Origin of the sequence: Vibrio coralliilyticus ATCC BAA-450, from assembly GCF_000176135.1 — a bacterium.
Lineage (GTDB): Bacteria > Pseudomonadota > Gammaproteobacteria > Enterobacterales > Vibrionaceae > Vibrio > Vibrio coralliilyticus.
The window spans coordinates 346,030-403,700 of the sequence record NZ_ACZN01000015.1 but is presented as its reverse complement, the minus strand read 5'-3'; the positions used below and the strand labels follow the sequence as shown (position 1 = coordinate 403,700).

Below are 57,671 nucleotides of genomic sequence, written 5' to 3'. Positions count from 1 at the left end.
TACCCAACTGATGGCGGCATTCTTGGGCCACGGATTGTCAACGGGCTTTGCTTCTTTGGTTGAGTCTTATCTTGGCGTAGAACTGGATAAAAGTGAATCTCGTACAGACTGGCTTGCCAGACCGCTAACGGATAAACAGCTCGACTACGCGGCCGCAGATGTCCACTATCTATTGCCATTGTATGAAAAGCTGCTTGAAGAAATTACTCAGGCTGGCTGGTGGGAAGCGGCTCAGCAGGAAAGTGATTTACTGGCTACCAAGCGTATCAAGTCACTTGATCCTGAAAAAGCCTACTTGGATGTTAAGGGCGCTTGGCAACTGAAACCGAGTGAGTTAGCTTTATTAAAGCCGCTTGCTACTTGGCGCTTCAAAGAGGCGATTCGCCGTGACCTAGCACTGAATTTCGTCTTTAAAGAACATGATCTACTTACTATTGCTCGTTTAGGCTTACAGAACAAACAAAGAATGGAGCAGGAAGGATTAGATATTCGTTCTGTGCAACGCCACAGCGCACGTATCATCTCGATTGTTAAATCAGCCAAAATGACGCCTGTAGATGAGTATCCGGCTAAAATTGAGCGTTTGATGGATATGCCAGGCTACAAGCAAAAGTTTAAAACCCTTAAGGATGAAGTGAAAAAAGCCTCTCAGGCTTCTGGGTTGGCGACGGAGTTTTTGGCGTCCAAGAAACAATTGAATCAGTTGATTAGCTGGGTATGGAAAAAAGATCGTGATCCATCAATATTACCGGATGTGATGCAAAGCTGGCGTTTGGAACTGATGGGTGAAAAACTCAATAAGTTGTTGTAAGTATTAGCGATAAATAAAAAGGGCTTCCAAATGGAAGCCCTTTTTTCGTCTGCTTAACCCGCTAGTACGTCGGTTGCGACTTTGTAGCTTGGGTCTTCTTTGACGTTAATCTCTACCAAGCTGCCTGCTTTGTCGAGAAGCTTACGACAATCTGGGCTTAGGTGGCGTAGATGAAGTGTCTTACCCTGAGCAGAGTAGCGCTCAGCCAGTGTTTCGATAGCTTCGATAGCTGAGTGGTCGGTTACACGTGAATCAGCGAAATCGACGATAACATCGCTTGGATCTTCATGAGCATCGAAAATCTCAAGGAAGTTTGCGACTGAACCGAAGAATACCGGGCCGTGAATTTTGTACTCTTTAGAACCTTCTGCGTTGATACTTGTATCGGCATAGATGTGTTTAGCGTGTTGCCAAGCAAACATCAGAGCAGAGGCAATAACACCAACGAAGACGGCAATAGCAAGGTCGGTCATTACCGTTACGACCGTTACGAGTACAATTACAAAGAAGTCTTGTTTTGGTACGCGACGAGCCAGTTTGAATGTTGCCCACTCAAAAGTACCAATAACCACCATGAACATCACACCGACTAGTGCGGCTAGTGGGATCATTTCGATAAGTGAAGAAGCGAACAGGATAAATATCAGCAGTGCAGAAGCAGCAACAATGCCTGACAAACGACCACGACCACCTGAGTTAACGTTGATCATCGACTGACCAATCATCGCACAGCCACCCATAGCGCCAAACACTGAACACGTCATGTTTGCCATGCCCTGACCGATACATTCACGGTTAGACTGACCACGAGTGTTTGTCATTTCGTCCAGAACAGTCAGTGTTAGCAGAGATTCAATCAGACCAATCGCCGCAAGAATGATAGCGTACGGGAGGATGATTTGTAGTGTTTCAAGTGTTAACGGTACTGCTGGGACAGAGAACGTTGGTAGTGAGCCTGCCAGCGTTGCTGCATCATCACCAGACATAGTACGTAAGAAATCGACAACTGTACGTGTTTCCAGATCTAAGCCTACTACCAAAGCTGTCACTGTGACGATCGCTACCAAGGAAGATGGTACGGCGGTAGTGAATTTTGGTAGGAAGTGAATAATAGCCATGGTTAGCGCTACTAAACCCAGCATCAGCATCATTTGATCTTGAGGTAACCAAGTTAGCATGCCGTTAATGTCTGGCGCTTTGAACTGACCAAGCTGAGCGAGGAAAATCACAATCGCTAGACCGTTAACGAAGCCAATCATAACTGGATGCGGCACGATGCGGATGAACTTACCTAACTTAAATAGACCAGCAGCTACCTGAAGGATACCGGCAAGTAATATGGCAGCAAAAAGGTACTGGACACCGTGTGATGCGACTAGCGACACCATCACGACTGCCATTGCACCTGTTGCACCAGAGATCATGCCTGGGCGGCCACCAAAAATGGAAGTAATTAGGCCGACAATAAATGCTGCATACAGGCCAACCATAGGGTCGACACCAGCCACGAAGGCAAAGGCAACGGCTTCAGGAACCAATGCAAGTGCAACGGTCAGGCCTGATAACACGTCATTTTTTACAGAGTGTTTCGAAAATTGAGGGAATTCAAACATGCTTGCTCAGTTATGCTAAATGTTTACGGTTATTCTGAATACCAGAGAACGACAGATTTAAGTATAGGTTCTGGCTTAGTTTTCATGTGAGCAAAATGCGATGTAAAAGAGCACTGAAAACCAAGCGAGTGATTCAGATCGAGTCGGCGAATGCTACCTAAAAGTGTGATTAAGTTCAACAAAGAAGCAGATATTGGCTAATATTTGTGACAAATAGTGAGAGCAGTCATGCTCGTTACCATATACACATAAAAAAACAGCCCCGTGATGGGGCTGTTTTTATTCTTCATCAAACCGGATTAAAAGCTTTGAGGCTTTGCCATTGCAGCGCTGGCTTTATTGCTAGCAACCTGGCTGCCTGCACCTTTAGATAGGTAGCGCTCTTCTCGGAAAGGTGCAGCAATCACAGTAATTTCTTTCATTTCTGTGGTTCCTGGTGCTTTCGCCATCGGAGCAGAGGCGTGGCCTTTAAATGCTGTCGGTACGATAATCTCAGAGCTTGTATTTACAGGGGCAGGTGCTGCTTCCGCTTCTACAATAGCAGCCGTGTCTGCAACTGCTTCTGGAGCGACTTGTGGCTCAACTGCTTGAGGTGCTGGTGTCTTCACAGGTGTGGCTTCAACCGTAGCAGCTTGCTCAACAACTTTCGGCTCTTCAATCACTGGCTCTTGGCGACGTACGATAACTTTGCCCATTGCCATTTCAGGGCAAGCGAACCCACCAAGTGCTTGAGTGACCACTTCTGGTGCCGCAGCCTGTTCAGCTTTTGCTTTGTGCTTCGGTTCTGGTTTAGAGATACCGTAGCTTGGCATGACTTTACCCATTGCCATTTCTGGAGAAGCAACACCACCTTTGCGTAAGCGGAACGGGTTAGGGCGACGATCGCGACCACGACGACGACGTTGACCGCTTGCACGTAGATGACGTGGAGAACGGCGGTTACGACGTTGTTTAGGCTGCTCTGCATCTTCTGCTGCAACTTCTTCAGTCGATTGCTCGATGGCTTCTGCTACTGCTTCAGCCTTAACCTGTTTTACTTCTTCAACCGCTTCAGCTTTCGCTTTCTGGTCTTTAACTCGAACCTGCTTGCTCAGTTTACGACGCTGACGGCGTTCTTTTACCTTGGTCGTTTTTTCTTCTGCTCGGTTCGGTTTGTCGTCTTTTTGCGCTTCAGCCGCGAGCTTCAAACCTTCCTCAGCAACCTTGCTCGCTTTCGCGTCGTCACGCTGTTTATTACGGCGATCCTGCTTAGGCTTGCGGTTTTGTTGCTTACGTTCGTTCGATGCTGCTTTATTTTCATTGGCAGCTTCATCACGTTCGCGTTGAGGTTTATTGCGTTTGTTATCGCGTTTATCTTCACGATTCTCGTTACGATTGTCACGAGAATTGCGACGACGTTGGTCGTTGCGATTACGGCGGTTGCGGTTGTTACGCTGACCGTCTTTCTTCGCTGCTTTTTCTTGTTTCTCTTCAACCTGTTCTTTTTCAGGTTCAGAGCTGAATAGGAAGCTACCCAGAGCTTTGAAGAATCGAGATACTAAGCCTGGCTTTTCATCACGAGGCTCTGACTTTTTCTCTGGTGCTTTCTTCACTGGTTGCTTTGGCGCTGGCGCAGATTGAGCCGGTGCTGCAAAACCTTTTAGTGCAGGCTCTTCCAGCTTCTTAGGCTTAACTTCCGGCTCAGCAACCTCACGGCCTTCCGCTTCTTTCATCGACTCGAGTTTCTTAGGCAGCAAGTAAGACAGCAAATCAAACTCTTCGCCTTCACGAACTCGAATCACTTCGAAATGCGGCGTTTCCATATCTGAGTTAGGAACTACAGTGATCTTAACTTCCTGAATGCGTTCAATGTGGTTGATTGAACGACGCTTTTCGTTCAGAAGGTAAGACGCAATCGGAACAGGAACAACAGCCAGAACTTGAGCTGTGTTGTCCTTTAATGCTTCTTCTTCGATCAAACGAAGAACAGAAAGAGCAAGAGACTCATTATCACGAACCACACCTGTGCCGCTACATCGAGGGCAGATATGGTGGCTAGCTTCTGCTAGAGATGGACTCAAGCGTTGGCGAGACATCTCTAGTAGGCCAAAGCGTGAGATACGTCCAATCTGAACACGAGCACGGTCGAGGCGAACTGCGTCACGCAGACGGTTCTCAACTTCACGTTGGTGACGCACTGGCGTCATATCGATGAAGTCGATAACAACCAAGCCGCCTAGGTCACGAAGACGAAGTTGACGTGCAATTTCATCGGCTGCTTCAAGGTTGGTGTTTAGTGCAGTTTCTTCGATATCGCCGCCTTTCGTTGCACGGGCTGAGTTGATATCGATTGATGTTAATGCTTCGGTTGGGTCAATAACGATTGAACCACCAGATGGCAAACGCACTTCTCGTTGGAACGCCGATTCAATCTGGCTTTCGATCTGATAGTGGCTAAACAGTGGAACTTCGCCGTCGTACTTTTTGACTCGATTGACGAAGTCTGGACGAACTAGTTGGATATGCTCTAGTGCACGCTCATAGATGGTGTTGCTATCGATGAGAATTTCACCAATGTCACGACGCAAATAGTCGCGAATAGCTCGGACGATAACGTTACTTTCTTGATGAATAAGCAGTGGAGCTGGGTTGGCATCAGAAGCTTGTTTGATGGCGCCCCAGTGATTAAGTAAGACGTTAAGATCCCACTCTAATTCTTCAGCACTTTTGCCTACACCCGCTGTACGTACGATAAGGCCCATACCTTTTGGTAGGTCTAACGTGTCCAGTGCTGCTTTCAGTTGAGTACGCTCATCTCCTTCGATACGACGAGAAATACCGCCAGCACGAGGGTTATTAGGCATCAGAACAAGGTAACTACCAGCAAGAGAAATGAATGTCGTTAGCGCAGCACCTTTGCTGCCACGTTCTTCTTTCTCAACCTGTACAATTACTTCCTGACCTTCAGTCAGCACTTCTTTAATGCTTGGACGACCTTGGTAAGTGTAACCATCAGGGAAATATTCGCGGGCAATTTCTTTTAGAGGGAGGAATCCGTGTCGTTCGGCACCGTAGTCAACGAAGGCTGCTTCCAGGCTTGGTTCGATGCGAGTGATACGTCCTTTGTAGATATTTGCTTTTTTGGATTCGTGGCCTGGGCTTTCGATATCTAAATCATATAAGCGCTGACCATCAACCAAAGCAACACGCAACTCTTCTTTTTGAGTTGCGTTGATTAACATTCTTTTCATTGATAAATCTCGTTGTCATTCTATGTTTTCTTGCTGCCTTGATGTGTCTTTCACGGTGCCGGATCCCATGGCTTAAATTTGTGCAGCCTCCCGGCTGGAGGGATGCTCTTTGGGCACGTCAGTCTTACAAACAAGTTTGGCTTGTAAGCCGCAATGATGGCGGATAATACTCAACATGAAAGATTTATGAGTAGGGCAACAAGTTGTACTAATCCCGGAAATGTCTTACGCCGTGTGCTGCATTTTGGTAAATTAGCGGGCTACTCAATATCTTGCTCAAAAACGATTGGGTTTGATTAAAATGCAACCTAATCATTCATTGCAGGTGTGAACTATAGCAGTACCCATTAAACTCAGCAATCTGCTTTATTATAAAACGCTAAAAAACCCATTTTTAATTTTCGTAAGATTCTGTATTTAAAGGCTTTGTGTGATAGTTTCTGAGAATTGTAAATATGTTGATGGATTTTTATCCGTAGCTGAACAGAAATTCATTCTTAGAGAGCGATTTACCAGATTGTTGCCTAGAAAACGTGAACTTACGCAAGTTAGAATGGTAGAATATCGAAATGAGCGAAATTAGAACAAAAGTCCAATTTGTCGATATCGACGAAGATATGGCTGGCCAGCGTATCGATAATTTTTTACGCAACCAACTGAAAAGTATTCCTAAAAGCATGGTTTATCGGATCTTGCGCAAGGGAGAAGTTCGCGTAAACAAAAAACGAATTAAAGCTGAATATAAATTGAAGGCGGGGGATTTGGTCAGAATTCCTCCAGTTACGATTGAAGAGAAGCAAGACGAAGTTGCACCGAGTACCAAACTGAATAAAGTCGCTGAGCTAGAACATATGATCATCCATGAAGATGAACATATGCTTATCCTCAATAAACCTTCGGGTACGGCAGTTCACGGAGGAAGTGGGCTTAAATTTGGTGCTATTGAAGCTTTACGGGCACTGAGACCGCAAGCTCGTTTTCTAGAGTTAGTGCATCGTATTGATCGTGATACTTCGGGAATTCTTTTGGTTGCGAAAAAGCGTTCAGCGCTGCGTCATCTTCAAGCTCAGTTTCGTGAGAAAACCGTGCAGAAATACTATTTCGCATTGGTGATGGGGCAGTGGAAGAGTAGTTGCAAGGTCGTAAACGCACCACTATTGAAAAATGAAGTGAACAGTATCGTTCGCGTTAACCCACAGGGTAAGCCTTCTGAGACTCGTTTTAAGATTATTGAAAAGTTTGCTGAGGCTACTTTGATTCAGGCGAGCCCAATAACGGGGCGTACGCATCAAATTCGTGTCCATACTCAGTATACTGGTCATCCAATTGCTTGGGACGACCGTTATGGTGATCGACGTTTTGATGCCTACACAGGAAAAGTTGGGTTAGACCGACTGTTTCTTCATGCCGCTAATATTAAATTTAAACACCCATCCAATGACGAGTGGATGGAAGTGAGTGCGCCAATGGAAGCAAAGTTGGAGAAGGCGCTAGCGAGTTTACGTAAGCTGTAAGAGCTGTGAACTCTCTCACTCGAAGACTAGAGTTGTTTGCTTCGATTAAGAAGGCCAACTCTAGTTATTCCGCTTTTACAAGATTGGGAAACCTTGCGTTTCAAGCATATCAATCAAGTCAATCAGTGGTAGCCCAACCAAAGTATTGGGATCTTTCCCTTCTAACTTTTCAAATAGTGCGATACCCAACCCCTCACTTTTAAAACTGCCAGCGCAGTAATACGGCTCTTCTTTCTCTACATAGCGGCTGATCTGTTGTTGGGTTAGCTGGCGAAAATGAACAGTGAACGTATCCAGTTTGACATCTGTGGTATTCGTTTCGGTGTTGTGAAGCGCAAGCCCGGTATAAAACTGGATGGCCTTACCACTTTGGCGGCTTAATTGTTGGATAGCGTTTTCTCGATTCAGAGGTTTTCCAATGATTTTTCCATCAATCACACAGACCTGGTCGCTGCCGATGATAAGACTAGGCTGATTGGTATGGCATGATTCTGCTTTTTCCTTCGCAAGACGTTTCACTAGATCCTCAGGTCGCTCGTCAGAAAATGGTGTTTCGTCACAGTCAGGTGAGGCGGTTTCAAAAGGGACTGATAGTTTATTGAGCAGTTGTTTTCTAAACGGTGAAGTCGATGCTAAAACAAGTTGGTATTGTGGCATTTTCCAGTACAATCTTTCAGGGAGTTAGCGATAGCTTAATGGATATTATGATGGTAATCCTAGCTCTTCTGATAAGAAGGAAAAAAACTGCAACTTTTTATCCTTTTTCTTTGACTCAAAACGAATTGGAAGATAGAATTCGCGCCCTATGCAAAAGGTAAAAATACCGCGAACGGTTGATCCGGCACGCGCTGCTCAGAAGCGACTTGATTATGATGGTATCATTCAGGTTAGTCTTTTTAAGCGTTTGTTCGAATCAGTTGAAGGCGTTAAACGCGACGCTCAAGTGTCATTGTCATTTGAGTTAGATGAACAGCGACTCGTTGTTATCTCTGGTAAAGCTAACATCGAAGTTGATTTAGAGTGTCAACGCTGTAATGAGGTTTTCGCACATGAGTGCGATGTCCAATTCACTTATACACCTTACAAAGGTGAAAAGACTGAAGAGGAAGCACCGGAAGAGTACGATTTGGTAGATCTGAACGAGTACGGTGAAATTGACCTGATACAGTTAGTTGAAGACGAGTTCATTCTAAACTTGCCTCAAATCGCAAAGCACGAAGAAGCGGATTGCAGCGTTAAATCAGACAATTTGGTATTTGGTGAAATTCCAGAAGAAATTGTGGAAGAAAAGCCGAATCCATTCGATGTTTTAAAAAACTTAAAGAAGTAATTCTTTAAGAATTAACATAGGAGTAGGGTCAATGGCCGTACAAAAGAGCAAGAAATCACGTTCAAAGCGTGGCATGCGTCGTTCACACGATGCCCTATCTACAGCTGCACTATCTGTAGACGCAACTTCAGGTGAAACTCACCTGCGCCACAACGTAACTGCTGAAGGTTACTACCGTGGTAAAAAGGTTATCAACAAGTAAGGTTGACCTTTGCCTAATATAACCGTTGCACTTGATGCAATGGGCGGGGATTTCGGTCCTCGCGTCACAGTGCCTGCCGCCGTGCAGGCACTGTCGCATTTCCCAGAGCTGAAAGTAATCCTCACAGGTGATCAGACCGCGATCACAACTCAATTATTGTCTCTTGGTTATCAGCCTGATGCTCGCCTGAGTATTCAGCATAGTGACCGAGTGATCTCAAACTCAGAAAAGCCTTCTCTCGCACTTCGAAACAGCAATGGCACCTCCATGGGGATGGCGATTGATGCTGTCGCTCAAGGTACTGCCGATGCCTGTGTCAGCAGTGGAAACACTGGTGCACTCATGGCTTTGTCACGTTTTCGGTTGAAATTATTACCAGGAATTGAACGTCCAGCGTTAATTTCTGCCTTACCTACAGCTTCCGGTGGCAGAACTTGGATGCTTGACCTAGGAGCCAATGTGTCCAGTGATGCTGATTCATTGTTCCAATTTGCTGTGATGGGAAGTGCGTTAACTGAACAATACTTAGACCGACCTCCACGTATTGCGATTCTTAATATCGGTGCTGAAGAAATCAAAGGCAACGATCTCGTCAAACGCTGTGCTGAAATGTTGTCTCAGACGCAGTCCGTGAATTTTGTCGGCTATATTGAAGGTAATCAGTTACTCCACGATGCCGCGGATGTGGTGGTATGTGACGGTTTTGTTGGTAATGTTTGCCTCAAAGCATGTGAAGGTACAGCCCAGCTATTTATCGATAAGTTGAAATCAAGCATGATGGCCTCATCTATAAAGGGTTGGATTGCAAGAAAATTATTTTCTGGGTTATTTAATGAACTAAAAACATTGAACCCCGACCAGTATAACGGCGCAAGTTTGCTAGGATTGCGCGGCATTGTCATAAAAAGCCACGGAAGTGCTGATGTAGACGCGGTCATCAATGCCATTGGTGAAGCGTTACACGAGGTCAAACGACAAGTACCAAGCCGTATTAGCGATCGTTTGGAAGCGGTTTTACTCGAGAGGCATTATTAGTCTTCATGTATAGCAAAATTTTAGGTACTGGCAGCTACCTGCCATCTCAGGTGCGTTCAAACGCAGACTTGGAGAAAATGGTAGATACAAGTGATGAGTGGATTGTCACTCGCACAGGTATTAAAGAGCGTCGTATCGCAGCCGAGAATGAAACCGTCGCCGACATGGGATATATCGCTGCTCAAAACGCGATCGAAATGGCAGGCATCGATAAGAATGATATTGACCTGATCATCGTAGCGACCACCAGTAGCAGCCACACTTTCCCTTCTTCTGCTTGCCAAGTTCAAGCTAAGCTGGACATTAAAGGTTGCCCCGCATTTGATATTGCCGCTGCATGTTCAGGTTTTGTCTACGCGCTTTCAGTTGCAGATCAGCATGTTAAAACAGGCATGTGTAAAAATGTGCTTGTAATCGGTTCAGATACTCTGTCTAAAACCTGTGACCCAACTGATCGTTCAACCATTATTCTGTTTGGTGATGGTGCAGGCGCTGTTGTTGTTGGTGCAAGTGAAGAGCCTGGGATTCTTTCAACGCATATCTACTCGGATGGCCGTTTTGGTGAGTTGCTAAGCCTTGAAGTTCCTGAGCGAGGCAAAGATGCTGACAAGTGGCTACACATGGCGGGTAACGAAGTCTTTAAGGTTGCTGTGACACAGCTATCAAAACTCGTTAAAGATACGCTGGCTGCCAACGATATGCATAAGTCTGAACTAGACTGGCTAGTGCCTCACCAAGCGAACTATCGCATTATTTCTGCAACAGCAAAGAAACTATCTATGTCGCTTGATCAAGTTGTCATTACACTAGACAGACATGGCAATACGTCTGCAGCTACTGTACCTACGGCACTTGATGAGGCTGTTCGTGACGGACGAATTAAACGCGGTCAGACGCTTCTACTAGAAGCATTTGGTGGCGGCTTTACCTGGGGCTCAGCACTGGTTAAGTTCTAATCCCAACCAAATTTAAAAGATTAAGATGCCTTTTTAGGCATCTTAATCTTTCTTACTTTGTTTTAAAGGAAAGAAAATGAGCAATTTTGCTATCGTATTTCCAGGTCAGGGCTCACAAGCAGTCGGAATGCTTGCTGAACTTGGCGAACAGTATGAAGTAGTAAAAAACACTTTTTCGGAAGCATCTGAGGCTTTAGGTTACGACCTATGGGCGTTGGTTCAAAATGGCCCAGCTGAAGATCTCAACCAAACTTTCCGTACTCAGCCAGCACTGTTAGCATCCTCGGTGGCTATCTGGCGTGTTTGGCAAGAGCTTGGCCTAGAACAGCCAGCAAACCTTGCGGGCCACAGTCTAGGTGAATATTCGGCATTAGTATGTGCTGGTGTGATTGACTTTAAAGAAGCAATCAAACTGGTTGAACTACGTGGTCAACTGATGCAAGAAGCTGTGCCAGCAGGCTCTGGTGCTATGTTCGCGATCATCGGTCTAGATGACGAATCTATTGCTAAAGCATGTGAAGACGCGGCTCAAGGTGAAGTGGTATCGCCTGTAAACTACAACTCACCAGGTCAGGTAGTGATTGCAGGTAGTAAAGACGCAGTCGAACGCGCAGGTGCCTTGTGTAAAGAAGCTGGTGCTAAGCGAGCTCTACCGCTACCTGTTTCCGTACCTTCTCATTGTGCTTTGATGAAGCCAGCAGCCGACAAACTGGCTGTCGCTCTTGAAGAGATTGAATTCAATGCTCCTCAGTTGCCAGTGATCAATAACGTTGATGTTGTTGCTGAAACTGACCCTGCAAAAATTAAAAATGCACTTGTGCGCCAGCTATACAGCCCAGTCCGCTGGACTGAAAGTGTACAGCTAATGAGCGAGCAAGGTGTTGAAAAACTTCTTGAATTAGGCCCAGGTAAAGTTCTAACGGGTCTGACAAAACGTATTGTGAAGACACTAAGTGGCGCTGCAGTAAATGATGCTGCATCTCTAGAAGCCGCTAAGTAAACTTTTAAGGAATAACAATCATGATGAACCTAGAAGGCAAGATTGCACTGGTCACTGGCGCAAGCCGTGGTATTGGTCGTGCTATCGCTGAAATTCTTGTTGAACGTGGTGCGACGGTTATCGGCACTGCGACTTCAGAAAATGGTGCCGCTGCAATCAGTGAATACCTTGGTGAAAATGGTAAAGGTCTGGCACTAAACGTGACAGATATCGAATCAATTGAAGCAACTCTGAAAAACATTAACGATGAGTTTGGTGCAATCGACATTCTGGTAAACAATGCAGGTATTACGCGTGATAACTTACTTATGCGTATGAAAGACGATGAGTGGAATGACATCATCAACACTAACCTGACACCGATCTACCGCATGTCTAAAGCTGTACTTCGTGGCATGATGAAGAAGCGTGCAGGTCGTATCATCAATGTTGGTTCTGTTGTTGGTACTATGGGTAATGCAGGTCAAACTAACTACGCAGCAGCAAAAGCAGGTGTGATTGGTTTCACTAAATCTATGGCACGTGAAGTGGCTTCTCGTGGTGTAACTGTTAACACTGTTGCACCAGGATTTATCGAAACTGACATGACTAAGGCGCTAAATGACGAACAACGTGCAGCAACGTTAGCGAACGTTCCTGCTGGCCGTCTAGGTGACCCTCGTGAAATTGCATCAGCAGTAGCGTTTTTAGCTTCTCCAGAAGCTGCTTACATTACTGGTGAAACTCTGCATGTTAATGGTGGCATGTATATGGTTTAATGCCTAAGTTGGAACAAAACGGGCTATTTGCTGTCACAAAAATAGCCTATAGTTTGTGATAACTGGCATTGATATGCGCAACATTTGTGCATGATATAAGTCAAAAATGTATTGAATTTCGGTTAAAATCGCGAAAATTGTGGTTTGACCAGCAAGGACCCCCTTGCAACTTTCAATAGTTCGAATAAACTACGGAATCATCGCATTGAGCGAAATCTGTAAAGGAAAAGAAAAAATGAGCAACATCGAAGAACGCGTAAAGAAAATCATTGTTGAACAGCTAGGTGTGGACGAAGCAGAAGTTAAAAACGAAGCTTCTTTCGTTGACGATCTAGGTGCTGATTCTCTAGACACTGTTGAACTAGTAATGGCTCTAGAAGAAGAATTCGACACTGAGATTCCAGACGAAGAAGCTGAGAAGATCACTACTGTTCAAGCTGCTATCGACTACGTGAACAGCGCTCAGTAATATCTCTCCCAGGCGGCCTTCTGGCCGCCTGTGTTCTTTTAAACTCTTCTATACCTCTCATAGAATCATTTCAATCCCGGAGAATAAAATCGTGTCCAAGCGTCGTGTTGTTGTCACTGGCATGGGTATGTTGTCACCGGTAGGCAACAATGTAGAATCATCCTGGAAGGCCCTGCTAGCTGGTCAAAGTGGTATCGTTGATATCGAGCACTTTGATACTGAAAACTTCTCAACTCGTTTTGCAGGCCTAGTAAAAGATTTCGACTGCACAGAGTACATGTCTAAAAAAGATGCGCGTAAGATGGACTTGTTCATCCAGTACGGCATTGCAGCGGGTATTCAAGCCCTAGACGACTCTGGCTTACAAATTAATGAAGAAAACGCAGCACGCGTTGGTGTCGCTATTGGTTCAGGCATTGGTGGTCTAGACCTTATTGAAGCGGGCCATACTGCGCTTGTTGAAAAAGGCCCACGCAAAGTCAGCCCTTTCTTCGTACCATCAACTATCGTAAACATGGTTGCAGGTAACTTATCTATTATGCGTGGTCTTCGTGGTCCAAATATCGCGATTTCGACGGCGTGTACAACGGGTCTACATAACATCGGCCATGCTGCTCGTATGATTGCTTACGGTGATGCAGAAGCTATGGTCGCCGGTGGTGCTGAAAAAGCTTCAACTCCTCTAGGCATGGCTGGCTTTGGTGCAGCTAAAGCGTTGTCAACTCGTAATGACGAGCCTCAAAAAGCTTCTCGCCCATGGGACAAAGATCGTGATGGTTTTGTTCTTGGTGATGGCGCAGGTATCATTGTTCTTGAAGAATATGAGCATGCGAAAGCACGTGGCGCTAAAATCTATGCAGAGCTTGTTGGCTTTGGTATGTCGGGAGATGCTTTCCATATGACTTCACCTAGCGAAGATGGCTCAGGTGGTGCGTTGGCTATGGAAGCAGCAATGCGTGATGCAGGCATCACTGGTACACAAGTCGGCTATGTGAATGCACATGGCACGTCTACTCCGGCTGGCGATGTTGCTGAAGTGAAAGGCATCCGTCGTGCGCTAGGTGAAGAAGGTACTAAACAAGTGAAAGTATCTTCAACTAAGTCAATGACTGGTCACCTACTTGGCGCTGCTGGTTCTGTTGAAGCGATCGTGACCATCATGTCATTGGTTGATCAAATGGTTCCACCAACGATTAACCTAGATAATCGAGATGAAGGCCTTGACGATATTGACCTAGTACCACATAAGGCAAAACCTATCGATTCAGAGTACGCAATCTGTAATTCGTTTGGTTTTGGTGGTACTAACGGTTCTTTGGTTTTCAAAAAGATCTAAAGAGTCACAATCCAATTTGTGATAAAACGGCTTAATGCTTTGGCATTAAGCCGTTTTCTTTTATGTGGATATCAATTATGTACTCGGTAAATGGACACACCACAGACTCAATTTCCCTTTCTGATCGTTCATTTCAATATGGTGATGGCTGCTTTACGACCATGCTGGCTATCAACGGTCGTATCCAACACTTGGATAAACATCAAGAGCGAATGCAATCCTGCCTCAACTTGCTCGGCATAACTCCTCCAAACTGGAGAGAGGTTGAGGATTGGTTAGAAAAAGCGTGTATAGAGTCTACTCGTTCAGGGTTGAAGTTACACGTTAGCCGAGGAGAGGGGGGACGTGGATATAGCCCTACTCAAGTGACCTTACCAAATGTTACTATTAGCGCCTTTAACTATCCGGCTCATTATGAACAATGGCAAGCGGATGGTATTTGTTTAGGTGTGTGCCATAAGAGGCTAGGGGTTAATCCTTTACTCGCGGGTCATAAGCACAATAATCGCCTTGAGCAAATTTTGCTCAAGGCGGAAATGGATCAACAAGGCTTCCCCGATGGGATTGCATTAGATGTGAGTGGTCATGTGATTGAGACAACAATGGCGAATGTTTACTGGGTCAAACAGGGAGTCATCTATACCCCCGACCTGACGAACGCTGGTGTTGCAGGCGTTATGCGCCGCGTTATTGTAGAACGTTTATCGAGCTGTGAGCACACGTTGTCTATTGGGCACTATACGTTTGAAGAGCTAAGTGATGCAGAAGAAGTTTTTATCTCAAACTCGATCCTTGGTGTCGCCCCAGTAAAAAGCATTGGCACACAGACCTTTTCAATAGGAACAATAACAAAAAAAATTCAGGAGATGGTTAACCCGTGATTAAGAGAATCACCTTATTTCTGGCACTTGTATTACTGATTGCTGGTGCAGGATTTATTTATGTTACTAAACAAGTCGATGAGTATGTGACTCAGCCATTAAAGCTGCAAGAAGAACAGATTTATACGATTGAGACGGGTATGAGTTTCAACCGTTTACTGGCAGATTTGACAAACGATGAACTGATTGTTTCTAGTGATGTGGCAAGACTAGTGCGACGATTCCACCCAGAACTGACGCAAGTAAAAGCAGGGACCTACCTTCTCACTCCCGGCATTAACCTCACACAAGCGCTAGAACTGTTCAAAACCGGTAAAGAGCATCAATTTGCAATTACCTTTGTGGAAGGTTCAACATTTGCCGAATGGCGAGCAGCATTAGAACAAGCCCCTTATCTAGAGCACAAAACATCTGGGCTCAGCGAAGCAGAGATCGCACAACAAATTGGCATCGAGAAAGCCAAACTTGAAGGGCTATTGCTCGCTGAGACTTATCACTACACGTTCGGTACCTCTGATCTCGATATCATCAAGCGCGCCGCAAATAAACTGCAAAAAATTCTTGATAAGCATTGGCAGCAAAGGCAAGAGAACTTGCCACTGAAGACGCCTTACGAAGCGCTGATCCTTGCTTCTATTATCGAAAAGGAGACGGCTGTTGGTGCAGAGCGTGAGCGTGTTGCAGGGGTGTTTGTAAACCGCCTTAATAAGCGTATGCGTCTACAGACTGACCCTACGGTTATCTATGGGATGGGAGATAAGTACGACGGCAACATACGTAAGAAAGATTTACGTACTCCAACCCCATATAATACGTATACGATTTTTGGTTTACCACCAACACCGATTGCGATGCCGGGGGAGGCGTCTATCGCCGCCGCGACAAACCCAGAAAACAGTAATTACTTGTACTTTGTGGCCAGCGGAACTGGCGGGCACGTTTTTTCTAAAACGCTGAGTGAACACAATCGCGCGGTACGCGCTTATCTAAGACAACTAAGAAGTAACAAATGACACAAGCGAAATTTATCGTAATTGAAGGCCTAGAAGGGGCAGGGAAAAGCACAGCAATTAATGCGGTGCTTGAGACTCTTAAACAGGCTGGTATTGAGCAGATAAAGAATACTCGTGAGCCGGGCGGAACAGCGCTAGCCGAGCAACTCAGAACTTTGGTCAAACAAGACCATGAAGGGGAAGAGTTGCAAGACATGACCGAATTACTCCTTATGTATGCTGCTCGGGTGCAGCTGGTTGAAAATGTGATTAAACCAGCTTTAAACAGCGGTACTTGGGTGGTGGGAGACCGACATGATATGTCTTCTCAAGCTTATCAGGGAGGCGGCCGTCAAATCTCCCAACACACCATGACAGCACTTAAGCAGACAACATTGGGTGACTTTAAACCAGATTTGACCATTTACCTTGATCTTGACCCGCGCATCGGTCTCGAACGCGCGAGAGGGCGAGGCGAGTTGGATCGAATTGAGAAAATGGATATGAGCTTTTTTGACCGCACCAGAGCGCGTTACTTGGAACTGGCGCAATGTGATTCGAGTGTTGTAGTGATCAATGCTGAGCAGACGATCGAATTAGTCGCGCAAGATATCAAGCAAGCGCTGCGTAGTTGGTTGGAACAATAACCATGAATTCTACCTACCCTTGGTTAACAGACATTTGGTGTGAATGGCAGGCAAGTCTGGAGTCAGATAGGTTTTCCAATGCAGCGCTACTGACAGCAGAAGAAGGGCTAGGCGTTGAGCAGCTAGTAGAGCGATTTAGTGAAGCTGCCATGTGTAGCAATTATGCCAGTGAAGCTTGCGGCTTTTGCCATAGCTGCCAGCTAATGAAGTCGCATAACCATCCTGATTATCACCTAGTGAAACCAGAGAAAGAAGGCAAAACTATTACGGTTGAGCAAATTCGTCAGTGTAACCGCCTAGCACAGGAGTCATCGCAGCTATCTGGACGTCGATTGTTTGTTATCGAGCCGGCTGAAGCGATGAATGACTCCGCTGCCAATGCGTTGTTGAAAACACTCGAAGAGCCCTCTAGCAGTTGTATGTTTTTACTGGTCAGTCATAAAGCACACCAGCTTTTGCCCACGATTACCAGTCGTTGCCAACATTGGCATGTAGTGACTCCGAGCTCAGAATTGCTTGCTCAATGGTTAAATGAGCAAGTTACTTCGACAATCCCTGCTTTTGCAGCACATATTAATGGCAATGCGCCACTGAAAACTCAAGCGTTTGTAGAGCAGGGGCAAATTGAAAAATATCAGCAGGTTGAAGAACAATTTCTTGAAGTGGCTCAGTTGAGAGGCGACAGCGTTAAGTTAGCAAAAGAATTGGCGACTTCACCCTCTGAGTATCTACAATGGATATGGTACTTGTTGACAGATGCTCAAAAGATTCACTTTGGCGTTCAGATGCCTTATTTCACTCCAGGCTCGAATGCTCTGTCGGCTAATCTTGGTTATCAATTGCTCTATACTCAGACAGCAAACCTAAGTCTGCTGCTTGAACAGTTACGTGAGCACACAGGTTTGAACAGCGAATTGCTTATCTTAGATTGGCTATTTAAATTTAATGAGGAATCATGTTTGTAGACTCTCATTGTCACTTAGACAAATTGGATTATCAGGAGCTCCACTCTGGTATTGAAGATGTAGTTGCCAAAGCTCAAGCTGCTAACGTTTCTGAGCTACTGTCCGTTGGCGTTACGTTGGATTCTTTCCCTGGAATGATGGAGATGATCGAACCCTTCGACAACATATTTGCTTCATGCGGTGTTCACCCGCTGGATGTTGAGAGTGAGTTTGCCTTAGATCGATTACATGAATATGCCTCGCATCCCAGAGTTGTGGCGATAGGTGAAACGGGGCTGGATTACCACTATCAACCTGAGACTGCTGAGTTACAAAAGTTACGATTCCAACAGCAAGTTGAATTAGCAGTTAAACTGAATAAACCTTTGATCATCCACACGAGGAATGCTCGCCAAGATACGTTGGATATTCTACGTCGAGGTCAGGCAGATAAATGTGGTGGCGTGATTCATTGTTTCACTGAAGATCTTGCTTTTGCGCAAGCAGCGATGGAGCTTGGTTTTTATATCTCTATCTCGGGGATCGTCACTTTCAGGCAAGCTACTGAACTTAAAGAAGTGGTCAAAGCTCTGCCGCTTGAGAGACTATTGATTGAAACTGACTCACCATATCTCGCTCCTGTGCCACACCGAGGTAAACAGAACCAACCAGCATACGTGGTTGAGGTTGCCTCCTATATTGCCCAGTTAAAAAATACGTCATTGAGTGAAGTTGGGTTAAAAACCAGTGAAAACTTCCGAAATCTTTTTTTGAGATAGAAAAAGAGTTTTGATTAAAAAAGGAGCGGAAGCTCCTTTTTTTGTGTCTGAAATCACTCTTGATGACATAAATTGCCTTGTTTACTAAATATGTTGAAGCTGGGAGGCTGAAAGTATCAAATTGTAATTTTGTTACATAAAATAACAATTGGGTTTATTTTATTTACCCATCAAAATTAATCGGCGTTAATATTAATTTAATAAATATCAATTAGATAGGTTGTAAATATGGTCTCGATTTGCCGATTTTGGATTGTGATCTATCTATTAGTTTGAAACTAAATTCCGTAACCAGCTAGAAAGTTTGTTCACCATCAATATATATTTAGAGCCGGAAAATATACTACTAGATGTGGTTACATTTTTTCTGGGTGCTAACATTTAAGGCTACGGGGGTGTGCCGTTAGAGCCCAATAATTCTTATAACTTTTCAGGAGCATAAACATGTTTAAGAATCTTTTTGCTAACCTGCAAAAAGTGGGTAAAGCTCTGATGCTGCCAGTATCGGTTTTACCTGTTGCAGGTATTCTACTCGGGGTAGGTGCTGCCGACCTGAGTTTCATTCCGGAAATTGTTTCCAACTTAATGGAGCAAGCGGGTGGCTCGGTATTTGGTCAGATGGCACTACTTTTCGCAGTAGGTGTTGCACTTGGCTTTACTAACAACGATGGTGTAGCAGGTCTGGCTGCAATCGTTGGTTACGGCATCATGACTGCGACGCTTGGCGTTATGGCTGGTGTTATGGGTGTTGAGAAAATCGACACTGGTGTTCTGGGCGGTATCCTTGTTGGTGGTGTTGCTGCATGGGCATTCAACCGTTTCTTCAAGATTCAGCTTCCAGAATACCTAGGCTTCTTCGCAGGTAAGCGCGCGGTGCCTATCATCACTGGTTTTGCTGCTATCGCATTGGGTATTGTTCTGTCTGTAGTATGGCCTCCAATTGGCGGTGCTATCGCTTCTTTCTCAGATTGGGCTGCACACCAGAACCCACAAGTTGCATTCGGTATCTACGGTATCGTCGAGCGTTCTCTAATCCCATTCGGCCTACACCACGTTTGGAACGTACCATTCTTCTTCGAAGCTGGTACTTGTGTGAATGCTGCTGGCGAAACACAAAATGGCGTTCTAACTTGTTACCTAGTTGCTGACGAAGCATCTCGTGCTGCAGGTAATGGCTTCGGTCAGCTTGCAGGTGGCTACATGTTCAAGATGTTCGGTCTACCAGCTGCTGCTATTGCTATCGCTCACTCTGCTAAGCCAGAGAACCGCGCGAAAGTAATGGGTATCATGGCGTCTGCTGCATTGACTTCATTCCTGACTGGTATCACAGAGCCAATCGAATTCTCATTCCTATTTGTTGCTCCTGTACTGTACGGTATCCACGCTCTACTAGCTGGTTCTGCATACGTTGTTGCAAACACTCTAGGTTTTGTACACGGTACTTCGTTCTCACACGGCCTAATCGATTTCATCGTACTATCTGGTAACGCACAGAAAATCGGTCTGATGGTGGGTGTCGGTTTGGTTTACGCGGCTATCTACTACGTAGTATTCCGCACTGTTATCAAAGCGATGGACCTTAAAACTCCTGGTCGTGAAGATGAATCTGAAGAAGCAGCCGCGACATCTGGTTCAGACATGGCAGGTGAGCTTGTTGCAGCATTCGGCGGCAAAGCAAACATCACTGGCCTAGACGCATGTATCACTCGTCTACGCGTTGCAGTAGCGGATACAGAGGCTGTTGATCAAGACAAACTGAAACAACTAGGCGCGGCTGGCGTAGTGGTTGTAGCTGGTGGTGTTCAGGCTATCTTCGGTACTAAGTCTGACAACCTAAAAACTGAAATGGATGAGTGGATCCGTAACCACGGCTAATACTCACTTACCCATTTAATTGATAGAGGAGGCCTAAGGGCCTCCTTTTGTTTTATTAGAACGTGACTCTCTGAAATCAAGCGCTGTTAGCGAATATGTTTGGTTGGATGTTATTGCATAGTGGAAGCGATAAAACACTCTGCATTCTAACGACCTCCTTACCTTTCTATGACATATTTTCATTACACAACTGGAAAATTGCACACTGTTTTATTTTAGTCCAGAGCAGAGTGATGAAGAAAAGTACACTAGTTAAAGGCTTATTAGGTGTTGCGGCCGTCGCAGGGAGCGCAAGCGTCATTGCTGAAAGCTCAAAGTTCATGGATCTCTCGGTTGGAATGGCAGTAGACCAAGATTTAAGTGCAGTCATTGAATTGGATAATCAGTACCGCTTTACAGTAGGTAATGACGGAGCTGCATTCGACTACATACTAGCTCGTGGAGAGTTTGGTCAGGACGTGCCTTTTACTTGGTATGTCGGTGCGGGTGCATGGAGCGAATGGGACCATAAAGAGTTTGGGGCGCGTGTCCCCCTTGGTCTGAATTGGAACTTCAGCGAAGGCTGGAATATGTATGGTCAAATTCAACCAGAGTTAGATATGTATAGTGGCCCAGAACTACAGATTGGCGGAGCACTCGGCGTTAAATACACATTCTAGCTCTGACCAATCAAAAATGCCGACACTCAGTGTCGGCATTTTTATTTCAAGCAACAACAGTCATCACTGCTGCTGTTTGTTCATTGCTCGTTTAATACAGATAGCAGCGCCGCCCCAAGTAATTCCAAGGCCCAGTACCATCATAATAATTGCACCTGTTGTCATAATCAGGCCTCCTTACGACTTGTTGCGTTAATCAATACACCAATGACGAATAGAGCGGCAATCATTGCCCAACCAAGAGTTAGGTCGTAGCCACCGTAGCCTTCAGTGAATAGTGTTTGTAGTTTGGTTGCGAGAATAACTGCCAGCATAATTGGAGTGATGAAGCGCAGACAAACCACGAACCAAGCACCGATAGAAAAATCAGAGATCTCATTGACGTATTCGCGTACATCACCAACTTTATTCAGTAGCCAAGCCATAAGAATAATCTCGACAAAACCACCCACCATGATGCCGACATTGTTCGCGAAGTGATCGACCAAATCTAGTAGTAGTAGACCGCCATTGGTTGCAAATGCCATAGAAACGACAACACCAACACCAATAACAACGGTTGCTGCTTTCTTACGGCTCCACTTTAGTTTGTCGATAATGGCAGACGTCACGGCTTCCATGATGGAAATGTGTGAGCTTAGACCTGCAACAACTAGTGCGAAGAAGAAAAGTGGGCCCAGGATGTACGGCGCTGGCAGCAAGTTGATTGCAGCTGGCAGTGTAACAAATGCTAAACCAACGCCCGCTGATACGACTTCAGTCAGAGGCTTGCCTTGCTCTTGCGCCATATAGCCGAGGACTGAGAAGATCATGATGCCAGCTAGGATCGAGAAACCGCAGTTAATCAAAACCGTCATGAAGGCGTTGTTAGTAATGTCTGACTTTTCAGGTAAGTAGCTTGAATAAGCCAGCATGATGGCGAAACCAATACTCAGAGTGAAGAAGATCTGACCATACGCAGCTGCCCAAACTTTCACGTCCCAGATTTTGCTAAAGTCAGGCTCAAACATGTAGTTCACGCCATCCAGAGCACCAGGTAGGAAGACCATACGTCCAATCAGTAGTACAACCATGATAAATAGAATTGGCATCATGATCTTAGATGCGCGCTCAATACCTGCTTTGACACCACCGACAATAGCAGCGTAAGTGATACCCCATGCAATCAGCATTGCAATAGCAATTTTCCACTGAATGCTTCCTAGATTGGTTGGTGAGTTGTCACCTAAACCGAGGTATTCACTGAAGAAGAAGGCGTTAGTGTCAGTGCCCCAGCTCTGGTTGAAAGACATACCAAAGTAGGAAATCGCCCAACCGATAACAGCAACGTAGTAAACAGCAATAACCGCTGCAACACCTACTTGGAACCAGCCTAGCCACTCAAACTTAGAGTGAATTTTCGCTAGCGTACGAGGTGCGCTCCCACGGTATTTTTGACCCATGCTGAATTCAAGGATCATAAAGGGTATGCCTGCGGTGATCATGGCAAAAAGGTACGGTATAAAGAAAGCACCACCACCGTTTTCATAGGCCATATACGGGAAACGCCAGATGTTTCCCAGACCGATAGCCGATCCGACTGCAGCTAGAATAAATCCAGCGCGGGACCCCCATTGTTCTCGCTTCATAAAAGGACTCCTGTAAATCCGATATCTGAGATTGAAGATGCCTTAAAATCACCAGTCAGGCTGAACGGACGCCTGAGTAAACTTACTACTAGTAAAGCAGGCACGTGTCTGTTTGTGCCAATATGAATAATTAACTATCTTTTATTGCGTAAGTTTGTGGTTTTTTGTGCTGTGAAGTTAAAGGCTTCTCAGATTTTAGTTCTTTAAAGTTAAATGTGTGTTTGCTCTAACTGAAATATTCAGCTGTGCATGATGAAAAGACTAACTACTAACAATAGTTAAAGCAATAGATTGTAGTTGTGATGGTATTGTTCGTTTGTGGTAATAAAATTGTGTTTTATTGTATTTTATAGAGTGATTGGACTGACTTGTATTATTAAACTGGAAGCATTTTATGGTTTATGGCTTTTATGCAAAATATAACGCTTTTATAATTTAGAGAGCGTATGACTGAAAAATATACGCTCTATTAATCTATATTACTAAATTATTAATATTGTAAAGATATTGTATCTAGAAGCGCCAAGTTAATCCGAGGTTTGCTGAAAACTGGTTCATCCAATCAGTTTTGAATTTGATGAAACAACTTCCTTCCTGTGAAGCGGGCAGATTGCATACGCCACTGGTATCGTTATCGACAACTGTGCCAAGCCAACGCAGCTGAGTATTAAGTGCAAAGTGTTCAGTGAGACGATATTCAAACCCACCAAAAATACTGGCTGAAAAGCCAAACTCGTCTGTGACCCAATCGGCATCTATGTATGAACCCCCAAGCCCTATACCAAGATAACCGTATAGAGACTCCTCTGCGGGGTAATAAATGCTACTCTGAAAGTGCAGGTAGTGCATGGTGGAGCTGAGGTTCACTGTTTCGACATCAGTATTTTGATTGGCGTAAAACAGGCCAATTCGCCCTTTATCCAACGTCATTTCTGCGCTTAATGCGAAACTCTCAGAGCCTTTTAGGTCATATTTTTGCTGATCTTGATTTTCTACTTCTCCGCCTGCGGTAAAGCCAAACCAAGGCGTCAGATAGATATCAGCTAAAGCGGGTGATGAGAACGTAAGTAAAATGCTACAAAATAAAGAGAGGTTCTTGCTGTTCATAGTCACTGTCCTATCAGAGTGATATACCCACTAATTGTGATAGTAACGTCATAATTACGCACAAAAAAAAGGGAATATTTGAAGATGACTCACAACGATGTTATTACTTTGTTACACAATAAAGGAGGTGTCTATGGAACACGATCTAAAATATGCGTTGGTCATCACTGTAACAGTCTTTACTGTTCTGATTGGTTTTGGTCTAGTCGCAATTACTTCAGCCTAGGTTGGGTATATGGACAATAGCGGTGTCGTTACCAGCGCTGCTATCCAGCTGGATACTCAACGTCTTGCTAAGTACACTGGTGGTAAAAATGCGCTGGTAGCCCAAGGTGGTGGACAGCGTGGTATCTTTACTTCCGGTGTGCTTGATGCCTTCCTTCTTTCTAACTTTGACCCTTTTCACGCTTTCTATGGTACCTCTGCTGGTGCACTAAACCTTTGTGGTTATCTGTGCCGTCAACGGGGAATAGGGCGCTCCTTTATACTCGACCTCACCACCGCTCCTGAGTTTTTCAATCTCTTCCGCTACATACGCCGTAAACAATACCTTGGGATTGATTGGGCACTTGATAAGATCAGCGATTTTCCTTATCGGCTTGATATTGATATGGGAAAAAGAGTATTGGCCAATAGGCAAGCCTTTGCTGCGGTGACCGATACTAGCCGGCTCTTCGATCACTATTTGCCCATGTTGCAGGATGACTGGAGAAAAGTGTTGATCGCCACATGCGCGATCCCAAGGCTTTATCAGGAGCCCGTTAAGTTTGATCATGGAGAGTATGTGGACGGAGGAGTTTCGGCGTCTATTCCAGTTCAAGAAGCGTGGCGTAAAGAAGCGCGTTGCATTGTTGTGATTCGTACAGAAGGAGAAGATCTAGAGACGGACACAGAGCAAGTGACTCATGAGAATGAGGTTAAGTGGTATCGTGATTCATTTAACGTGGTGCAAGATCATTGGCAGCAAAAGCTAGTTCAATGGAAAGAAGACTGGGCGAGCTTTTTCACGGAACAGTTGCAACGTTCTCAGGAGGACAAATTGCAACATCGTCATTTGGAGTCACTCAATGGCGGACGTTGGCTATTTGGAGCCGATGACATCTACCGATTAAGTCATCTACTGGGAGAGAAGTTTGATTCCGGATTGGCGGATATGTTGATGGTTCACTACCAGACCTATTCTCTTACTCAAGACTTTCTCCACAATCCGCCAGACGATTGTTTTATTGTACAGATAAAGCCTGAGCAGCCACTTAGATCTAATTCTTTGATGAGTGACCGAGACGATCTGCTTCATGACTACCAGATGGGGCTTGATTCAGGTTTTCGCTTTGTTGAAATGTATTCATCGCTGTCTAAATCCTCAGCGGCGGCCATTCAGAAGTAACGGTCATTCAGAAGTTACAAGGGAGCCCAACAGGCTCCCTTTTTGATGTGAAGTCCAATATCAGGCAGAAAGAATACGCATACAGTTAGTTGACCCTACCACATCCATGACATCGCCTTGAGTGATGATGACCAGGTCGCCATCATGCAGTAACCCCTTGCCTTTCAAACACTCCACAGCGGCTTTAGCTGTTGGTAAACCTGAGTCGCCTTTAGAGTCAAAATAGACTGGCGTCACTCCACGATAAAGCGCGGTGTGGTTAAGAGTGCTTTCATTACGTGATAGGGCAAAGATAGGTAAACCAGAACTAAGTCGAGACATCATTAATGCCGTTCGGCCGGACTCAGTCAGGGTAATGATGCCTTTGACACCTTTCATGTGGTTCGCGGCAAACATGGTCGACATAGCGATGGTTTCTTCACTGCCTTTAAAAACCGAGTCCATCCGATAGCTGGACCGGTTAATGGCTGACATTTTCTCTGCTCCCAGACACACCTCAGCCATTGAACGTACTGTTTCCAACGGGTATTTACCTGCGGCCGTTTCTCCTGACAGCATTACGGCATCAGTACCATCGAGTACCGCATTGGCTACATCCATGACTTCTGCACGGGTTGGCATTGGATTCTCTATCATGGACTCCATCATTTGTGTCGCGGTAATGACGGTGCGGTTGAGGCTTCTTGCCCTGCGAATGAGTTGTTTTTGCACACCAATTAATTCTGGGTCTCCAATTTCTACCCCTAAATCGCCACGAGCGACCATTACCGCATCTGAAGCGAGAATGATGTCATCGATATTCTCCTCACTTTCCACTGTCTCGGCGCGCTCCACCTTAGCGACTAATTTCGCTTCAAGACCCGCATCTCGTGCTAGGCGGCGAGCGTACTTCATATCCTCGCCATTGCGTGGGAACGAAACTGCGAGATAGTCGACTTTGATTTGGGCGGCAATCTTGATGTCATTCTTATCTTTTTCAGTCAAAGCGTCGGCCGATAAGCCTCCGCCTTTTTTATTGATGCCCTTATTATTGGAAAGCGGGCCGCCAATGATGACTTTAGTAACGACTTGATTGCCAGATACCTTAGTCACCTGCAGCTGCACACGACCATCATCGAGCAGCAAAATATCACCCGTTGAGACGTCTTGTGGCAGCTCTTTGTAGTCGAGACCTACGGCACTCTGATCACCTTCCCCCTGAGCGAGATCACTGTCGAGGATAAAAGTGTCACCAACAGTGAGGTGAATTTTGTTGTCTTTAAATGTCGATACGCGAATTTTAGGCCCTTGTAGATCACCAAGAATGGCTACATGAGTACCGTACTGCGCTGCGATATTGCGTACGCGAGTGGCACGCTGGATATGATCTTCTGCGGTACCATGTGAGAAGTTCATTCTGACAACATTGGCTCCTGCCTGAATTATCGCTTCGAGAATCCCTTCTTTGTCCGTCGATGGACCTAACGTAGTGACGATTTTTGTTCTTCTTTGTATAGCGGTCATGATGATTTCCTTGATCAAGCTTTTTGGGTCGGCAATAAATTATAAAAATATAAAGACCCCAATTGAGTATATGCAAAATGCTGAGTTATGAGAGATTTAGGGATAACTTATCTTGTCAGACACACATATTTATTAATGCAAAAAAATGGCGCTTTAAATGTGATATCTGTTTTGCAATTTGATTGAACGCCCAAAGAATCATGTTTATCCGTGATGCTTGTCACGGCAATCTACCAAAGCTCTTCACAATTACTTCGCAAAGTAAAAAAATTGCTTAGTTGTTGATATTTGGAGCACCCTATGTACATGGCTCAACCAGGCCATATTGATCATATCAAGCAGGTCAATGCTGGCCGTGTATATAAACTCATTGATCAAAAAGGTCCTATCTCTCGAATTGATTTGTCAAAAGAGAGCGAGCTTGCCCCTGCGAGTATTACCAAGATTACTCGTGAGCTGATTGATGCTCATCTGATCCACGAAACTACCGTGCAGGAAGCGACCAGTCGTGGCCGCCCGGCAGTGGGGCTACAGGTGAACAATGAAGGCTGGCAGTTTCTCTCAATGCGTCTCGGCCGTGGCTATTTGACCATTGCTTTGCATGAGTTGGGCGGTGATGTTCTGATTGACACTAAAATCGATATCCATGAAATCGATCAAGACGATGTGTTAGCTCGCTTGCTCCATGAAATCGATGAATTTTTCCAGACATATTCCGAGCAACTAGACCGTGTAACCAGTATTGCACTTACTCTTCCTGGTTTGGTGAACTCTGAAAAAGGCATTGTGTTGCAAATGCCGCACTACAATGTTGAAAACCTTTCTCTTGGCCCTGAAATCTACAAAGCAACAGGTCTTCCCGTCTTCATCGCTAACGACACCCGAGCGTGGGCATTGGCAGAGAAGTTGTTTGGTCATTCTCAGGAAAACGAAAACTCAGTACTGATTTCTATCCACCATGGTCTTGGTGCGGGTATTGTTCTTGATGGTCGTGTGCTTCAAGGGCGTCACGGTAACATCGGTGAACTTGGCCATATTCAAATCGATCCTAATGGTAAGCTTTGTCATTGTGGCAACCGAGGATGCCTTGAAACTGTTGCCAGCTCTCAGGCTATTCGTAGCGAAGTGGCGGAACGTTTGGCAAATGGTGAAGAATCAACGTTGTCAGACATTGAAGAGCTGTCAGTTGAAGATATTTGTGAAGCTGCAGCAAATGGTGATCCATTGGCAGTGGATGCTGTCGAAAAACTTGGTCGTTATCTGGGCTCGGCGATTGCGATTGTCATCAACCTCTTCAACCCGGAAAAAATTCTCATTGGTGGGGCGATTAACCAAGCAAAAGACGTATTGTATCCGGCCATTCAAAACTGTATTAAAGAGCAAAGCCTGCCTGTTTATCATCAGGATCTTGAAGTTGTAGAGTCTCGCTTCTACAAACAGGCGACCATGCCTGGCGCGGCATTAATCAAACAGGCCCTCTATGATGGGTTATTATTGATGAAGGTGATAGAAGGCTAAGCTCGTAGTTAAGAAGCTTTATCTTTTATGTAAACCCATATAACCTTCAAGTTGTATGGGTTTATTTTTGTTTAGCCTGGCTTTAGGCTATTTTTGATATATTACAAAGTAGTTGAGAGATAGTATGTCCGGAGTTTTAAATAGCGTTGATCAGCGAACGAATCTTGTTGGTGAAAACCGATTGGAGTTGCTGCTGTTCAGTCTTAACAGCCGTCAGGTCTTTGCGATCAACGTTTTTAAAGTTCGCGAGGTTATTAAAGTCCCGCCTTTGACCAAAATGCCAGGCTCACATCACAACATTACTGGCGTCGCTTTTTTACGTGGTGTCTCGGTTCCTGTGATTGATTTACGAAGTGCCATTGGATTCCCGCCATCTAGAGAAGAAGAGCAAGAGCAGAACCTGATCATTACTGAATATAACCGTACCGTTCAGGGCTTTTTAGTCGGCCAGGTGCGTAACATTGTCAACACTGCTTGGACGGAAATTCAGCCACCACCGAAAACGGCTGGGCGTGCTAATTACCTGACAGCCATCACTCACATCAAAGAAAACGACCAACAGCAAATAGTCGAAATTATTGATGTAGAGAAAGTTTTGGCTGAAATTATCGACTACGATGTGTCTATTTCTGAAGGCGTATTGGACGAAGAATTGGCCGCTCAGATGATAGGCCGCAATGTTCTGATCGTTGATGATTCTTCAACGGCTCGTGCCCAGGTCAAAGGTACCTTGTCTCAGCTGGGGCTGAATATTCTTGAATGCCGTGATGGTCTTGAAGCGCTTCGGCTGATTAAAGGTTGGAGCGAAGAGGGCAAAGATGTCCCCCGTGAATTGTTACTGATGATCACTGATGCAGAAATGCCTGAAATGGACGGTTATAAGCTGACTCACGAGATTCGCAGTGACCCTAAATTAAAAGATCTGTATATCACGCTCAATACATCGTTGAGTGGTAGCTTTAATGATGCGATGGTGAAGAAGGTGGGGTGTGATCGATTCATTTCCAAGTTCCAGCCAGATTTATTGGTTGAAGTGGCACAAGATCGACTGCGTGACATTTTGTCGAGATAGTGTCTCGATTGATATAAAGCATGTAATCCAGTTAAATTGTTGATAGCATTTGTTCGATCATTTGCTTTGCGAATTAATTAATCTTCACTTTTCATCAGAAGCTAAAGGTAGTTCCAATTCATGATATGGTTTACGTCTAAGGTTGTGATGACCTTATGCATGTTACTGTACAGGGAATACAAAAAGAGACGTATGGACGCTGAAGAAAATGTGTAACTCGTCTAACTGTTAATCTAAAGGGAGCCGAATGGCTCCTTTCTCCGTTTATGGTGGTTAGTGGAAATCTCGTGATTTGCTTTTGAGCCCTTCTAGCTTGTCTGTCATATCGATCAATCTACCTGCAATGATGTGTGTAACTTCTCCTTCTCTTTCTAGAATGCCTTTTACCATCATGACTTTGGCTGTGAGATAGGCCTGTTTTTGCGCTCGCGCCGTTGCCTGCCAGACCACGACATTCATGTTGCCGCTGTCGTCCTCTAAAGTGAAAAAGGTGACGCCAGCAGCGGTACCGGGAGCTTGCTTACCTGTCACGACACCGACGATGGTCACCAGAGACTGATGTGGCTTATGAATAAGCTCCTTCATTCTTGTAAAGCGCCCTAGAACACCTGCTTGTTCCAAAAGCGTGATAGGGTGTTTGCTGAGTGATAGTCCAATGGAAGAGTAGTCTTCCAGCAGTGTTTGAACCTCTGAAGGCTTACTGATTGAGTCACTTTGTGGCTCTTCTAAATCTTTAAATAGAGGTAAATCGGATAACGAATCCATCATAGCCCAGCGGGTTTGAAAACGGTTATTGGCGATTGACTGCATGGCATTAGCAGAAGCAAGCAGCTCAAGGTCTCGCTGATTTAATCCGATATGTTTGAGTTGCCTAGGGTGTTGAAATCCTTCACTACCACGTGCTTTGAGGAGTTGAAGGCTACTCTCTGCACTGAATCCTTTTATCTGGCGAAAGCCAAGTCGGATGGCAAGTTTATTGCCGCATCGGACAACCTGATGATCATAGTGTGATTGGTTTACGCAGACAGGAAGTATGAGAACATGGTGACGCCGTGCATCCTGAACTAGCTGCGATGCACTGTAAAAGCCCATCGGCAGGCTATTGAGGAGTGAAGCGTAAAAAGCTTCCGGATGATAATGTTTGAGCCAAGCAGAACAATACGCCAGCACAGCAAAAGAGGCAGAATGACTCTCAGGAAAACCGTACTCACCAAATCCAAGTATCTGATCAAAAATGCGTTCAGCAAATTCTTGTTCGTAGCCGCGAGCCAACATTCCCTCAATCAGCTTGGTGCGAAACTTCACCAGATCGCCATTCTTTTTCCAAGATGCCATAGCACGACGCAATTGATCGGCTTCACCACCACTAAAGCCTGCAGCTACCATCGCCAGCTTGATTACCTGCTCCTGAAAGATAGGCACCCCCATAGTTCGAGATAAGACATCTTTGACTTCATCCGAAGGGAAGGTCACGGGTTCGATACCATCACGGCGTTTGAGAAAAGGGTGAACCATGTCCCCCTGAATCGGCCCCGGGCGTACAATAGCAATCTGGATCACCAGATCGTAATAAGTCTTGGGCCTGAGTCTGGGAAGCATGCTCATTTGAGCTCGTGATTCGATCTGAAATACACCGACTGTGTCGGCTTTCTGGATCATGCCATACACTTCAGGATCATCTTGCCTTCGGGTGATCTCTGCAATAGTCAGATCTTGCTGATGGAAGCGTTTGACCAACTGGAAACATTTATGAATAGCGCTGAGCATCCCTAGGGCGAGGACGTCAACTTTCATTAGCTTCAGGCTTTCCAGATCATCTTTATCCCACTGAATAACTGTCCTGCCTGCCATAGATGCATTCTCAACTGGCACCAGTTCATACAAAGGGCCAGCGGCAATCACAAAGCCGCCAACATGTTGAGATAAGTGACGAGGAAAGCCGAGAATATCATTAACCAGAGTGATGAACTGCTCACCTTTGAGAGAATCCGGCTGAAGACCAAGCTCGACGATCTGCGCCTGCCAGCCGAGCTCACGATCTCGACGGTTAACGTTTTTGATGAAGTAATCGAGTTGGCTTTCTTCAATCCCAAGCGCTTTACCTACATCGCGAACGGCACTTTTAAAGCGATAAGTGATCACTGTTGCCGCAAGCGCTGCTCGTTCACGGCCATACTTCTGATAAATGTATTGAATGACTTCTTCACGGCGTTCGTGTTCGAAGTCTACGTCGATGTCAGGTGGCTCATCACGTTCTTTACTGATAAAGCGCTCGAAGAGAACGGAAATTTGTCGAGGGTCGACCGCTGTAATTTCCAGACAGTAGCAAACGACAGAGTTGGCTGCTGAGCCACGCCCTTGATAGAGAATATTCTGACGTTTGGCAAACATCACTATGTCGTGAATGGTCAGGAAATAGTAGGGGTAGTTGAGCTCATCAATCAGCTCAAGCTCTTTGTCGATAGTTTCTGAAATATCCTGAGGAATACCTTCGGGAAAGCGGCGACGCTTGCCACTGTCTACTAATTTGCGCAGATAGCTCATCGGCGTTTCACCACTGGGTACTAGTTCATGGGGGTATTCGTACTTGAGTTTTTCTAAACTGAACTGGCACTGCTCGGTGAGGCGAATACTCTCTTCCAGCCATTCTTGTTTAAACAGTCGGGCGAGCTTTTCTTTGCTTCGCAGTGTTCGTTCTGTATTAGTAAGTAGGTGCTTACCAATTTTATCAACGCTACTACCATGCCGGACTGCGGTCAGAACATGTTGTAGAGGAAGACGGTTAGCAGTATGCATGAGTACACCACCGCAAGCGGTGATTGGTACCATCAATTCCTGAGCGAGTTCCTCACAGTGAGTAAGGTAGCTTTTATCGTCTGCATCTAAATGGCGCTGAACACCTAACCACAATCTTGGTTGATGATGTTGAGCAAGCCAGTGTCCCCATTTCTGATCGCTATGTTGATGGCTGGGGAGCCAGACAATCAAGCAGTGGCGAAGCGACATTAAATCCCATTCTGCCAGCTGATATTGCCCTTTCTCGGTGCGCCTTCTTGCGTTTGTGATGATTCGACAGAGTTCGGCATAGGCTTCACGGTTTGGGCAAAGTAATACGACCTGACACTCATCATTTAACCAGAACATACTTCCTATGATCAGTTTGATATTGAGGTTATGAGTTTTGATCGCTCTATAAGCTCTGACCACTCCTGCTACGGAGCATTCATCGGTAATCGCCAGTGCGTGATAGCGTAAAAAGTCTGCTTGTAGAATAAGCTCTTCTGCGTGAGAAGCGCCGGTGAGGAAAGAGAAGTTGGTCTGGCAGAAGAGTTCAGCGTACTTCATTATCGCATCTCCGCTTAGCTAAATAACCCATGCAGAAACCACTGCATTTCTTGATTGCGAAATACCCAGAGCCAACGTCCACTGTCACTGCGCGCAATAAAATAATCCCGCGTCATTTCCTCACCATCCCACCAGCCAGTCACAAAGCGTTCAGGGCCGTGCATAACATTGACCTTTTCTGTTAAAGGCTCAGGGTTTGGTAGCATCAAAGAGGGGCGTAAGCCAGAGAGCGAAACTTTAGTAGGAATGGGGAGTTCGGGGGCACACAATGAAATCGATTTCTCTGGTCTAGGGTCATCTGTTGGTGCGACTTTAAGGACTTGGTGATTACCTAGCTTAGCTTGTAGCGTGGCTATCAACTCCAGTTCTGTTTGTTGGCCTTTACGTCCTGCGAAAATGTCTTGGCTGGTGGACTCAAGTTCGCCACTACGTACCACTTTCAGAGTCAAACCTTGTACTGGAGCATCAAGTTTAATGGACTCCATTGTTAGCTGACAAAGCTTAGCCCAGCGCTGAGCGGAGTAATCTCCACAGGCGGAAGTAAATGCAATCACACCAGCGGCACGATCGCGTTGATGAAGAGTCAGCTCAAGTTCGTATGCGACCTGATTACGTAATGTTAGAAACCCTTCCAATTTTTCTAGTAGTTTCAATAGCGGTTTTTCCAACCACTGGGTATTTTCGATATCAAACAACAGCTCAAGATAACTTTGGAAGTGTTCAGGTGGGTGGTAGAAGTCTACTGGGTGTTTAAACTGCCCCATCAGTCGCCCGACATAGTTAACCAAGTCGATATCAAAACGTCTGGCGACCTCTTGCATCGGCAGTTCCAGCAGATCGTTGAGGGTCAACACTCCCACACGGGAGAGTTTTTCAACCTGTTTACTGTCAAGCTCAGTCGCTGAAATCGGATAAGATTTGAGTGCTTCACAGAGTTGAGATCTATCTTGGCTGACTAATGCACTTCCAGACTTTGCCAGCAGAATGGCAGAGAAGGGAGAAAAGCCAGTGGCGTACTGATACTGGATATTCAGCTGCTGTAAATGCTGAGAAACTCGGCGCCAATAAGCATCCAGCCCACCATAGAGTGACAGCATATCAGTGACTTTTAGCAATAATCCTTGTGGCGGAAAGAGCACCAGATCAGAGGTCACCATATACAGCCACTGAGCGATATCCAGTAAGGTCTGTTGCTCCACCTTCTCATCATAGGGGTGAACCTGAAGCGAGTGACACAAAGCGCTGGCGCTGCCCAGTCCCATTCCCGGTCGAATACCTTGTTCGTGCGCGGCGAAATTGCATTGCACGATTTGGAAACGTTTGGAATCAACCACCACCAAAGGCTGCTGAGCCTGTTCAGAGTACAGCGCATCCAGTTGTAGAGTCGGGAAATGCAAGTACAACCACACCTGCATAGTTAGCCTTGCTTACGCAGTGGGAAAGGAAGAATGACAGGCTCAGGTCTGGACTCTGTTAATGAAGGCCAGAGCGTACTCATATCCAGAACGAAGCTAGCATGTGGCCACCCACCTTTGCGTTTCGTAATGGTGATTTCAATTCCAAGTGAGTGGGGGAGTAGCGTCATGCTCAAACTAACGGGCAGAGAAAAGAGATTGCGTTGTTCGGTTTTAAACAAAAACGACAGGCAATTTCCAGTTTCACTAGCTACCTGAAGTCGACGAGCATGGTGGACTTCCAGCCCAGAATGCCAAAGCAGCACATTACTGCAAGCGCCGCTTTTTAGGCATTGCTCTGCAGCCCATAAGGCCTCGTTATCTGTTTTCGGATAAAGCAGTAGAACATGGTTCAGATCGAGCCCTTCTGCTGTCAGAGATTGCGCAGACAGATGACCTGGTGGCTGTATGAATACGGACAACCTACCTTGGCTGCTGTTTTTAAGGTGAGGGAGTAGCAGACGAAGCTCTCCGATGCCGGGAGTCGTTTGCAATTCCACCACACCATGAATAGGAAAGCCGCCTTCCAGTTTTTGATCCAGAAGATCAAAACCAGTCGGGTGGTGATCTCTGGACTCAGGAGTGTGATTGCCCTGCCAAAGCCATTGTTTTTTCTTAAGATGTTCTATCAGTTCATACATAACAATTTACCTGTATATATGTACAGTATAAATTATTATTATTTATCAGCAAGGGAAGGGCTGAATAAGTGGATAAAAAAACGCCTTGTGTTTCCACAAGGCGTTGAATATCTGAGAAGTTTTTTTCTATTTCTTCGGCTGTGCGTCAATACACTGACCACGAACGTCTTTGCTCTCGTTCGACATCAGGTGAAGATAAAGCGGCATGATATCCAGTGGTGTTTTTAGCAACTCAGCGTCTTCCGCTGGGTAAGCCTTCGCGCGCATGGAAGTGCGTGTACCACCTGGGTTAATCGCATTGACACGGATGTGTGTATCGCTCAATTCATCCGCTAGAATCTGCATCATGCCTTCTGTTGCGAACTTAGATATTGCGTAAGTTCCCCAGAAAGCACGGCCAGCATGGCCAACCGTTGATGAAGTAAAGATAACGCTGGCATCATCTGATTTATGCAGTAGCGGAAGGATTGCCTGAGTCATCAGGAACTGAGCTTTAACATTAACCTGCATGATATCGTCGTAAGTGTCTTCACCAATCTGATCAAATGGGCTTAGTACACCCAGTTGACTGGCATTGTGTAGCACTCCATCAAGTCGACCAAACTGACTACCAATGGTATCGGCCATATCAATATAGTTTTGCTTGTTTGCGCCTTTCATATCCAGAGGAATGATCGCTGGTTGAGGATAGCCAGCAGCTTCGATTTCATCGTAAGTTTGCTCAAGCTTCTTCACTGTACGACCTAACAGAATGACGGTGGCACCATGCTGAGCAAATGAAATTGCGGCTTGTTTACCGATGCCGTCACCGGCACCTGTCACGAGAATGACTTTGTCTTTTAAAGCGTCTGAGGAAACGGAATAATCCACGACATGCATCCTTATTGTAATGTTCTGCTTTATGAATCCGTAAGATGGTGGTTACAATACACTAATTCGCACATTAGGGGATATCACATTGGAATTTTTGTTGGACTACGGGCTGTTTTTAGCCAAGATTGTGACTGTTGTAGTCGCAGTGATTGCGATTCTTGTTATAGCCAAAGCCGTAGGGGGTAAGAGTGGTGCTGCAAAGGGTGAATTGGAGATCACCAACTTGACGGATCAGCATAAAAACACCGTTGAGCAGCTTGAGCATCACCTGCATGATTCAGCGTTTATCAAAGCGCGTGATAAGGCAGAGAAGAAACAAGAGAAAGAGAAAACAAAAGCCCGTGAAAAAGAAGTGAAGCAGGCTTCAAAAGACGGTGATTTGGACAGCAAGCGTGAGCCTCACCTATTTGTTCTGGATTTCAAAGGCAGCATTGACGCCAAAGAAGTCGCGTCACTACGCGAAGAAGTGACCGCAATTCTCGCGGTAGCTCGTGAAGGGGACGAAGTACTACTGCGCCTAGAGTCTGGTGGCGGTATGGTACATGGCTACGGTTTGGCATCGTCTCAACTGGATCGTATTAAGGCGGCTAAGCTGCCACTGACGATTGCGGTAGATAAAGTGGCTGCCAGTGGTGGTTACATGATGGCATGTATTGCTGACAAGATTGTTTCAGCACCATTTGCAATCGTAGGCTCCATCGGCGTGATTGCTCAGCTACCTAACTTCAATAAAGTACTCAAAAAGTACGATATCGAGTATGAACAGCTAACAGCGGGTGAATACAAGCGTACCTTGACCATGTTTGGCGAAAACACCGATAAAGCGCGTGATAAGTTCAAACAGGAACTCGAAGAAACACATGGCCTGTTTAAAGACTTTATTCGTGAGCGTCGCCCTGAACTTGAATTAGATAAAGTGGCCACTGGTGAACACTGGTTTGGCACTCAGGCGCATTCACTGGGTCTGGTTGATGAAATCAAAACCTCTGATGATCTGGTTGTGGAAGCTTGTAAAGATAAAACAGTCTTAGCGATTCACTACGTAGAGAAGAAAAAGCTGACATCTAAGCTGGCAGGTCTGGCGGGTGAAGCGGCTGATAACGTACTGATGAAGCTAATTGATCGTGGTCAGCGTCCTATCGTGTAAGCTGACTTCTTTTGTTTAGTTAAATGAAAAGCCCCTCAACTGAGGGGCTTTGTGTATTTGGTTACTGTGCTTTAGGTTGCGAATGGTTTGGCTTGCGGTTCGCTGGTCTACGACGTTTCTGTCCATTATTGCCAGTATTGTTTGAGGCTTTGCTATTGCCAGAACTGCCGTCCTTACGTTTGCCACCATTATTACTCTTGGAGCCATCACCGTTGGGTTTGTTATGGCCAAAATGACGTTTGTTTTTCCCCGCTGGCTTATGACCACGAGCATTGTCACCTGAGCGCTTACCATCGGCATGGTCGACTTTTGGCTTCTTGGGCTTTTTCGGTTTCTTAGGTTTGATTGGGCGAGTATCTAACTTAGATTCTGGCAGCACATTGACGGGCTTATAGCCTTCCAGCTCCAAACGAGGTAATACTTGCTGGATGAGGCGTTCAATACCAAATAGCTCGCTGGCTTCCGCTGCTTCAACTAAAGAGATCGCTTTGCCGACTTCACCCGCTCGGCCAGTACGGCCAATTCGGTGGACATAATCTTCTGCTACGTGAGGCAGCTCGAAGTTAACGACCTGAGGGAGTTGAGGAATGTCGATACCACGTGCGGCAATATCTGTGGCAACTAATACACGCACTTCTCCGGATTTAAAATCAGCCAGTGCCTTGGTGCGTGCGCCTTGGCTTTTGTTACCGTGAATAGGTGCCGCCGTAATACCTTGATCATTAAGGTAGTGAGAAAGTCGGTTCGCCCCGTGTTTGGTACGGCTGAAGACCAGAACTTGTCTCCAATCGCCGTCTTTGATGAGCTTCACCAGCATAGGTGCTTTTTTACGCTTATCTGCTGGGTAGATAGATTGTTCAATGGTGACCGCAGTGGAGTTCTCAGGGTTAACAGAGACTTCGACCGGATCATTGACTAGACCTTTGGCTAGTTCGCGAATCTCAGCAGAGAAGGTTGCAGAGAACAGTAGGTTTTGGCGCTTTTCCGGAAGCAGTGCGAGAATTTTACGAATATCGCGAATAAAGCCCATATCCAACATGCGATCTGCTTCATCCAACACTAAAACTTCTAACTGGGAGAAGTTAATTGCATTCTGCTGGTATAAATCGAGTAATCGACCTGGGGTTGCGACAAGCACGTCTGTGCCTTTACGCAGCTTCGTCATTTGTGGATTAATCTTCACTCCACCGAATACTACATTCGACGTCAGACGTTGATAGCGGCTGTACTTGAACACGTTTTCCTGGACCTGAGCCGCCAATTCACGAGTCGGTGTCAGTACCAATGCTCTTACATGGTTGCCTTTGACTCGGGTGCCATTATCTAATCGTTCTAGAATCGGTAATGTGAAGCCTGCGGTTTTACCCGTACCTGTCTGAGCCGCTGCCATGACATCTTTACCTGCTAACACTGCAGGAATGGCTTGCTCCTGAATTGGAGATGGTTTGTCATAACCCTGATCGTCGATGGCTTTGAGGAGCGGGGCAGAAAGGCCTAAAGCGGTAAAACCCATAAATTGTTCTCTGTTTAAGGTGAGATAAGTGCTCTGGCGGCAATCGACCACCAGCAAAAGGGCGCCATTCTGAGCCCTTTGGTCAGGAACATCAATAGAAATTATCGCTGAGAGCGGTTAAGTCTTGTCTGAAAGTTTAGCTTAGTAGTGACAAAAGCAAGCACGAGACCGGTCAATGCGCCAAACAGATGAGACTCCACCGCTACACGGGCATTGATTAACTCGCTGGTCGATTGCGAGGCGCCCATGGTCATTTCCCAGCCCACTTTGGCTAATACACCAATGACAAGTAACCAGCTACCTTTACGACCTTGTAAGGATTCTTGAAGCGCATAATAGGCAAAGATGCCATGTAGCACACCAGAAAGACCAACATAGCTAGTCATGCTTGTTGTCAGGTTGAGTACACCCACGGATAAGCTAATCACGAACAATACACAGAGCAGAGAAGTTACTCTTGGCTTAAACAGATAAGTGATAACCCACAAGCCAGCCAGATTCATGCCTAAATGAGCAAAGTTGGTGTGGGTGAAGTTTCCTGTTAGGATTCGCCACCACTGGCCTTCAGAAATAAGTTGATGATGCCAGTATGTCAGGCTGGCTAAAGGCTCGAACTGCACGCCTAGGCAGACTAAGCTGATAGCAATTAACAGAAGAAGTAAACGCACGCTATGTCCCGATATTGTTCTCAATGTGGTAAGTCACTCAAAGCTTGTATTTGTGAGTGGATACAAAGCCTAACATCGAATGTTGAGCTGGTCATCTTACAGCATCCGACAGAAACAAACAGACCCATGGGCACCGCGCGCATTCTCAGGCTCTCGCTTGAGAACAGCTACCTGTTTGAAGGCGAAAATTTTACTCAGCATAGCGAGCTGAATAAGCTGTTGGATGAGGAAGGCTATCAGCATTTTGTGCTTTATCCGGGAGAAGTGTCTGTCAGCCATGAAGAGGTAGCTAAAGCCGTCTCCAGCGAAGGCAAAGTGCGGATTATTTTGCTCGATGGCACGTGGAAAAAAGCGTACAAAATGTGGCAATTGTCTGAGAATTTACAGGCATTACCTTTAGTGCGTTTGCCAGAGAACCTACAGGGCAATTACCGTATTCGCAAAGCGCCCAGTGACAACAGCTTGTCTACCGTGGAGGCTGGCTACCATATCCTGACTTTGCTGCAACCAGAGCAAGACTTCACCCCATTACTTGATACCTTCAATCACATGATTGACTTTCAAATCAAGCAGATGCCGCCCGGTGTGTTTGAAAAAAATTACCGGTAATAAACGCAAACTCGTCATTTGAGGTCTAAAATTATTTTCAAGCGCAGCGTTGTACAGTGAATCTTTGCCAGAATATAATGACGCGCAATCGTTTAGTTATGACTGTTAAGCCATAAACGATGCTTCGTATAATCCCACTGATAAGGTGTGGGAGTTTCTACCTGAAACCGCAAATTTCAGATTACGAAGAGTGAAGTGCATTGCGCTTTTCTCTTTGTATGCCTGTTTATCTTCACAAGAGAAAAGCGTTTGTTGAATACCAATCGAATTGAATGGGGAGACAAGCGTGAACCAAACCGAATTTATTCGTCAGTTACCAAAAGTTGAGTTGCATCTGCATATTGAAGGTTCACTTGAACCTGAGATGATGTTTAAACTCGCATTACGCAATCAAATCGCGCTGCCATTTACCACGCCTGAAGAGGTCAAAGCCGCGTATGAGTTTACTAACCTTCAATCGTTCCTTGATATCTACTATCAAGGTGCCAACGTGTTGATTCATGAACAGGATTTTTATGATTTAACCTGGGCTTATTTGTTGCGCTGTAAGGTTGACAATGTCATTCACACCGAGATCTTCTTCGACCCACAAACTCATACTGAGCGTGGTATTGCGTTTGACACAGTAATCAACGGTATACACCGCGCTTTGCAAGATGCGAAAACGCAATTGGGTATCAGTAGTCGAGTCATCATGTGTTTTTTACGTCATCTGGACGAAGACAGTGCTTTTGCTACCTTAGAACAAGCATTGGCACACAAAGATAAAATCATTGGTGTTGGTTTGGATTCATCGGAAGTGGGTCACCCGCCAGAGAAGTTTGCTCGTGTTTTTGTCAAAGCACTCGAGGCTGGTTTTCTCACAGTCGCCCATGCAGGAGAAGAGGGGCCTGTTGCCAACATTTATAACAGCCTTGAATTATTGAAAGTGTCGCGCATTGACCATGGCGTGCGCTGCGCCGATGATCCGAATCTGGTGGTGTTGCTGGCTCAGTCGCGTATGCCGCTGACGGTTTGCCCACTGTCCAACACTAAGCTCAAAGTATTTGAGGAGATGAAGCAACACAATGTTGTCGATTTATTGAGGCAAGGGCTGTGTGTAACGATCAACTCAGATGACCCAGCCTATTTTGGTGGCTACATGACCGACAACTTTCTTGCAGTTGCAGGCAGTCATATGTTGACGCAAGAAGAGTTGGCGCAATTTAGTCGCAATGCGATTGAAGCGAGCTTTATCAGTGACAGTGAGAAGCAGAGGCTCGCGAACCGACTCGATGAATTTGTCGACAGGTGTTAAAGCAAGCGGAGCATAAGCTCCGCTTTTTGTTAATGAGATGAGAACAACTGCTGGTGCAGGCGCTGAGCATGGCCGTCAGTCATCGAAGAAATATAGTCTGCAATCACACGATAACCTTCGCTTTCACATGTTGCTTGCTGCCATTCATGACGAATTGGAGCAGACAGTAATCTTTCAGGATCGGCGCTAAACGCTTCGAAGATATCCATAATGATCTGTTGCCCCTTGTACTCGACAACTTGAACATGAGGCACCTGAATCACGTACTCACTGACAAAGCGCTTAAGGACTTCCAGCGCCTGAGCCATTTCTGGCTCCAGATAAGCGTTAAATGCCAGCAGTTCACTTTCGAAAGGCGCGTCAACAGGTTTGATGGAAATACTGGTGAGTAAAGCGTTCACCATGCCACCAATGGCGTCTTTACGCTGGTAGTGAGTACCGGAAAACAGCATGTCTGTAATAGAGTCGATATGAGCTTCAAACCAAGGCTCACCACATTCTGAAAGCAAACTCGCCGCGCCTTCTATCCATTGGTGTCTTGTCACCATGCCAAGCACCACCGCATCTTCGAGATCATGCACCCCATAGGCAATGTCATCGGCCAGCTCCATGATAGAGCAGTCGATGGACTTAAAGCGGGTCTTTTTATGCTGACGCTCAGTTAATTGCTCATCGCGCATCTGGCTGAAAAGTTGCTTATCTGACTCACTGAGCGGTTCAAGTACCCAATCAAATAGTGACTGGTCACAGTCATATAAACCTTTGGCTGGTGACCACTCTTTTGCTTTGAGCTTACGCTGGTGAGAGACACTGTCTGGAGTCACATCAGCGCATGTTTTACTGATTAGCGCTGGGTATTTGATCAGGCCAAGCAAAGTTCGTCGCGCCAGATTCATACCAAAGTGCTCGGTATAAGGCTCAAGCTTGGTCACGATGCGAAATGTCTGTGCGTTTCCCTCAAATCCGCCATGCTCACGCATCATATAGTTGAGGGCGACTTCACCACCATGCCCATACGGAGGATGACCAATATCATGGGCTAAGCAAAGCGAGTCTATTAAGCTATCGCTAGGCAAAAGATCGCGAAACTCGGCTTGTTTCTTCTTTATCTGCGCGACGATTCCCGTCCCTAACTGAGCCGCTTCGAGAGAGTGGGTAAGCCGAGTGCGGTGAAAATCGTCAAAACTGTTGCCGTGAACCTGAGTTTTCGCCTGCAAACGTCGAAACGCTGCGGAGTGAAGAATTCTCGCTCGGTCACGTTGGTAAGGACTACGGTGATCGTCTCGACGAATCTTATGTTCATCATCGTGGCGTTGTTCCCATAACAGTTTACTGTTTGAACCCATATAAATTTTGGCCTTTAACTGCGTGAATAATATAGCGCTTTAACGACGCCGCCTGACATGTTGGTGGAGATGCATAGGTTTATTGTGCTTGAGTATGACGCTGAGAGCAAAGGAAGCTTCTCTCCTGGAGGTGGGAGAGTGGTATTAAAAAATCTCTGCATTAATGCCAGTCTCATTTTATGTATCCAAGTTTTTAGAATGATTCACCTCTTCCTGCCTATTTTTTATATCTTTCGTTCTAAATTGAATTCGCCAATATGAAATTGGTTTTTATTAAATTTGTGTCATTTAAGCGTATGCGCACAAAACAATTTGGAATCTAAGAAATGAAGCTAAATTTATTAACAACGTCAATTTTAGTACTCATAGCGTCTACTGCCACTGCGGGTGATTTTACTCGTGAAGATGAGAGATACATCTCTCCGGAAGAGTGGGCGGAACGGACAGATCCATTGGCACCGAAAGGGCCTGTTGCATCAGGTAGCCCCTTTTATGTCAATGAGTACGAAGATAACTCTGAACTGCCTAAAATCTCGGCTTATTTATCTAACTGGGGCTTTTATGCTCGTGGGGTTGATCTATCCAAATTTTCAGAGGGTTACGACAAGATAATACTCTCCTTCTTTGGAATGTGTGGATCCGAAATAGGTGATAGCTCGAATACGTCCGCGGTTGAATCACTAGAGAGGCTTTGTGGTTTTGCCAAAGATGCTAACCCTGAGCATGGTAAGGATTTTGAGGTCCTGACCACCGATGCTTGGGCGGATATGGCAACCGATGGTGCCGGTGTCTTAACGGATGACGAAATTGCCGATGCAGGTAACCCAAACTGGGAAGAGGAAGATGTTTTGCTCCAGCGTTGGTACCAGGGAGAAGACAAAGTTGCAGGCTTCTTAGGGGCAATGAAAAAGCTTAAGGGGCAGAATCCAGATTTAGCCGTCGCCTTTAGTGTCGGAGGCTGGTCTCTATCTGAGCCGTTTTCACGCATGGCTGCCGATCCGGACAATCGCGCCATCTTTATCGCAAGTGTTGTGGAGATCTTCAAGCGCTTCTCTTTCTTTTCTCAGATTGATTTAGACTGGGAGTACCCTGGCGGAGGTGGTGCTGATGGTAACAGTTCAAGCGACGCGGATGGTGAGAACTATGCGACGTTGATTAGAGAGCTGCGGAGCGCTTTAGATGACGCAGGTCTTGAAGACGTCGAAATTGCTATTGCTGCCCCTGCGCCCGTCGATAAAATTCAAGCAGGTGATATCGGTAATGTCTATCGAGCGGGTGTCGATACGATTCATCTGATGACATATGATTTCTTTGGCACGCCTTGGGCGGAATCTCTCGCCCACCATACCAATACTTTTCCTTATGCAGAGGCTGAGTGGTCAGCGGATGATTCTATCAGCTACTTGATTGAAAATATGAATGTTCCATCTCAGGCGATTCAGATTGGGTACGCCACATACAGCCGTAATGCGACAGAAGCTCAGGTGACCAGCTTTTCTCCACTTGAGGGTAGTTACAGTATGCCTTCGGACCCTGATGTAAAAGTGGGTGGGTCATGGGAACCTGGAATTTACGAATGGTATGACATTGAACAAACCTTTGCTTCGATTTCAGAAAGCGACGGCTTTCAAATAGACAAGATAGAAAGTTACAACTTGTATACCGATGCACATGCTAACGCGGATTACATATACAGCCCCGAGAGAAAGTTCTTTATCTCTTTAGATACCCCACGTACTGCTTATATGAAAGCGAAGTATGTAGAGAAGTACAATCTGGGCGGGATTTTCACTTGGATGGCGGATTATGATAACGGCATTCTGCTGAACGCAGCTCGTGAAGGTTTGGGGTACCAGCAGACAGATGCTTCAGGCAACATTGATATGAACAATATCATATACAGCTGTGGTACAAACATTACATCACCTCAGCAGTGTCGTGAGTTAACGAACTTAGAGCCTGAAAACGCGGAAACGGCTGCAGATGCTGGGGCGGATATGAGTGCTGAGCTTGAATCCGGAGTGCAGTATACGCTTGATGGCAGCCAATCTACCAGTGCACAGGGCGCGTTGACTTATGCATGGTCCTTGGTGGACGTGGAAGGTACAGATTCTTCGGCCATCTCTATTGATGACTCAACCCAAGCAACGACACATTTTACCGTGTCTGATGTAGATTCTGATGTGACGGCAACCTTCCAGCTTACCGTTACGGATGAAGCGGAAGCGAGCTCAAGCGATACTATGGTTTACACCTTGACGGTACCTACACCGGATAATCAGCCACCAGTGGCGGATGCGGGGCAAGATCAGTCCATTACCCGTGGTGATAGTTTTACTCTGAATGGCTCTAACTCAAGTGATCCCGAAGGGGAAGAGCTGAGTTACCAATGGGTACAAACACAAGGCCAGAGTCTGCCACTTGAAGATGGTGGGGCGAAAGCTGTGATCGAGGTTGATAGTAGTAGCCTTAGAAACTATGACCAGACACTAGCCTTTACGTTAACAGTATCCGATGGAAGTCTAGAAGACAGTGATTCCGTGACGATTGCGGTGTCTGGGGATGCTGACGCCAATGAAGACCCTCATGCTGATATCGCCGTAACGGTAGAAGGAGGAGAAATTCATTTGGATGGTTCTAAGTCCAGTGACGATGGCAGGATTGAGTCATTCTCGTGGAGCGGTACTGATCCAAATGGTGACGTGCTGACGATTCCGGGCTCGGATCAACCAACGACGGTTTACACGCCAGAGATGGAAGGAGAGTTTAACTTCTCGTTAAACGTCACCGATAACTTCGGTGCAACGGACTCCGCAAGTGGAAGCGTGAACTTTACTTTCCCTGAAGGGGATAGCTGTGAACCTCAGCCAGACCCTGATGCGGGCAACCACCCAGCTTGGGATATCAACGCAGAATACCCAGGCTCAGGAACACTCGTTAGTCATAACGGTTTTGTATGGCAAAACCAATGGCATGCGAATGTAGGGGAAGAGCCAGGAGTCGCTGATGTTTGGGCATTGGTTAGTGATGTTGTACTGCCATGGGAAGAGAAGTCGTATGCTCAATATTCTGAAGTGTCTCATAACGGCTACTTCTGGGTAGCGGCATACTGGGCGAGCGCAGGTGATGAACCAGGTGTTGCTACCATGTGGGAACAACAAGCGGCTTGTAACTAGTACAATCGTATTGATGTAAATAACAACGGCTCCTTTAATAGGAGCCGTTTTAAGTTTACGTTATGTCATCCGAGATTGTGGCTTGAAAAGAGCCGCTTAACTTTAACTGATCTCGTCCAGAGATAACTCAAAGCTTGGGGCAAACGTGGTGAGAAAGTAGTCCATTTCAGGGGTTCGTCTTTCTTGCAAAGTGACATCAAGGCGTTTTTTGGCCAGCGCATATTCATGGTTACCTGCACTGAGCTCTTCTAAACATTTGAGGTAGGCGCAGATGGTATCGGCTTGCTTGACGATCGCTTCGTCCTCCGGATACGCAGCTTGAGAGACCAGATAAGGCGCAAAATCTTCCTGAAATTCTTCAGGCAGCATTGATAGTAGTTTTTTTTCCGCTGCGGCTTCTATCTTCTTATATTCCTTTGCGATTTCTGGGTTGTAATACTTGACGGGAGTGGGGAGATCACCAGTCAACACTTCACTGGTATCGTGGTACATTCCCAGCAAGGCGATGCGTTCAGGATTGAGATTACCGCCATACTTTTTGTTTTTGATTAATGCCAGAGCGTGGGCGACAAAGGCAACTTGAAGACTGTGCTCTGAGATATTTTCTGTCGACACGGAGCGCATTAATGGCCAGCGCTGAATCAGCTTCATACGAGCGAGGTGAGCGAAGAAATGACTTTCTTTAGACTTACTCTCTGTCATGGATCTTCCTCCTAATAAAAAAGAGCACTCACTGAGTGCTCTTTAAGCATATGAAAGATCGAATCTAATTACTACTGGCTATAGGTCGACAGGAAGCGTTCAAAGCGTCCAATCGCCATTTCGAGATCTTCAACATGTGGCAGGGTCACAATGCGGAAGTGATCGGGTTTTGGCCAGTTGAAGCCTGAGCCTTGAACCAACAGAACTTTCTCCTGAATCAGGAAGTCGAGAACCATCTTTTGATCATCTTTGATGTTGTACATCTTAGTGTCGATTTTCGGGAACAGATACATTGCGCCTTTAGGCTTCACGCAGGAAACCCCTGGAATCTGGTTGATCAGTTCAAAAGCGCGGTCACGCTGTTCCAATAAGCGGCCGCCGGGCAGGATCAGTTCATTAATACTTTGATAACCACCCAGTGCGGTCTGAATTGCATGTTGCATCGGTACATTGGCACACAAACGCATTGAAGCCAGCATATCTAAGCCATTAACGTACCCTTGCGCGAGATGTTTCGGGCCGGTGAGGAACATCCAGCCACCACGGAAACCACAAACGCGATAAGCTTTAGATAAGCCGTTAAAGGTAACAGTCAGTACATCATCTGAGAGTGTCGCAACAGAGGTGTGTGTGGCGCCGTCATAGAGTACTTTATCGTAGATTTCGTCAGCGAAGATAATCAGCTTGTGTTGACGGGCAATCTCAATCACTTCTAATAGAAAGTCGCGGCTATAGACTGCACCTGTTGGGTTATTAGGGTTAATTAAGACGATACCACGGGTCTTTGGTGTGATTTTCTTGCGAATATCATCCAGATCTGGATACCAGTCAGCTTGCTCATCACAAAGGTAATGCACGGCTTTTCCGCCAGACAGGGCAACAGAGGCTGTCCAAAGTGGGTAATCCGGAGCCGGGACCAGCATCTCATCGCCATTGTTGAGCAAAGCCTGCATCGCCATAACGATCAGTTCTGATGCGCCATTACCGATATACACGTCTTCGACATCTAAAGAACGGATGCCTTTACGTTGATAGTGCTGAACGACGGCTTTACGAGCAGAGTAGATGCCTTTCGAGTCACAGTAACCTTGTGAAGTCGGTAGGTTGCGAATGACATCAACCAAGATTTCATCTGGGGCGTCAAATCCAAATGGGGCGGGATTACCGATATTCAACTTCAGTATTTTATGCCCCTCTTCCTCCATGCGCTTAGCATGTTTGAGTACAGGCCCCCTAATGTCATAGCAGACATTATCGAGTTTTGACGACATCCCGATATTTTGCATTGTGTAAAACCTAAAAATGAATGTATTTCTTTATTAAAGTACATCAAAAAGGCCTTTGTTAGAATAAAAAACTGAATTAATACGCTTTTTTGTATGCGCTTTGTTCGTTTGCAATCACAGGATTATGCAAAAGATGGGCTACAACCTTGATCTGGGTAAGGTCTATTAATAGAGTAGCGATCTAAAATGAATAAAAATCCCTAGGCATACGAGGCTGATTTGTCACATTTTCATCAAGCCGTTATTGAACTGATCGAACGCGTAAAGGATGCAGAAGACGGCGTAAACCGTCTGGTTCAAGTTCTTGAGGAAAAACCAGATTTTGCATTCATAGATTGGTTGGAAGCCCAGCCAATCTTTCCAAAGTTTTATTGGCAGTCTCGTGATACCCGTGAAGAAGTGGTGGCATTGGGGCGGTTACACACCTTTGTTGATCCTGCTCCGGCCTATACGATTCTGGCGGATGACCAACGCATCTGGGGTGGGCGTTCTTTTGACGGCCAGACAGAAAAGAATCGTCGCTGTATGTCTTCCTTTTTCTTCCTGCCGCAAATTGAGCTAATTCGTTTTGATAACCGCTGGTCATTAGCCGTCAACCTGACAGCCGACAAACATCGCACGCTGGCAGGGCTCGGTAAACTTAAAGTTGAAGCTGGCGCTCTACTGCCTGTTTCTGCGCAGATCAAAAGCATCAGCCACATACCGGAAAAGCCGCAATGGTCTGAACTTGTTGAGAAAGTTCTGACTGGTATAGAGAATGACGACTTTAAGAAAGTTGTGCTGGCCCGTAGAACTTCCGTACAGATGGACAGCACGGTAAGTGCTGCGCAGCTACTGAAATCAAGTTATCTGCAAAACCACCATAGCTTCCACTTTATGCTCTCTCTGGATAAAAAGCACAGCTTTATAGGCTCTACACCGGAACGTTTGTACGCCAGACAAGGTCAGGAGCTCTACACTGAAGCTTTGGCGGGCACGATAGGCCGAGGCGACAACGCCAGCCACGATATGGAATTGGCAAATTGGTTATCGCAAGACAGCAAGAATCTTAATGAGAACCAATATGTCGTCGATGACATTATCGATCGACTAACGCCTCACTCGGAGCATGTCGAGGTTGAGGAAGAAGCCCGTTTGGTTAGGCTGAGAAAAGTTCAGCATCTTAAACGCAGTATCCACGCACACCTTAAGCCAGGCATTAATGGTGTTCAACTGTTGGGAGCATTGCAGCCGACTGCAGCAGTTGCTGGATTACCACGTAAGGAGTCGATGGCCTTTATTCAAGACAACGAGCCCTTTGCACGTGGTTGGTATGCGGGCTCGATGGGTTTTATCAGTCATCAGCGTGCGGAGTTTTGTGTGGCGATACGCAGCGCTCTTATTCTCGGTGAAGAGGTTCAATTATTCGCAGGCGCGGGTATAGTTCCGGGCTCTGTCGCGGATAATGAATGGCAGGAGTTGGATAAGAAAATGTCGACCTTGCTATCGCTGATCACCGATATTCCTCCACTGGGAGTAGCGTCGTAAATGGGTAGTCAAAACCAAGCCGTCATCAATCGCATTTGGTGTCAGACTTTGCTTGAAGAGTTATCTCGTCTCGGGGTGACTGAAGTGTGTATTGCTCCTGGCTCACGCTCGACTCCATTAACGCTAGAAGCGCAAGAAAATACAAACCTGAATCTTCATACGCATTTTGATGAACGTGGTTTAGGTTTTCTCGCTCTCGGATTGGCAAAGGCGAGCAACAAGCCCGTCGCACTGATTGTGACATCGGGTACAGCGGTAGCAAATCTGTTGCCTGCAATTGCCGAAGCTAGACTGACGGGTGAAAAGCTGGTGGTGCTGACCGCAGACAGGCCCATAGAATTGATTGACTGTGGGGCCAATCAGGCGATCCATCAATCTGGAATTTTCTCAACTCATGTCACCTCTAGCCTTGAGTTACCAAGCCCTTCGAACTCCATATCGCTTAAGTGGCTGCTGACTTCCATTGACCAACACATGTTTGAACAAGCAGAGAAAGGCGGAGCTGTTCACATCAATTGCCCGTTTCCTGAGCCTTTGTATGGTTCTGAATCGAAAGGAATATTTCAGGCATATCTTGATGAAGTAAAATCTTGGTCTCACTCTGACAAGCCTTATAGTTGTAAGGCTCGAACTCAATCATTACCCGCTCTTCACTACGCCGACTTAGCAGATAAGCCAGGAGTTATTGTCGTTGGTAGTGTCACCCTAGAGGAGGCACAGCAGGCGAAACAGCTGGCGGAAAAACTGGGCTGGCCATGCTTGTGCGATCCGCAATCGGGAGTTTCGTCTCCTTTCGCACATTATGATCTTTGGTTGCAGAACCCTTCTGCGAAAGAAGTGTTGAATCAGGCTCACGTTATTGTGCAGTTTGGCTCGCGGATTGTATCAAAACGGCTCAATCAGTGGATATCTCAGCAAGTTGAATCCAGGCAAGCGGATTATCATTTTGTTTCTCCCCGCATAGAGCGCAACAACCAAAGTCACTTACCACAAACTCACCACGTAGTGGGCATCGGGGGTTGGATTGAGAGTTGGATGAAAGAGCTTGCAGAAGATAAGAGCTCTCATTCTGGTTGGGCAGCGGAGTTAGAGCATTATTCTCAGCGCGTGGCAGCGATATCTTCTCAATATGAACAAAGTCAGCAGTCAGCCAATGAGATTGCGCTGGCTACATCTATCAAAGAGTTACCACAGCAAGCTCAGGTCTTTTTGGGAAACAGCCTGTTTGTTCGGCTGGTGGATATGTTTGGTTCGATGCCAAACCTTGAAACGTTTAGCAACCGAGGCGCATCGGGGATCGACGGTTTGATTGCGACTCTAACGGGTGTTGTGCGAGCTACTCGCAAGCCCAGCGTATTGTTCATTGGTGATACGTCGGCATTGTACGATCTGAACTCTTTGTCTCTGTTGACCCATGAAAAAACGCCGGTCGTTGTTGTGATCACCAATAATGACGGAGGGGCTATCTTTGATTTACTCCCTGTCCCTCAGGCGCAGAAACAATCTCTGTATCAGATGCCTCATGGTTATACCTTCGAGCATGCCGCGTTACAATTTGGCATTCGATACGAAAAGCCAACTACGCTTGCCGCATACACTGAGTTAGTTGGTCAGCATCTACAACAGGGTGAGGGAGCATTGCTTGTCGAAGTGCCGACACCTCCCGAGCAGGCCTCCTCACAACTGAAAGAAATCACTCAGCGCCTTCATGCTCTATAACCGCCTTTACAACAATGTGAGCAATGATAGCTCGCAGCCGTTGATTGTTTACCTGCATGGTCTACTTGGTAGCAGTGATGATTGGGACCGCTGTGCGCAATTACTTCCCGAATACCCTACTTTATGTATTGACCTTCCTGGTCATGGGATGAGCAAATTGATGCATTGTCGCGATTTTAAAACGTGCTGCGATCAAATATCTGACGTTCTACTTACTCAATTTCCTCACCGACCACCTATAGTGTTAGTGGGTTATTCAATGGGAGCTCGAATTGCGATGGTAGGGCTCACTCAACAGTATTTTTCTGCACACAATATCCAAATGCTTATTTCTGAAGGTGGTAATTTTGGATTGTGTAGTGGGGCAGAAAAAACAGCTCGCTTAAACAATGACTCTCGCTGGGCTGAGCGATTTCATCATGAGCCAATTGAACAAGTGTTAGGCGATTGGTATCAGCAGCCGGTATTTAGTTCACTAAACCATGAGCAAAGACAAACACTCATACACAAGCGCAGTGCTAACCTAGGCCCATCAATTGGCAGAATGTTGATGGCAACCTCATTAGCAAAACAAGATTATTTGCTTGAGTCACTAACAGACTTGAGCATTCCAGTACATTACATTTGTGGTGAAAAAGACAGTAAGTTCAGCCGCTTGGCCGAACAGAGCGGTTTGTCTTATAGCCAGGTAGAGCAAGCTGGGCATAATGTTCACATCGAACAGCCTGAAGCGTTTACCGCCATTGTTAAATCTCAAATTTGCGCATTTCTCTAACAGCGCAACGTCAACAAACAGGAATCACCATGGCAAAAACAGTCGGTATTTCAGAAGAAGAACTATACGCACCAGTACACTGGATCGATTGCACAGGTGAATATGAAGATATTCAGTACCACAAATCCGAAGATGGTATCGCAAAAATTACCATCGCCCGCCCTCAGGTACGCAATGCGTTCCGCCCTCAAACTGTAAAAGAAATGATCAATGCGCTAGCGGATGCTCGCTATGACGAAGGCGTTGGCGTGATCATTTTGACAGGACTTGGCGAAAAGGCTTTCTGTTCAGGCGGTGATCAAAAGATCCGTGGTGATTACGGCGGCTATCAAGACGATTCCGGTACACATCACCTGAACGTACTTGATTTCCAGCGCCAGATCCGTACTTGCCCTAAACCAGTTATTGCGGCTGTTGCGGGCTGGGCTGTGGGTGGTGGTCACGTACTGCATATGATGTGTGACTTGACCATTGCCGCAGAAAACGCTCAGTTTGGTCAGACGGGGCCAAAAGTTGGTTCGTTTGATGGCGGCTGGGGCGCCTCATACATGGCTCGAATTGTTGGCCAGAAGAAAGCGCGTGAGATTTGGTTTCTATGCCGTTTCTATGATGCTCAAGAAGCTCTGGATATGGGGCTGGTTAATACAGTTGTGCCACTTGAAGAATTGGAAAAGGAGACCGTTCGCTGGTGTCGTGAAACATTGCAACACAGCCCGATGGCACTGCGTTGCCTAAAAGCTGCATTGAATGCTGATTGTGATGGTCAGGCTGGTCTCCAAGAGTTGGCTGGTAACGCAACCATGATGTTTTACATGACTGAAGAAGGTCAGGAAGGTCGCAATGCGTTTAATGAAAAACGTCGACCAGACTTTAATAAATTCCCTCGTAATCCTTGATGCGCAGTTCGGTTTATAGCGTAAAAAGTAAAGGCGTTTAACTAAGCGCCTTTAGTTCTCGTTTAAATCGGAAAAATTAAATAGACAACAGCGTATATCAACGATTACAAAACGATTAGAAGGGATATTGGTATGAGAACAGCCAAACTGTATCGCTACGAGCTGCCTATGGATAGCGGAGTGATACTGAGAGAACAAAGGCTCACGGAACGAGAAGGCTTTGTGGTTGTACTAGAAAGTGACGGGGAAGTCGGTCGAGGTGAAATTGCGCCTTTGCCGGGATTTAGTATCGAGAGTATGGACGACGTATACTCTCAGCTCATCGAGCAACTGGCTCTTTGGCAAAACGGTCAAGTACTCGACTATGCAGATTTATACCCATCGGTGGCTTTTGGTTTATCCATGGCCCAACTGGAGTTGGTTAATGGCCTTCCTGATACAGGCTGTTACCAAGCTGCGCCACTGTGTTCTGGTGACCCAGATGAACTATTACCTAAGCTTGATAACATGCAAGGCCAAAAAGTGGCGAAAATCAAAGTGGGGCTGTATGAGCCTGTCCGCGATGGCTTGCTAGTCAGTCTGTTTTTGGAGTCTATTCCGGATCTGACACTAAGATTGGATGCAAATCGTGCTTGGACTGCAGAAAAAGCGCAGCAATTTGCCAAAAAAATAGCCCCTTCTTTGCGCCAACGAATCGCATTCGTCGAAGAGCCGTGTCAGGCTCCGGGTGACAGTTTTTCTTTTGCTATCGATACTGGGATAGCAATTGCATGGGATGAAACTCTTCAACACGCTATCCGTAAAGATGACTTTAAGCTAGAAGACTTCAACGGCGCCAAAGCCATTATTATCAAGCCAACATTAATTGGTTCTCTAGAGCGCTGCATCGAGCTTATCAATCGTGCTAAAGAGCTAGGTATTAAGCCAGTGATCAGTTCAAGTATTGAATCCAGTTTGGGTTTAACACAATTGGCTCGCTTCGCACAATGGCAGCTACCTGAAGAGATTCCGGGCCTTGATACCATAGGTTTGTTTGCCCAGCAGCTAGAAGTTACTTGGCCTGGCTGTGAGCTTCCGGTGACTTCTCTGTCAGACCAGTCACTAATCTGGCAATCTTAATGCACAACCAACTCTCTCCTTTGAAACAATGGGCTCAGTTGAGCCCATCTTTGTTAGCCCTGCACCATCAAGAGAGGCAATACAATTGGGCTGAGCTAGCGCAACTTGTGGATGAAGTTTCCGCAAGCCTATCTGCACAGGGGCTAGCGCGCGGCGAGGTGTTGACGTGTGTTGGTAAAAACAGCTTGGATCTATTGTTAGCCTATCTTGCGTGCATGGAGATTGGTGCTGTATGTGCCTTGACTATGCCACAGACCCAAGTGGAGCTAGAAACCAAGTTAACATCACTCTATATGACAGGATCTGAGCGGAAAGTCTGGGTGGCACCACCTAATTTGATGCTTTCTTCCTTGTCGACGATGACGATAGAGCGTGCAGATTTGGCGGACTATCCCGCGTGTTATCAAGAAGACAATTTAGCTTCGATTGTATTTACGTCAGGTTCTACAGGAACACCGAAAGCGGTCGCGCACACCTCTGCCCAACACCTTGCTTCTGCATCAGGATTACTGGAAAAATTCACCTTCAAGCAGAGCGATAGCTGGTTGTTAAGTTTGCCTATGTATCACGTCTCTGGGCTGGCGATTATCTATCGCTGGTTGCATGTTGGCGCGACGTTAAAAGTGGGAAGCGGGCTACTTCAAGAAGATATTCGTCACGTGACTCATGCGTCGTTGGTTGCAACACAACTTCAGCGGTTATTGGACAATAATACGCCACTGGAACTGACTCATGTCTTACTCGGGGGCAGTCACATCCCCGTTTCTCTTAGCCACAAAGCTGAGCAACAGGGGATTGAAACTTGGCTAGGTTATGGGATGACGGAAGCCGCTTCTACTGTGACGGCTAAGCGGGTGGATAGCGACTATACGGCAGGGAAGGTATTGCCCAAGCGCAGAGTCAAACTTGAGGGGCAGAGGATTTATATTGGCGGTGAAACGCTAGCATCTGGTTATTATCAGCAGGGTTCTCTTGAGCCTATCGTCCAAGACGCGTGGTTTGATAGTAAAGATCTCGGTGAATGGAAAAACGGTGAACTGAAAATTATCGGTAGAGCAGACAACCTGTTCATCTCAGGCGGCGAAAACATCCATTGTGAAGAGATAGAAGCCGTACTCAACCAGCTCCCAGAAGTCATTCAATCCATCATAGTACCGATTGAAGACATAGAATTTGGGCATCGACCTGTCGCAGTTATTCAAAGTCAACAGCGTTTAAATGTAGAGCGTATCGAACAGCGTATCGGCAAGTCTTTAACTCGATTTAAATGGCCGATAGCCTACTATGAGTTGCCAGAATTTCTTTGCCAGTCGGGGATCAAAGTGTCGCGAAAAGCAGTCAAAGATTGGCTTTTGACTCAATTCGATAAGTAATGTGAAGTGCAGAATCGGTGACTAGTCGATCCTGCACTTCAGGGGGATGATGAAATCACCACATTCTTCTCTGTTAACTGACGAGTGTTTTTTCTTTGGCTGAGCACTAGTGCTCAAATTACTGAATTAAGCAATGGCTCGTATGTTAACTCAATCTGCAAATGCGAAAGTCAACTTAGTTGAAATTGATCTTTCATAGTCCAAATCTGAATTTATCAAACTTATAACTCTATCTCATAATGCTTTCGGGAATATGAGTATATGGATATAAGAGGCGTTCATGAAAGCCGTCATTGTGTTGGCAATATTGATTCAGATTTTGGTCGCAGTCCAAAGTGAAGGCTTAGTGCGATCACTGGCTGAGTTATCTGCGTTTCTATTTATCGCTGCTTTGGTCTTAATATACCAACGACAAAAGCGCAGAAAGCTCAAAATCGAGCCTGAAGAGCTTTAGCTAAGCGTTAACCATGCCAATGAGCTGGTCGATATGGCAATCCACAGCGTGACACCAAACAGCAATGGCTTAGGCCCAGCAGACTTGAGCTTTTCCACCGAAATTCCGCAGCCAATCAAAAACAGACACACCACTAAAGCCCGCTTAGCAACATCAAAGATTCCCTGATAGATCACCTCAAACTGTGGCAACAGATCGCTGACTGCAATGGCGACGCAATAAAACAAGATGAAGTAGGGGATAGTGATTTTCTTCGAATCACTGTGGAATAAAAAGGCACTGAATAACGCAACCGGAATAATCCAAAGAGCTCGTGCTAGTTTTAAGGTTGTCGCGGTGGTGAGTGCTTCCTCACCGTAGGCGGATGCCGCACCAACGACGGATGAAGTGTCATGAATGGCAATCGCAGCCCACGTACCGAAAGTATGTTGATCGAGATTCAGCGCATGGCCAATCACAGGGAAGATAAATAGAGCTACAGAATTGAGGACAAATACGGTGGCTAAAGAAAGGCCGATTTGCTCATCGTTTGCTTTGATAGCAGGGGAAACCGCGGCGATAGCACTGCCACCACAGATGGCTGTTCCGGAAGAAATCAGGTACCCCGTCTCTTTATTTAGGCCAATGGCTTTTGCTACCCACCAGCCTATGAATAAGGTGCCGATAATGGTGGTAACGATAAGGCCTATGCCATCGGAGGTAACCGCAAGGGCATTTTTGAATTGAATGCCAAAGCCCAAGCCGACAATTGAATAAGCCAATAGCTTTTTGGTCACTTTTGCCAGATTAAAGTCTTGTGGCACCATGCCCAATGAAGCCAGCAAGAAACCAATCACTAATGCGGTTGGTGAAGTAATCCATGGTGTCAGGCAGATGATCATTGCCAACCAAAATGGCAGTTGCTTTTTAATCGTCGTCATTACACAAAATAGCAATCAAAACAGCTGGTGAGTGTAACTAAAACCAGCCGATAAGTAGATTTGAATGAATTGAACATACGTTCATATTTAGTGAACGTATGTTCGCAAAGTTATTTCCAATCACCTCTGAGCTGAGAGACCTGATGCTGCATTAACTCAGTGGTTGCCGCCGCGGAATCAACAGGTTGACCTGCTTCTATCTCTAACTTGGACCAGAATCTAGTAGGTAGGCCGCTACAAGCCTTTCCTTTATAGCGACTGAAGAAGCTACCCCACAAACCTTTAATCGCAATCGGGATCACTGGGACAGGACTCCGTTTTAGAATGATGTCCATGCCACGCATAAAGTCATTCATTTCACCATCGCTAGTGAGGCGCCCTTCAGGAAAAATACATACCAAATGGCCTTCTTCTAACGCTTGTTCTATCTCACCAAACGCATTGCGAATGGAGCGTCGGTTGGAAGCGGAGATAGGGATTACTCCCGCGCGCTTAAGAAAACGACGCAAAGGTGGAAGGTTGGCGTAATCTTCTTCCATTACAAAACGAATCAGCCTTGGGCAAACCGCGCTTAGCAGCAAAGCATCCATATAGCTAACGTGATTGCAGACGAGCAACGCTCCGCCTTTTTCAGGTAGGTGGTGTAAGTTTTTGTGTTTAACGCGATACATAGTATGGGTGAGAACCCAAACGATAAAACGCACGGCGAAAATGGGAACTCGTAAGAACAAGGTAATAGCAACCACTAGGTTCATGAGCGCGAGTAATAGGAATAGCTGTGGAATACTCATTTCTATAATCGCTAGACAGATGATACCGAGTACGGCACTGCCCACCATAAACAGTGAGTTATAGATGTTAAGTGCTGCAATCACCTGAGCGCGCTCTGTGACTTTGGCACGCTGCTGCATCAATGCATAGAGCGGAACAATAAACACGCCACCGGATGCTCCCAGCATCAGCAGCGAGATAAATACAGGCCACAGTGGCTGATAAGAGACAAAGTCTGTAAAGGTTTCAAATTCTGGCAGGCTGGTTGGTACAGACGTTGCCATTAAGAACCCAAAGATGGTGATACCTAAGCTGCCCAGCGGGACGATACCGATTTCAATGCGATGGTTGGATAGTTTGTCACAGGCCAAAGAGCCGAAGGCGATGCCGACAGAAAAAAGTGCCAATAGAAACGAGACTGCACTTTCACTGCCATTAAGGTAGATTTTTGTGAAATTGGGGAACTGGGTCAGGTAAGCTGCACCTAAGAACCAGAACCAGCTAATTGCCATCAAGGCTTGGAAGATCGTTTTGTCTGATTTAGCGATGGCGATGGTATTGCGGGTTTGTTTGATCGGCTGCCAGCGGAACTTTAAGTCTGGCGCGCTGGCGGGTGCTTCAGGAATTGAACGACTGGCGAGATAACCAAACACTGCAAACAATACGACGCATCCGGCTGCTACGTATTTGGCGCTTTCGGCTGAAGCAATAATTCCAGCACCGAGTGTACCAAGAAGAATTGCGAGAAACGTACCCGTTTCAACCAGAGCGTTGCCAGGCACCAGCTCTTGAGGTTTTAATTGTTGTGGAAGCA

Annotated in this window: 50 protein-coding genes and 1 riboswitch (2 of these 51 only partly in view); of the genes, 32 read left to right on the top strand and 18 right to left on the bottom strand. The window is 45.9% G+C overall.

Features of this window, described 5'->3' with window-relative positions; translation table 11 throughout:
- Nucleotides 1-811 carry the 3' portion of a ribonuclease D gene (gene rnd, locus VIC_RS09175; protein WP_006959295.1) on the top strand. It extends 305 nt beyond the left edge of the window, so only the last 811 of its 1,116 coding nucleotides appear in the window; the start codon falls outside the window, past its left edge; the stop codon is at nt 809-811.
- Between the two features lie 53 nt (nt 812-864).
- On the opposite strand, the gene VIC_RS09170 is transcribed toward rnd, so the two are convergent.
- Nucleotides 865-2,424: a SulP family inorganic anion transporter gene (locus tag VIC_RS09170; RefSeq protein WP_019277913.1), complete on the bottom strand. Its 1,560-nt coding sequence runs from the start codon at nt 2,422-2,424 to the stop codon at nt 865-867.
- A 299-nt stretch (nt 2,425-2,723) separates the two neighbouring features.
- Nucleotides 2,724-5,654, bottom strand: coding sequence for a ribonuclease E (gene rne, locus VIC_RS09165; RefSeq protein ID WP_039951672.1), 2,931 nt, complete (start codon nt 5,652-5,654; stop codon nt 2,724-2,726).
- Nucleotides 5,655-6,223: 569 nt separating this feature from the next.
- Here rne and rluC point away from each other — a divergent pair.
- On the top strand, nt 6,224-7,168 hold the full coding sequence (gene rluC, locus VIC_RS09160) for a 23S rRNA pseudouridine(955/2504/2580) synthase RluC (protein ID WP_006959292.1): 945 nt from the start codon (nt 6,224-6,226) through the stop codon (nt 7,166-7,168).
- 75 nt (nt 7,169-7,243) lie between these two features.
- Here the strand turns inward: rluC and VIC_RS09155 are convergent, their stop codons facing one another.
- Nucleotides 7,244-7,825, bottom strand: a complete 582-nt coding sequence (locus VIC_RS09155) for a Maf family protein (RefSeq protein WP_006959291.1) — start codon at nt 7,823-7,825, stop codon at nt 7,244-7,246.
- 148 nt (nt 7,826-7,973) lie between these two features.
- On the opposite strand from VIC_RS09155, the gene yceD reads away from it, so the two are divergent.
- From yceD to VIC_RS09080, 15 genes are all read left to right on the top strand, one after another.
- The gene (gene yceD, locus VIC_RS09150) at nt 7,974-8,498 is read left to right on the top strand and encodes a 23S rRNA accumulation protein YceD (protein WP_006959290.1); all 525 of its coding nucleotides are present in this window, start codon (nt 7,974-7,976) and stop codon (nt 8,496-8,498) included.
- 31 nt (nt 8,499-8,529) lie between these two features.
- Nucleotides 8,530-8,700, top strand: a complete 171-nt coding sequence (gene rpmF, locus VIC_RS09145) for a 50S ribosomal protein L32 (protein WP_006959289.1) — start codon at nt 8,530-8,532, stop codon at nt 8,698-8,700.
- A gap of 9 nt (nt 8,701-8,709) precedes the next feature.
- Nucleotides 8,710-9,735: a phosphate acyltransferase PlsX gene (gene plsX, locus VIC_RS09140; protein ID WP_006959288.1), complete on the top strand. Its 1,026-nt coding sequence runs from the start codon at nt 8,710-8,712 to the stop codon at nt 9,733-9,735.
- A 5-nt stretch (nt 9,736-9,740) separates the two neighbouring features.
- Entirely contained in the window at nt 9,741-10,691 is a 951-nt protein-coding gene (locus VIC_RS09135; RefSeq protein WP_006959287.1) for a beta-ketoacyl-ACP synthase III, read from the top strand.
- 76 nt (nt 10,692-10,767) lie between these two features.
- A complete protein-coding gene (gene fabD / locus VIC_RS09130; protein ID WP_006959286.1) occupies nt 10,768-11,691 on the top strand; it encodes an ACP S-malonyltransferase in 924 nt (307 codons plus the stop codon).
- A gap of 23 nt (nt 11,692-11,714) precedes the next feature.
- Nucleotides 11,715-12,449 (top strand): 3-oxoacyl-ACP reductase FabG, encoded by a 735-nt coding sequence (gene fabG, locus VIC_RS09125; RefSeq protein WP_029236328.1) that lies wholly within the window; start codon nt 11,715-11,717, stop codon nt 12,447-12,449.
- A gap of 235 nt (nt 12,450-12,684) precedes the next feature.
- Nucleotides 12,685-12,918, top strand: coding sequence for an acyl carrier protein (gene acpP / locus VIC_RS09120; protein ID WP_004406112.1), 234 nt, complete (start codon nt 12,685-12,687; stop codon nt 12,916-12,918).
- A gap of 91 nt (nt 12,919-13,009) precedes the next feature.
- A complete protein-coding gene (gene fabF, locus VIC_RS09115) occupies nt 13,010-14,254 on the top strand; it encodes a beta-ketoacyl-ACP synthase II (RefSeq protein ID WP_006959284.1) in 1,245 nt (414 codons plus the stop codon).
- A gap of 77 nt (nt 14,255-14,331) precedes the next feature.
- Entirely contained in the window at nt 14,332-15,135 is an 804-nt protein-coding gene (pabC, locus tag VIC_RS09110; RefSeq protein WP_006959283.1) for an aminodeoxychorismate lyase, read from the top strand.
- Nucleotides 15,132-16,148: an endolytic transglycosylase MltG gene (gene mltG / locus VIC_RS09105; RefSeq protein WP_006959282.1), complete on the top strand. Its 1,017-nt coding sequence runs from the start codon at nt 15,132-15,134 to the stop codon at nt 16,146-16,148. Before pabC ends, mltG begins: the two co-directional genes overlap by 4 nt.
- Nucleotides 16,145-16,774 (top strand): dTMP kinase, encoded by a 630-nt coding sequence (gene tmk, locus VIC_RS09100; RefSeq protein ID WP_006959281.1) that lies wholly within the window; start codon nt 16,145-16,147, stop codon nt 16,772-16,774. The genes mltG and tmk overlap by 4 nt, the downstream gene beginning before the upstream one ends.
- 2 nt (nt 16,775-16,776) lie before the next feature.
- A complete protein-coding gene (locus VIC_RS09095) occupies nt 16,777-17,739 on the top strand; it encodes a DNA polymerase III subunit delta' (RefSeq protein WP_006959280.1) in 963 nt (320 codons plus the stop codon).
- The gene (locus VIC_RS09090; protein WP_006959278.1) at nt 17,730-18,497 is read left to right on the top strand and encodes a TatD family hydrolase; all 768 of its coding nucleotides are present in this window, start codon (nt 17,730-17,732) and stop codon (nt 18,495-18,497) included. Before VIC_RS09095 ends, VIC_RS09090 begins: the two co-directional genes overlap by 10 nt.
- A gap of 444 nt (nt 18,498-18,941) precedes the next feature.
- Complete coding sequence (gene ptsG / locus VIC_RS09085) at nt 18,942-20,372, top strand: PTS glucose transporter subunit IIBC (protein ID WP_006959276.1); 1,431 nt, start codon at nt 18,942-18,944, stop codon at nt 20,370-20,372.
- 233 nt (nt 20,373-20,605) lie between these two features.
- A complete protein-coding gene (locus VIC_RS09080; protein ID WP_006959274.1) occupies nt 20,606-21,031 on the top strand; it encodes a hypothetical protein in 426 nt (141 codons plus the stop codon).
- Nucleotides 21,032-21,094: 63 nt separating this feature from the next.
- On the opposite strand, the gene VIC_RS26590 is transcribed toward VIC_RS09080, so the two are convergent.
- The 3 genes from VIC_RS26590 to VIC_RS09070 form a co-directional block, all read right to left on the bottom strand.
- Entirely contained in the window at nt 21,095-21,196 is a 102-nt protein-coding gene (locus tag VIC_RS26590; RefSeq protein ID WP_019277924.1) for a MetS family NSS transporter small subunit, read from the bottom strand.
- A 2-nt stretch (nt 21,197-21,198) separates the two neighbouring features.
- On the bottom strand, nt 21,199-22,659 hold the full coding sequence (locus VIC_RS09075; protein WP_006959272.1) for a sodium-dependent transporter: 1,461 nt from the start codon (nt 22,657-22,659) through the stop codon (nt 21,199-21,201).
- 513 nt (nt 22,660-23,172) lie between these two features.
- Nucleotides 23,173-23,766 carry an outer membrane beta-barrel protein gene (locus VIC_RS09070; protein ID WP_006959270.1) on the bottom strand — a complete coding sequence of 198 codons (594 nt, stop codon included), beginning with the start codon at nt 23,764-23,766 and terminating at the stop codon, nt 23,173-23,175.
- Between the two features lie 133 nt (nt 23,767-23,899).
- On the opposite strand from VIC_RS09070, the gene cydH reads away from it, so the two are divergent.
- Together cydH and VIC_RS09060 are read left to right on the top strand one after the other, a co-directional pair.
- On the top strand, nt 23,900-23,992 hold the full coding sequence (cydH, locus tag VIC_RS26735) for a cytochrome bd-I oxidase subunit CydH (RefSeq protein WP_019277927.1): 93 nt from the start codon (nt 23,900-23,902) through the stop codon (nt 23,990-23,992).
- A 9-nt stretch (nt 23,993-24,001) separates the two neighbouring features.
- Nucleotides 24,002-25,153 (top strand): patatin-like phospholipase family protein, encoded by a 1,152-nt coding sequence (locus VIC_RS09060; RefSeq protein WP_006959266.1) that lies wholly within the window; start codon nt 24,002-24,004, stop codon nt 25,151-25,153.
- A gap of 60 nt (nt 25,154-25,213) precedes the next feature.
- Here the strand turns inward: VIC_RS09060 and pyk are convergent, their stop codons facing one another.
- Nucleotides 25,214-26,656, bottom strand: coding sequence for a pyruvate kinase (gene pyk, locus VIC_RS09055; RefSeq protein ID WP_006959264.1), 1,443 nt, complete (start codon nt 26,654-26,656; stop codon nt 25,214-25,216).
- A gap of 300 nt (nt 26,657-26,956) precedes the next feature.
- Here pyk and mlc point away from each other — a divergent pair, with 300 nt between their 5' ends.
- Both mlc and VIC_RS09045 read left to right on the top strand, forming a co-directional pair.
- Nucleotides 26,957-28,174, top strand: coding sequence for a sugar metabolism global transcriptional regulator Mlc (mlc, locus tag VIC_RS09050; protein ID WP_006959262.1), 1,218 nt, complete (start codon nt 26,957-26,959; stop codon nt 28,172-28,174).
- Between the two features lie 124 nt (nt 28,175-28,298).
- A complete protein-coding gene (locus tag VIC_RS09045) occupies nt 28,299-29,246 on the top strand; it encodes a chemotaxis protein CheV (protein ID WP_006959259.1) in 948 nt (315 codons plus the stop codon).
- A gap of 273 nt (nt 29,247-29,519) precedes the next feature.
- Here the strand turns inward: VIC_RS09045 and VIC_RS09040 are convergent, their stop codons facing one another.
- The 4 genes from VIC_RS09040 to VIC_RS09025 all read right to left on the bottom strand — a co-directional run bounded on the left by VIC_RS09040 (nt 29,520) and on the right by VIC_RS09025 (nt 35,556).
- On the bottom strand, nt 29,520-32,591 hold the full coding sequence (locus VIC_RS09040) for an error-prone DNA polymerase (RefSeq protein WP_006959257.1): 3,072 nt from the start codon (nt 32,589-32,591) through the stop codon (nt 29,520-29,522).
- 14 nt (nt 32,592-32,605) lie between these two features.
- A complete protein-coding gene (locus VIC_RS09035; protein WP_006959255.1) occupies nt 32,606-34,006 on the bottom strand; it encodes a Y-family DNA polymerase in 1,401 nt (466 codons plus the stop codon).
- Between the two features lie 2 nt (nt 34,007-34,008).
- Entirely contained in the window at nt 34,009-34,686 is a 678-nt protein-coding gene (gene imuA / locus VIC_RS09030; RefSeq protein ID WP_006959253.1) for a translesion DNA synthesis-associated protein ImuA, read from the bottom strand.
- A 126-nt stretch (nt 34,687-34,812) separates the two neighbouring features.
- Nucleotides 34,813-35,556 carry a YciK family oxidoreductase gene (locus VIC_RS09025; RefSeq protein WP_006959251.1) on the bottom strand — a complete coding sequence of 248 codons (744 nt, stop codon included), beginning with the start codon at nt 35,554-35,556 and terminating at the stop codon, nt 34,813-34,815.
- Between the two features lie 88 nt (nt 35,557-35,644).
- Between VIC_RS09025 and sohB the strand changes: the two genes are divergently transcribed.
- Nucleotides 35,645-36,706, top strand: coding sequence for a protease SohB (gene sohB, locus VIC_RS09020; protein WP_029236329.1), 1,062 nt, complete (start codon nt 35,645-35,647; stop codon nt 36,704-36,706).
- Nucleotides 36,707-36,767: 61 nt separating this feature from the next.
- Here the strand turns inward: sohB and VIC_RS09015 are convergent, their stop codons facing one another.
- The gene (locus tag VIC_RS09015; RefSeq protein WP_006959248.1) at nt 36,768-38,219 is read right to left on the bottom strand and encodes a DEAD/DEAH box helicase; all 1,452 of its coding nucleotides are present in this window, start codon (nt 38,217-38,219) and stop codon (nt 36,768-36,770) included.
- Nucleotides 38,220-38,320: 101 nt separating this feature from the next.
- Nucleotides 38,321-38,887: a rhombosortase gene (rrtA, locus tag VIC_RS09010; RefSeq protein ID WP_006959246.1), complete on the bottom strand. Its 567-nt coding sequence runs from the start codon at nt 38,885-38,887 to the stop codon at nt 38,321-38,323.
- A gap of 3 nt (nt 38,888-38,890) precedes the next feature.
- Between rrtA and VIC_RS09005 the strand changes: the two genes are divergently transcribed.
- Nucleotides 38,891-39,496, top strand: coding sequence for a tRNA-uridine aminocarboxypropyltransferase (locus tag VIC_RS09005; RefSeq protein ID WP_080555926.1), 606 nt, complete (start codon nt 38,891-38,893; stop codon nt 39,494-39,496).
- Between the two features lie 104 nt (nt 39,497-39,600).
- Nucleotides 39,601-39,700: riboswitch (purine riboswitch) on the top strand.
- 82 nt (nt 39,701-39,782) lie between these two features.
- Complete coding sequence (locus tag VIC_RS09000) at nt 39,783-40,793, top strand: adenosine deaminase (RefSeq protein ID WP_006959244.1); 1,011 nt, start codon at nt 39,783-39,785, stop codon at nt 40,791-40,793.
- Nucleotides 40,794-40,822: 29 nt separating this feature from the next.
- Here VIC_RS09000 and VIC_RS08995 read toward each other — a convergent pair whose 3' ends face one another.
- Nucleotides 40,823-42,139 (bottom strand): anti-phage deoxyguanosine triphosphatase, encoded by a 1,317-nt coding sequence (locus VIC_RS08995; RefSeq protein WP_006959243.1) that lies wholly within the window; start codon nt 42,137-42,139, stop codon nt 40,823-40,825.
- Nucleotides 42,140-42,465: 326 nt separating this feature from the next.
- On the opposite strand from VIC_RS08995, the gene VIC_RS08990 reads away from it, so the two are divergent.
- A complete protein-coding gene (locus tag VIC_RS08990) occupies nt 42,466-45,315 on the top strand; it encodes a glycosyl hydrolase family 18 protein (RefSeq protein WP_039951667.1) in 2,850 nt (949 codons plus the stop codon).
- Between the two features lie 102 nt (nt 45,316-45,417).
- Here the strand turns inward: VIC_RS08990 and yfbR are convergent, their stop codons facing one another.
- Both yfbR and VIC_RS08980 read right to left on the bottom strand, forming a co-directional pair.
- A complete protein-coding gene (gene yfbR, locus VIC_RS08985) occupies nt 45,418-46,017 on the bottom strand; it encodes a 5'-deoxynucleotidase (protein ID WP_006959241.1) in 600 nt (199 codons plus the stop codon).
- A 71-nt stretch (nt 46,018-46,088) separates the two neighbouring features.
- A complete protein-coding gene (locus tag VIC_RS08980) occupies nt 46,089-47,303 on the bottom strand; it encodes a pyridoxal phosphate-dependent aminotransferase (protein ID WP_006959240.1) in 1,215 nt (404 codons plus the stop codon).
- Between the two features lie 219 nt (nt 47,304-47,522).
- Here VIC_RS08980 and VIC_RS08975 point away from each other — a divergent pair, with 219 nt between their 5' ends.
- From VIC_RS08975 to VIC_RS26855, 7 genes are all read left to right on the top strand, one after another.
- Nucleotides 47,523-48,830 (top strand): isochorismate synthase, encoded by a 1,308-nt coding sequence (locus VIC_RS08975; protein WP_006959239.1) that lies wholly within the window; start codon nt 47,523-47,525, stop codon nt 48,828-48,830.
- The gene (gene menD / locus VIC_RS08970) at nt 48,831-50,549 is read left to right on the top strand and encodes a 2-succinyl-5-enolpyruvyl-6-hydroxy-3-cyclohexene-1-carboxylic-acid synthase (protein ID WP_006959238.1); all 1,719 of its coding nucleotides are present in this window, start codon (nt 48,831-48,833) and stop codon (nt 50,547-50,549) included.
- Nucleotides 50,539-51,324: a 2-succinyl-6-hydroxy-2,4-cyclohexadiene-1-carboxylate synthase gene (gene menH, locus VIC_RS08965; protein ID WP_006959237.1), complete on the top strand. Its 786-nt coding sequence runs from the start codon at nt 50,539-50,541 to the stop codon at nt 51,322-51,324. The genes menD and menH overlap by 11 nt, the downstream gene beginning before the upstream one ends.
- Nucleotides 51,325-51,353: 29 nt before the next feature.
- Nucleotides 51,354-52,220 (top strand): 1,4-dihydroxy-2-naphthoyl-CoA synthase, encoded by an 867-nt coding sequence (gene menB / locus VIC_RS08960; RefSeq protein ID WP_006959236.1) that lies wholly within the window; start codon nt 51,354-51,356, stop codon nt 52,218-52,220.
- Nucleotides 52,221-52,352: 132 nt separating this feature from the next.
- The gene (gene menC, locus VIC_RS08955) at nt 52,353-53,339 is read left to right on the top strand and encodes an o-succinylbenzoate synthase (RefSeq protein ID WP_006959235.1); all 987 of its coding nucleotides are present in this window, start codon (nt 52,353-52,355) and stop codon (nt 53,337-53,339) included.
- Entirely contained in the window at nt 53,339-54,712 is a 1,374-nt protein-coding gene (gene menE, locus VIC_RS08950) for an o-succinylbenzoate--CoA ligase (protein WP_006959234.1), read from the top strand. Before menC ends, menE begins: the two co-directional genes overlap by 1 nt.
- Before the next feature lie 280 nt (nt 54,713-54,992).
- Nucleotides 54,993-55,166, top strand: coding sequence for a hypothetical protein (locus tag VIC_RS26855; RefSeq protein WP_006959233.1), 174 nt, complete (start codon nt 54,993-54,995; stop codon nt 55,164-55,166).
- Here the strand turns inward: VIC_RS26855 and VIC_RS08945 are convergent.
- A complete protein-coding gene (locus VIC_RS08945) occupies nt 55,163-56,086 on the bottom strand; it encodes a YeiH family protein (protein WP_006959232.1) in 924 nt (307 codons plus the stop codon). The genes VIC_RS26855 and VIC_RS08945 overlap by 4 nt on opposite strands.
- Nucleotides 56,087-56,196: 110 nt before the next feature.
- On the bottom strand, nt 56,197-57,671 hold the 3' portion of the coding sequence (locus tag VIC_RS08940; protein WP_006959231.1) for an MFS transporter. Its footprint extends 397 nt past the window's final position; only the last 1,475 of its 1,872 coding nucleotides appear in the window; its start codon lies off the right edge, out of view — the gene reads right to left on this strand; the stop codon is at nt 56,197-56,199.

Bases quoted from the DNA above. Each gene is read 5' to 3' on its own strand.
- VIC_RS09170 (WP_019277913.1), bottom strand. From the start codon at position 2,424: ATGTTTGAATTCCCTCAATTTTCGAAACACTCTGTAAAAAATGACGTG.
- rne (WP_039951672.1), bottom strand. From the start codon at position 5,654: ATGAAAAGAATGTTAATCAACGCAACTCAAAAAGAAGAGTTGCGTGTT.
- rluC (WP_006959292.1), top strand. From the start codon at position 6,224: ATGAGCGAAATTAGAACAAAAGTCCAATTTGTCGATATCGACGAAGAT.
- VIC_RS09155 (WP_006959291.1), bottom strand. From the start codon at position 7,825: ATGCCACAATACCAACTTGTTTTAGCATCGACTTCACCGTTTAGAAAA.
- yceD (WP_006959290.1), top strand. From the start codon at position 7,974: ATGCAAAAGGTAAAAATACCGCGAACGGTTGATCCGGCACGCGCTGCT.
- rpmF (WP_006959289.1), top strand. From the start codon at position 8,530: ATGGCCGTACAAAAGAGCAAGAAATCACGTTCAAAGCGTGGCATGCGT.
- VIC_RS09135 (WP_006959287.1), top strand. From the start codon at position 9,741: ATGTATAGCAAAATTTTAGGTACTGGCAGCTACCTGCCATCTCAGGTG.
- fabD (WP_006959286.1), top strand. From the start codon at position 10,768: ATGAGCAATTTTGCTATCGTATTTCCAGGTCAGGGCTCACAAGCAGTC.
- fabG (WP_029236328.1), top strand. From the start codon at position 11,715: ATGAACCTAGAAGGCAAGATTGCACTGGTCACTGGCGCAAGCCGTGGT.
- acpP (WP_004406112.1), top strand. From the start codon at position 12,685: ATGAGCAACATCGAAGAACGCGTAAAGAAAATCATTGTTGAACAGCTA.
- pabC (WP_006959283.1), top strand. From the start codon at position 14,332: ATGTACTCGGTAAATGGACACACCACAGACTCAATTTCCCTTTCTGAT.
- tmk (WP_006959281.1), top strand. From the start codon at position 16,145: ATGACACAAGCGAAATTTATCGTAATTGAAGGCCTAGAAGGGGCAGGG.
- VIC_RS09095 (WP_006959280.1), top strand. From the start codon at position 16,777: ATGAATTCTACCTACCCTTGGTTAACAGACATTTGGTGTGAATGGCAG.
- VIC_RS09090 (WP_006959278.1), top strand. From the start codon at position 17,730: ATGTTTGTAGACTCTCATTGTCACTTAGACAAATTGGATTATCAGGAG.
- ptsG (WP_006959276.1), top strand. From the start codon at position 18,942: ATGTTTAAGAATCTTTTTGCTAACCTGCAAAAAGTGGGTAAAGCTCTG.
- VIC_RS09080 (WP_006959274.1), top strand. From the start codon at position 20,606: ATGAAGAAAAGTACACTAGTTAAAGGCTTATTAGGTGTTGCGGCCGTC.
- VIC_RS26590 (WP_019277924.1), bottom strand. From the start codon at position 21,196: ATGACAACAGGTGCAATTATTATGATGGTACTGGGCCTTGGAATTACT.
- VIC_RS09075 (WP_006959272.1), bottom strand. From the start codon at position 22,659: ATGAAGCGAGAACAATGGGGGTCCCGCGCTGGATTTATTCTAGCTGCA.
- VIC_RS09070 (WP_006959270.1), bottom strand. From the start codon at position 23,766: ATGAACAGCAAGAACCTCTCTTTATTTTGTAGCATTTTACTTACGTTC.
- cydH (WP_019277927.1), top strand. From the start codon at position 23,900: ATGGAACACGATCTAAAATATGCGTTGGTCATCACTGTAACAGTCTTT.
- VIC_RS09060 (WP_006959266.1), top strand. From the start codon at position 24,002: ATGGACAATAGCGGTGTCGTTACCAGCGCTGCTATCCAGCTGGATACT.
- pyk (WP_006959264.1), bottom strand. From the start codon at position 26,656: ATGACCGCTATACAAAGAAGAACAAAAATCGTCACTACGTTAGGTCCA.
- mlc (WP_006959262.1), top strand. From the start codon at position 26,957: ATGTACATGGCTCAACCAGGCCATATTGATCATATCAAGCAGGTCAAT.
- VIC_RS09045 (WP_006959259.1), top strand. From the start codon at position 28,299: ATGTCCGGAGTTTTAAATAGCGTTGATCAGCGAACGAATCTTGTTGGT.
- VIC_RS09040 (WP_006959257.1), bottom strand. From the start codon at position 32,591: ATGAAGTACGCTGAACTCTTCTGCCAGACCAACTTCTCTTTCCTCACC.
- VIC_RS09035 (WP_006959255.1), bottom strand. From the start codon at position 34,006: ATGCAGGTGTGGTTGTACTTGCATTTCCCGACTCTACAACTGGATGCG.
- imuA (WP_006959253.1), bottom strand. From the start codon at position 34,686: ATGTATGAACTGATAGAACATCTTAAGAAAAAACAATGGCTTTGGCAG.
- VIC_RS09015 (WP_006959248.1), bottom strand. From the start codon at position 38,219: ATGGGTTTTACCGCTTTAGGCCTTTCTGCCCCGCTCCTCAAAGCCATC.
- VIC_RS09005 (WP_080555926.1), top strand. From the start codon at position 38,891: ATGTCCCGATATTGTTCTCAATGTGGTAAGTCACTCAAAGCTTGTATT.
- VIC_RS08995 (WP_006959243.1), bottom strand. From the start codon at position 42,139: ATGGGTTCAAACAGTAAACTGTTATGGGAACAACGCCACGATGATGAA.
- VIC_RS08990 (WP_039951667.1), top strand. From the start codon at position 42,466: ATGAAGCTAAATTTATTAACAACGTCAATTTTAGTACTCATAGCGTCT.
- yfbR (WP_006959241.1), bottom strand. From the start codon at position 46,017: ATGACAGAGAGTAAGTCTAAAGAAAGTCATTTCTTCGCTCACCTCGCT.
- VIC_RS08980 (WP_006959240.1), bottom strand. From the start codon at position 47,303: ATGCAAAATATCGGGATGTCGTCAAAACTCGATAATGTCTGCTATGAC.
- menD (WP_006959238.1), top strand. From the start codon at position 48,831: ATGGGTAGTCAAAACCAAGCCGTCATCAATCGCATTTGGTGTCAGACT.
- menH (WP_006959237.1), top strand. From the start codon at position 50,539: ATGCTCTATAACCGCCTTTACAACAATGTGAGCAATGATAGCTCGCAG.
- menB (WP_006959236.1), top strand. From the start codon at position 51,354: ATGGCAAAAACAGTCGGTATTTCAGAAGAAGAACTATACGCACCAGTA.
- menC (WP_006959235.1), top strand. From the start codon at position 52,353: ATGAGAACAGCCAAACTGTATCGCTACGAGCTGCCTATGGATAGCGGA.
- menE (WP_006959234.1), top strand. From the start codon at position 53,339: ATGCACAACCAACTCTCTCCTTTGAAACAATGGGCTCAGTTGAGCCCA.
- VIC_RS26855 (WP_006959233.1), top strand. From the start codon at position 54,993: ATGAAAGCCGTCATTGTGTTGGCAATATTGATTCAGATTTTGGTCGCA.
- VIC_RS08945 (WP_006959232.1), bottom strand. From the start codon at position 56,086: ATGACGACGATTAAAAAGCAACTGCCATTTTGGTTGGCAATGATCATC.